Below are 57,671 nucleotides of genomic sequence, written 5' to 3'. Positions count from 1 at the left end.
AAACTCACATTTTAAAAGAGTTCTAGATAACAATATACCTTTGGTTTTTTTCGATAGAAGATACAAAATGAAAGGTGTTAGCAGCGTTGTTATTGACGATTTTCAAGGTGGGTTTGACGCCACAAATCATCTAATAAAACTTGGTTGTAAACATATAGCTCATATATCGGGTGATATGAGTTTAGAAATTTACAGAAATAGATACGAAGGATACAAAACAGCTATTGAAGATGCTGGTTTAGAATTTAATCCGACTTATGTTATAGAATCAAAAAATGATATAGAGGCAGGGCAAACAGCTGTTGATTTCTTATTAAACTTGGAAACACCTCCGAATGCAATATTTTCTTCAAGTGATTATGTTGCTCTTGGAGTAATACAAAAATTAAAAGAAAGAGGTTTTAATGTTCCTCAAGATTTTTGTGTGGTTGGTTTTAGTAATGAACCTTTTACAAAATTTATGGAGCTAACCATGAGCACCGTAGATCAATGTACAGTAGAAATGGGTAAAATGGCTGCTCTTGTTTTTTTAGAACAAGTAAAAAATTCAAAAATAAAAATTGAGAAGAAAGTACAACTCTCTCCTCAACTTATAATTAGGGGGTCCTCATCTAAAAAATTATAACTATAACGAAACTCCTCGTTTCCATGGAATAAAATCATTTTGGTTTAAGGTCATAGATTTGGTTTTAATTTCACCACTAGCCACTTTCAAAATATACTCTAACATTATTTCTGCCATCTCTTCAATATTTTTTTCACCACGTATTATCGCTCCTGTATCGATATCTATAATATCTGACATTTTTTCAGCTAACTCTGAATTTGATGCTACTTTTACAACAGGAGTCACTGGATTTCCTGTTGGTGTACCTAATCCTGTAGTAAACAATATTATATTTGCTCCAGAACCAGCCATAGCTGTTGTACTTTCAACATCATTTCCTGGTGTACATAATAAGTTTAATCCTGCTTTATACACATACTCTCCATAATCTAAAACATCGACTATAGGAGAAGCACCTCCTTTTTTAGCGGCACCAGCTGATTTCATAGCATCAGTAATTAAACCATCTTTTATATTTCCGGGAGATGGGTTCATATCAAAACCTGATCCTGCATTAACAACAGACATCTCAAAGTCATTCATTAATTTTAAAAATTTATCAGCATCCTTTGTATTTACACAACGATTTACCAATTCTTGTTCAACACCACATAATTCTGGGAATTCAGATAAAATGGCAGTCCCACCTACAGCAGATAAAATATCTGAAACCTGACCTAATACTGGATTAGCTGAAATTCCTGAAAAGCCATCAGACCCTCCACATTCTAACCCAACTTTTAATTTAGAAATAGACGCTGGTTTACGTTCGATATTATTTGCTTCTTTAATAAATTTATAAGATTCTTTTATCACTCCTTGAAGCATATCATCTACTATACCCGATTTTTGTTGTTCATATATAACGATCGGTTTTTTATTAACTGGATTGATTTCATTTAAAGCATCTTTAAAAATTTGTATTTGTAAGTTTTGGCACCCTAGACTCAATACAGTGGCACCTGCCACATTAGGATTATTTACATAACCTGCTAATAATTTTGCCAATAATTCTGAGTCTTGACGAATACCACCACAACCACCTTGATGGGTAATAAATTTAACATCTATATTGTTAAATACTCGAGAATCTTCAATCTCGTCTTCGATCTCAACTGAGTCACTGACCAATGATCTTAGTAATAAACGATGCTTATTTACATTTTTGTGTAATAATTCATTTTCAAAAACATCTTTTAATACTTCAATATTTCTATTTTCACAAAACACTAAAGGGAAAAACAGCCATACGTTAGCTGTACCAACTTGACCATCCTCCCTATGATACCCCATAAAATTCCTATCTTTCCATCTATCTACATTCGGTGCATTCCAAACAAATGATTCCGTTTTTCCTGAAACTTTTGCACTTTGGTGTTTTACATTTTTGGTCGTTAAAACCTCTCCTTTTTCTATAAATTGAGAAGCTTTACCAACTAAAACACCATACATTTTAATAGCATCCCCGACATTAAATTTATGTAAGGCTATTTTATGTTTTGCTTTTGTAAATGTTGTAGCTATATAATTTAGTGAATTTAATGTAAGCACTTCACCGGCTTTAATATCAGTAAGAGCTACAGCTACATTATCATCTACATGAACTTTTATTATTTTATTTTCCATAACTTTTACTCTTTAAAAAGTCTTAAAATTGTTTGCTAAAATTGATAAATCCGACTTGAGTAGAGTTTGTGTCAATTTCAATAAGAGCAGCAACGATAGTATGTGTAAAATTGTTTATTCTGGTTAAATCCTCACCCCAAAACAATTTGTTTTCTAAGATGAATTTGGCTGTAGCTTCATAATTACCTAATGCCCATGCTTTTTCAAAAGTTTTTACTATTTCAGCATCATCATTAACAGGCAAAGTATCACCAAGCCATGTACCTTTATAGAAACGAAGTAAACAAGCAAAAGAGAACATTAAATGTATAGGTAATTTATCATTAATTTTTATATAATCCAGTAAACTTGGTAATACGCGCACTTTAAATTTTGAAATAGAATTTAAAGCAATACTTGATAATTGATGTTTAACAAACGGATTTCGAAAACGATCGAAAACATCTTCTCCAAACTGTTTTAACTCGTCTTTATCCATATCTAAAGTTGGAATAATTTCATTAAAAACGGTATTTTCAATGAACTCACCAGTAAAAACATCATCTACAGATTCCTTTACTGTTTGTTTACCTGAAAGCAAACAAAATGGAACCATAGCCGTATGTGCACCATTTAAAATTTTAACCTTTCGAGTTCTATAAGGTTGCATATCATCTACAATCTTTACATCTAAGTCTGTTTTATCGAATGGTAGTTTTTTCTTTAATTCTTCACCACCTTCTATAACCCATAAAAAAAAGGCTTCTGCAGATACTATTAAATTATCCTTGTAATCTAATTGATGGTTGTAATCTTCAATTTCATCTTTAGGATAACCTGGCACTATACGATCTACTAATGTACTATGAAACGAACAATTATCTGACACCCAGACTTTAAACTCTTCACCTAATTTCCAAAGTTTTACATATTGTAAAATAATATTTTTTAAAGTTTCAGAATTATGGTTAATTAACTCGCAAGGAATAATAGTTAATCCTTTTGAAGAATCACCTTTATAATATTTAAAACGTTCGTTAAGTAAGATTGTTAATTTAGCAGGAAAACTACTAGGCGGTTGCATGACTAAAGTATCGGACTCTACGTAATTAATACCCGCTTCCGTCGTATTAGAAATGATAAACTCTAAAGCATCTTCTTTAGCAAGACTAATATATTCTTGAAAGTTTAAGTAAGGATCTATAGACCTCACAATATTTGTAATTAATTCGTGTTCTTGAATTTCTTTACCTTTTTTAATACCCTTCATAAACAGCGTGTACAGACCATCTTGATCGTTTAGCATCTTAACTAAACCACTATTTATAGGTTGTACAACAGCAATTCCTGCATTAAAATCTGCATTTTTATTTAAATGTTGGATTGCGTACCCAACAAATGCTCTTAAAAAATTTCCTTCCCCGAATTGAACAATTTTAAGGGGTAATTTTTCATCTAATCCTAAGGATTCTCTATTTAGATTTTTGATTGATTTCATATTTTGTAGTTGTAAATAATTAAGAAAATTACAAATCTGTTATTGGTTGGTATTTTGGAACTAAAGTTTTCATAATTACCCAACCAATTAAATAACAAACGGCACATATAGAAAAAATAATAAAATATCCAGATTCAATACCTTTGAATCCCATAAATGACATATTTGTACTTTCACTATAGTCAAATAAAAGTCCAGATCCCTTATTAATAAAAGTTGAACCTAATCCACCGGCTAAGCCTCCAATACCGGTAACAGTCGCAATTGCTTTTTTAGGAAACATATCTCCAACTGTTGTGAAAATATTTGCGGACCAAGCTTGATGAGCGGCTCCAGCAATTCCAATAATTATTACAGGAATCCAATATGTATAATGTCCTAATGGTTGTGCTATTAAAGCTAATAATGGGAAAAAAGCAAAAATTAGCATAGATCTCATTCGTCCTTCATATGGATTCATTCCTTTTTTATCAACAAAATAAGAAGGTAACCACCCCCCAATTATTGAAAGTAATGTTATCATATATAGTACAAATAATGGAAGCGCAGCTTCTGTAGAATCCATCCCGTAAACAGAGCTTAAATAAGCCGGTGTCCAGAATAGGAAAAACCACCAAACTCCATCAGTCATAAATTTACCAAAAGCAAAAGCCCAAGTTTGTTTGTATTTAAAACAATCTAATAAAGACACTTTTTTATTACTTTCGGGAACATAGCCTACTATTTTACTGTCTGCAATAATATCCTGTTGGATATATTCTAATTCTGCTGCATTTACTTTTGAATGCTTTTCTGGTTTTTCATACATAAATACCCAAAAGCCCATCCAAATAAAACCTAATGCTCCAATTAAAATAAATGCCATTTCCCACCCATATGCTTCTGCAATAAACGGAATTGAAATTGGTGCAGCTAATGCTCCAACAGTTGCACCTGCGTTAAATATACTTGTTGAAAAAGCACGGTCTTTTTTAGGAAAAAATTCCGCAGTAGTTTTTATTGCAGCAGGAAAATTCCCTGCTTCACCTAATGCCAAAACAAAACGAGCAAAAATAAATAACGTAACACTTACTGACATTACTAGACCAGTATCGCTAACGGTACTAAGAACTTCTTTAGCACTTTCAAAACCCAGAAACCAATCTCCTGTTATATAACCGGCAGTTCCTATGCCTGAGAACGCATGCAAACATGCTCCAAGAGACCAAATTCCAATAGCCCAAAGATATCCCTTTTTAGTATCTAAAATATCTATAAAACGACCAGCAAACAATAGAGAAACAGCATAAAAAATAGAGAATAAGGCTGTGATATTTCCATAATCATTGTTTGTCCAATGAAACTCAGGTGCTATAAAATCTTTCCATGTTAAAGAAAGCACTTGCCTGTCTAAATAATTTATAGTCGTTGCCATAAACAATATACCACAAACAGTCCAACGATATTTTGTTGGTTTGGTATTTATATTTTCATTCATAATTAATAGTTTGTGATTTTAAAAGTTTGTTCATATTTAAAACTTATTTAGGTTTAGAAGTCAAAATAATTTTTCGCGTTGTTATAACTAATATCTGAAACCATTTTTCCGATCCATTCCATTTCATTTGGCAACTCACCTCTTTGGATTTCATCTCCTAAAAGATTACAAAGAATGCGTCTGAAGTATTCATGTCTTGGGAACGATAAGAAACTTCTAGAATCTGTTAACATACCTACAAAACAACTAATTAATCCCATATTGGAAAGGGCGTTTAACTGCTTGGTCATTCCATCTTTTTGATCTAAGAACCACCACCCCGAACCAAGCTGTACTTTTCCTCTCACACTACCGTCATTAAAATTTCCAATCATGGTAGCCATAACTTCGTTTTCTGCTGGATTCAGATTGTATATAATGGTTTTGGTTAATTTATCTTTACTATCTAAAGCATTTAAAAAAGCTGATAGTTTTTGAGCTTGAGGATAATCATTTATAGAATCCCAACCGGTATCAGGTCCTAAAATACGGTGCATACGTGTATTGTTATTTCTTAATGCACCTAAATGGAATTGTTGTACCCAACCAAACTCATGATACGTTTCACATAAATAAATTAACACAGCACCTTGAAATTTTAAAGCTTCATCGTTAGTAATAAATTTATTTCCTAATTGTTTTTGTAATATTAAATTGACTTCAGTTTCTGTGTAATTTTCAAAGTAAATCTGATCTAAACCGTGATCAGAAAGTCTACATCCGTTATCATGGAAAAACTGAATCCTTTTTCTTAAAGCATCACATAAATCTAAAAATGAATTAATAACCACCCCTGCTACTTCTCCTAAAGAAACAAGGTATTCATTAAACCCATCGTTAGTAATCAATATTGCTTTATCTGGTCTGAAAGCAGTACTCACTTTAATATCAAAATTTTCTTTTGCTAATTTCTGATGATGCTCTAAAGTATCAATAGGATCTTCTGTAGTACAAACTAATTCTACATTCACTTTTTTAAGTAAACCACGGCAACTGTAACCGTTTGAATTTAATTTAGATTGTGTTTCGTCCCATACTTTTTTAGCAGTGTTTTCACTTAATAATTCATTAATATCAAAATATCTTGCCAATTCTAAATGTGTCCAATGATATAATGGATTACGCATAGTATAAGGAACAGTTTTAGCCCATTTAAAAAACTTATCTTTATCCGTAGCATTTCCCGTTATAAATTCTTCCTTAACACCTAAAGTTCTCATTGCACGCCACTTATAATGATCACCATTTATCCAAACATTAGTGATATTATTAAATGATTTGTCTTCTAAAATTTGTTGAGGAGGCAAATGATTATGATAATCAATAATTGGTAAATTTTTAGAATAATTATGATATAATTCTTCAGCATATTTATTCTCTAATAAAAAATTATCGTTTATAAATTTTGAGTTCATATTTTAAATTTTAATCTTCATTCGAAGGTTTACCAATTGTAGCTAAAATTCCACCATCAACATATACTATATGACCGTTCACAAAATTGCTTGCTTCAGATGCTAAAAAGACAGCTGCACCTCCTAAATCTTCTGGATTACCCCATCTAGCGGCAGGAGTTCTACTTATAATAAAGTCATTAAAAGGGTGTCCATCTACACGGATAGGTTCTGTTTGAGAAGTAGCGAAGTAACCTGGTCCAATTCCGTTGACTTGAATATTATATTTAGCCCACTCCGTAGCTAAACTCTTAGTTAACATTTTTAACCCTCCTTTAGCTGAAGCATATGCAGAGACAGTATTTCTACCCAATTCACTCATCATAGAACAAATATTTATGATTTTTCCGCCGTTGTTAGCAATCATATGTCTACCAACTAATTGAGACATAATAAAAGGACCTGTCAAATCAACATCTATTACACGTCTAAAGTCTGTAATTTTCATATCTTCAGCAGGAACACGATTAATAATACCGGCGTTATTTACTAAAACATGGATAGGTCCTTCTTTTTCAATAATTTCGGCAACTTTTTCTGTAGCTCTATTTTCATCAGTCACATCAAAGACATAACCTGATGCTTGTAATCCAATCGAAGTATAGTAAGCTATTGCTTTATCTAAATCTTCGCTAAATATATTAGTAATTACTAATTTTGCTCCAGCTTTACCTAAAGCTTCAGCCATTGCCATACCTAAACCATGAGTGGCTCCAGTTATAATAACTGTTTTATTTTCTAAACTAAATAAGTTCATATTTTTCATTTTAATTCGTTTGAAGGACAAATATCCATATCTCCGTAATCTAAATTTTCACCAGCCATTCCCCAAATAAATGAGTAATTTGAGGTTCCTGAACCAGAATGTATAGACCATTCTGGTGATAGAACAGCTTGATTATTTTTTATAAAAATGTGACGTGTATTATCTGTTTCTCCCATGAAATGTGCTACAGCTTGACTTTCTTCTAGATCGAAATAGAAATAAGTTTCCATTCTTCTATTATGAGTATGCGAAGGCATAGTATTCCAAACATTTCCAGGAAGCAGCTCTGTTAATCCCATTTGTAACTGACAAGTTTCTACTATACTATTCACTATAAGTTTGTTTAAAACCCTTTTGTTTGCTAATTTAGATTCACCTAATAGAATGACTTCGGCATCTTCTGTACCAATTTTTTTTGTAGGAAATCCATTGTGTGCAGGAGCAGAATTAATATAAAATAAAGGTTGATTATCATCAATATTTTCAAAAATGACATCCTTATTCCCTTTACCAACATATAAAGCTTCTTTTCTTTTTATTTCATAAGTAATTCCATCTACAGTAACCCTACCTGTGTCTCCTATATTAACAATGCCTAGTTCTCTACGATCCAAAAAATGCTTAGATTTCAAATAAGGAATAGTTTCTAATTTTAATGCTTTTGAAGTTGGCATAACTCCACCTACAATAAAACGATCATACATCGAATATGTGAGTTTAATTGTGTTTTTTTCAAAAAGATTATCAATTAAAAAATGTTCACGTAATTCATTCGTTGAATATTTTTGAGCATCAATAGGATGTGATGCATAACGGAAATTGTGATTCGTCATTTTATATGATTTTAATTTATGTAATCGATTACACAAATATATGATTTTATTTATTAAAACACATATTTATTAGAATAATGTAACACAGGTTCTTATTTAATAGTAAATAAAAATGATATTATCCCGCAAGAAACACGATATAGATTTAAATAAAATGACATATTAACGAAGTCTACTTAGAAAAAAGATTATCAAAGAACACTAGTAACAATATTCAATTGTGGATGCTATATATTTGCTAATACATATTTTGATTTTCTGTTAAATCTATCACATTAAGAATATAACAACATTAATTAATGCTTTGTTAAAACAATCTGTCTATACCCTTTTAATTCCCCTAATTCAAATTGAAACCTCTCATGATCACTTAATGAAAATTTAGATAATACATATACAAAATTTTTTGTTTTTCCTTTAGATACCATTTTAGGATACTCCATTTTATAAATCACTGGGAATTGAATCTTCTGATATGAGGCTTTTCGCTTTTTAGTGGTTGACACTTTATATATGTTTAAATAATCTAATTCAAAATCAATATCTGATTTATTTTTAAGTTCCATAACCACAAAGACAGCATCCTTATAATACCTGATTTGCTTTAGTTTTAATACAATCCCCTTCTTCCGTTTTGTTTTGTGTGATTCAAAATTAATACCTAAAAGATACCTACTAAATTTTTCATAGCTTTCCAATCGTTTATTGTTTAAGGTATCAACCTTAGTAACATTATTTATTAAGGGGAGATTAGCGACTTCATTTCCAATACTTTCTGATTTGGATACAAAATAATTCAGTTTTGCAATAGAATCTTTATACTTTATAATATAAGAGTATACCTGTCCATCTCCTGTAATTACTAGAAGATTACTATCATGACCTGGACGCGCTTGTAAAAGTCCAAAATACTGCTTCTTTTCGCGGTTATAGGAGAATACAATATGTTCAGATCCTGTAATTCCTTGACGAATAAAATCTGGAAAAAAGAGAGATACATTCATTTTGTCATTCGCATAAATTGTATCTAGGTTATTAGGCCGTTGTCCTCTAGTGAAAAATGACATCAAAACACAACACACTATAAAAATATACATTTTCTTTTTCATCTTTAAAAAGTTTAAGCATTAGTATTTTACTTTCAGGAACAGTTTATAGTTACTTAATACAGTAACTTTTACACGCCTATTGTTTCGTTGAAAAATGGTTTTAATACCGTCCACATGAGGTACTCCTGCGATATTAATATCCTGAACAATATCACCAATGACCTCTGTAGTCGCTTCCTCTGTAAAACTATTTTTAATATAAATCCCTTCATTCCCATCTACCCAATCATAGGCGCTTAATTTTACTGGAAAGTGATGTATTTTATTGATATTGATTAAGGTTCTATTAGACTTAAATGTTACAAATCCGTAGACAGCTGAATTTTTATCAAAGAAGATACCATTAATTTCACATGCTTCTAATAAACGCATTCTAATCCTATCATTAGTCTTTAAAATTTGCGTGCCATCTACAACCACCGCTATTAACTTCTCCTTATCTGTAAGAGATATTCCGCCAGGATTTGAAGCAAAAAACAGTTGATGCTGTAATCCCAAGGCCTTTGTGTCTAATTTCTTAGTGTCTTCTTCTATAACCTCTGAACGATTCTTAGAAATAGGCTCTATAGTTTCATCAATTAAAGTTTGTTTTGAGATAACCTCATTAGTGTAGTATATTTTGCTATTTTTATAAATACTATCCACCAATTCAAGTTTTCGTGTGTCTAAAAAATCACTATCATAAACTCCCAAAGAATCTAAATACCGTTCATCATAGATACTAGGCGCATTAGTCTGTTTTACTTCCTTTAAATCATTTAAAGCATCAAGTTTAGACTCATATTGTTTTTGATCATCTTCCAATTCAGGAATAGGAATTTGATTGATATCAATTACAGGCTCTTCATTACCATCACTAAGAATAAGTCCGTAAGCTCCGATAAACAACAATACACACAGTAAAAACCCACCAAATACAATTTTATTTTTTTCTAGTTTCATATCATTTAATATTTAATCTGAATCCAACTTTCTAAGTGTCTTTTCAAAAAAATCAGTAATGAGTAAGCCATGCGTATTATTAGGAAAATTACGGTCTACATGAATTATATGTCCTGTTGTTGTTAATTCATATCGATCTATTACTGCACCTCTATTAATCTCAAATACAGTAATTGTTTGAAAAGCGTATGGTGATTTTTGAATATGTATTGTAGAGTTTACACTAGACACTTTTTGAACTAAAGAATACTGTAATAGTCGATTGTACACACCATCTGCTTTTTTCTGTAAGTACAACGCATCTACAGTGCTATTTCCTAACCACAAAGCCTTTTCTAGCTGACGTTCATAATTATTAGCATCTAGGTTATAAAAGTACTTGTGAAACAATTCCAAATGTGCCATAGCTTCTACCTCTAGATTTTCATACTGAGAAATCATTTTTAATGGAATCACACTACCTTCTGTACTAATTGCAAATGCATGTTCTGTCATATATTTATGTTGTCTAACCACAAAAATGATTGCTACAACACTAACCATAGTTGTGGCGATGATTACTGAGAGAACCACAATTCTGTTTAACTTTAATACACTGTAAATATCTTTATAAGGAGTTTTCATAAGTCTAGGTTAACTAATTATATCAATTGGTAAATAATCTGATTGTAAAAGAGGTTGCTTTTCGATATAATTTAAATTTTAAAAGCACTATAAAACCGATGGATCCGAATTCAATTACAGGTGCAAAAAGATGACTCCCCCAGTCTATTCCAAATAAATTAGACCAAAAGTTTACATTAATTTCTGTATACAATTGATTGACAAACACATTGACCAAAAAAAATGCAGGGACTAACATATAAACTGCAGCATAAAGTTTAAAAAAATTATATCCTAAACTTCTAAACTTTTCAAACACAGCTAGGCTAATAACCAATGGAAAAAAAGCTTGCATAATTCCTAAAAGAAAATATCGTTCTGCTAAGAATAATGGATAGATAAACAAATCTAAAAGCCATAGAAACAAGGCTAAAATAAAAGACACAATTCGCAATCCAAAAAATGGATTCACTAAAGCTTCATACAATAAAGTCATTCCCTTTTTGGCGGCTTCCATTGCACCCACATCCGTTTCTATATCTATCCCCTGCATTTGTAGCGGAACGAGTGCTGGAGCCGTATCTCTATATTGCGCTTCTATCGCAACTAATATACTATCAAATACACCCAATACCTCTGTGGAAAAAATCACCAAAATGACTATGGTAAAATTCTTGGCGAGTTCCCCAGGGGTTAGCCCCCAAGTATACCCATCTGTATGCGCTACACCTTCATTATATTTTTTTAGAATGTTAATCAGAAAAAACAAAACGGCTAATACCTTCATACCAGTTATGGTATATGTTGCAAAATCAGTGTTTTTAATGGTATTAAAAACAGCATCAACAAACTCCAACCCTATGCCCAATAAAACACCTGTCATTTTAGTAATTTGTTTCTCTAGTATTGATACGATCTTGAAAATCTCTAAAGGCTATAATATCTTTATAACGTTTGGTTTTTAAAATTACTTCAACTACCATTTCTTTAGATTCCTCCTCTTTCTCCTTTAAAAAAATCGCCCGTTCAGCATCCGTCATCTTAAGAAGATTACTAGATAATATCTGGCTTACAAAATCAAGATCTTCCAAAGATTTATCAATGACAGCATCAAAAGATTCTGAAACTCGAATAACTTCTTCAGGTTTGATGTAAGGTGAATTTAAAATATCATGTAAATCGTTCTGAATCAAATCATATAGTTGTTGGTTATTTTTGTATAAAGCTTTAACGGCATTCAGCTGTTTAATCACTGTATTAACCTGTTCGATCCGTTCTTTTTGTTGTTTTAAAAAATTTACAGTTTGTAAAAGTTGGGAGGTCTGTTTGGCGGATTCTATAAGGGATTTTGCCAAACTAATAAAATTTGTATTATCGTAAACGGGCATCCCTTGCGCCTTCATACTCATCGGCCATATACTCATGATGAGTAAAAGCACTATTATCATTTTATTAGATTTCATAATATTATTTTTAATACGTTAAACTAGTATCTAAATCATTTTCACATAAGCCTTAATAGCTTCTTCCATTTGTCCTGTTTTTTTGTATAGAGACATAATCTGTTCATGATCTTTACCATCTGTGAGGTAGGCTGCAAAAACCTCTTTTGGAACTTCCAATCTGAATATATTACTAGCCTTACCGATTTTTATAAACATTTCTGTATATTTTATCGCGCCTGAAAGATTATTTCTAATAGACTTCAATTGATTCAAATCATGACTGGAAAGGTTTAATCGTTTTTGAAGGTCATCATATCCTTTTTCATTATGAAGGCTATAAATGATCTGAGTATTCTCGAGAATACTAGCCGACGTCTCATTATCAGGCAATTGATTTATTGATTGTAGTATGATTCCAATAGCACCATTTTGCTTTCTAATAGCCTGATAATAAAACTCTACACTCTCTAATACGTTTTTAAATTTAAGTTGCTTAGCAAATTCATCAAATAGAATAATACCACGTTCTGCCTTATTTCTCCAAATCGTCCTTTGTATAGCAGATTTAATAAGCTTCAGCATGACTGAAAGTATCTCCTTATTATCACGTACTTCATCCAATTCAAAAACAATGAGTCGCTTATCTTCTATCTGATACGTTTGATCTTCCGTTGTATTAAATAAAAAACTGTACAATCCATCATCTACATATTCAGACAATACGTGTAAAAAATCATACAGATTAAGGTAACGTTCTTGAATACCTAAATCATTTAACAATGAATCTTTATGATTATCGACAAATTGATATAAACTAGCCAATGAGTATACTTTATCTTCTGATTTTTGATAATAATATCTCAGGACTTTTTTAATTGCCACTTGTTCCGCTTTGGAAGCCTCTTGTCCTGTTGCCAATAACTCCAATAAAAATATAGCTAAATCTTCTAAGCGCTCTGGAGAAACATCATCTATGTTTTCGACATAGAAGGGATTAATCCCTAAATTTTTTCCCTGCTCATACCGTAAAATAATATGATCATCCGGATATAATTTAGCAAATTTGGAATACGACCCCCCAAGATCGATTATAACTAAACGAACTTTACTTTCAAAATACTGTCTTAAAACATTATTTGCTAAAAAAGATTTCCCTTCACCTGTTGGAGCAAAAATGGCAAAATTTCTTGCCTTAATTCGCTTTTTCTTTTCATCCCACATATCTTTAACTACAGGGATATTAAACTGCCTATCATTAAATATGATACCTGTGTCATCGGAGAGGTAATTGGTATTATTAATAAAAAGGCAAAGAGCGTGTTTTAAATCTGTGACATATAAATCTTCATTAGAAAAATTAGAACTGTGACAGAAAAAAGAATTTAAAAAATAATGTTTTCGTTCTTCCCCTCTAGGGTAATAAGGCCTGATATCTAACTCTTTACATTCTGCCTTAATTTTAGACGCGATACCCTTAAGTTTTTCGGTTTCTTGTGCCCAAATCACAACATTAAGGTGTCCTCTTATAATTCGAGAGGTGTCATCTTCATTAATCTGAGTAACCACGTCTTCTATTTTTTTAAGTATAACCTTATTCTGAGAACCAAAATTTGAGCTTTTTTTAAGTTCCTCTATTTTCTTTTCTAACAGTCTTCTCCATTGATGTTTATCATCTAAGTAAAGGATTTGATTAACCATATGATTTTCATTTAACTTTAATCCTAATCCATCTATAAATCCTTGATGAAACACAAAATCATCAGAAGTAAATTGATCATTAGTCTTACTACTTTGTACAAGCTCTCCAAAACATTTTTCATTGTTAACAGCCAACACATCAAACAGATAATCCCCAATCCCAAGACGAGATGTATTCAACTGTATATCCGTTAGAAACCCATCATTAAAACCATTAAAAAAAGTCTCTGTCAGTTGTTTAATTTCTTTACTCCGTAACGGTTGAAGTTTTATCTTGTGGTTGTTATTCACATAAGAAATGGCATCTCCTACAGCCGATATAAACAATTCTAATTGTCGGTCTACTGTTTTAAAAACACCTTGATCTAATGACTTAAATGGATTTACATATTTTGGAATATGCATAACTTTATTAAAAGGCAAAGTAAAAAACATATAAGAAGTATGTTTTAAATAGGCTCTTCCATTAAAATGATTCGACGTTGCTTGAGCTAGAAAGGTATCATTCGTTAAGTTTTGAGAATTGTACTTACTTTTATTATAAATATCCTGTTTATGAATAACAGTTCGGACCGGTAAAGACTTAAAAGCCTGAAACCAGATGCCGTGTATGGCTTCAAAATCTAATTCGGAAAGTGAATAAATTTCGGGAAGTTGACACTCATAACACAAAATAACATTACCATTGCTCGCAAAAACGATGTGATCTTGAATATCTAAAATCGGATTATACGCCATTAGGTTTAGACGTTTCATAAGTTATTTCATTTATATGTTTAATACTAATTTGATCAGGAAACACGCGATTAAGAGAGAAACTCATTTTTTTATTCAGCACTTGAATTAAAAAAATATACAGTCCAAGATTAAAAAACACTACACTCACTATTACACTAAGACTGAAGCAGAAGATAATCACAATTAAAGCTATGATGATGCTAGTCATTAAAAGAGCAAATAGCACTAAGGGCAATCCCATTATCATAGCTTGCATTCTTATATCTTTATAAACCTTGAACTGTTTCATGGGGTGGTTTTAACTATCACACTACTATTCCAATGAGATAAGTAAAAATACCAACCACGGCACCTGCTATTAAGACAAATACCAAAACCCGAGTTATCCCTTTTTTTAAATCAGAATTCTCACCGAAGAAATGCCCTGCATTAAAAAGAAATCCAATTAAAAAAATAACACCAAGAATAATCGGAAAAATAGATCTAATTGTATCTGAGACATCATTAACCGACTGTTCAATTCCTCCTATCTGAGCAAAACTACTTTTAGTAATAAGCAGACAGATCATTGTAAAAAACATTGCTTTTTTCATGTAAAAATTATTTTGATTCATACCATTATCGTTATGATAAAATTACAATATATTTACATTTAAATAATTGATTTACAGATATTTAAATAAATAATATATTTTAGATTCAATTGAATTCAAAAGAAAACAATCGAAATCAAATCGTATGAACATCAGAGCTCTAAAACATCAAAAACATGATTAAAACATTAAAATCCATTATCAAAAACGTCTGTTTTCTTCTGATTTTATTAAAAATCGGTTTACTAAGTGCACAACCTTACCCCTCAAAAAAAATTGTAGTTATAGATCCTGGCCATGGCGGTATTGATCCTGGAGCAATTGGACTACATAACTCTGAAAAGGATATTACTTTGCACATTGCCTTAGAGTTAATAAAATGGAATAGTATCTTATTAAAAAAGGAATTAGATATATATCTAACCAGATATTCAGATACATTAATAAGCCTTTCTGATCGTAGCTTAATTGCTAAAAAGCTTAAAGCTGAGATCTTTATATCTATTCATTGTAATGCATCATATAGAAATGCCAAAGGCATTGAAGTTTTTATCACTAAAAGAAAAGATGTCTATCATGCAGCGTCTTATCATTTAGCACAATCAATTTTGGAAGAATTCCAGTATAACTTAAACTTTATATCCAGAGGTCATAAAACAGCTAATTTCCAAGTTCTATCACAATCTATTGGCTATTACCCCGCTATTCTTATAGAAACAGGGTTTATAACACACAAAGATGAAGCTCTTTATTTTTCAAGAGCACACCACATTAAAGCACTAGCTTTAGCAATACTCATGGGACTCAAGACACATTTAAATATAACATTATGAATACAGCATATAATCAACTCATTAAAACTATAAAGACTATTATAAAATTAATATCTAAAGACATTTGGGCTTGGTTAATCAAACTTAAAGCCTAAACTTACCTGCGTTTGTCTTTCGTTGCGGTTTCAAAAGCAATTAAGTTAAATAGCTCTCTCATTCTAGATCGTACACGTTTGCCATAGCGTTCCTCAAGCTCTTGAGCATTAAGATTAGTTGTAATATGAGTTTTTACTTTATGATTTAAAAACAGCTCATAACGAGAGAGTATGACTTCTCCCATAACATTGCAATCTTTCCCATAATGTCTCCCTAAAGGCTCAATCCCTAGGTCATCGAAGCACACGTAATGGCTATTGCCGTGGTCTTCTATAGTTTTATACCCCAAATAATTAAAACCAAACACCACATTACGTGCAGGAATAATGCGATAGGGTCTTTGGTGGGGTACAATATATCTAAGTAATTTCATTAAACTGGTTTTTCCACAGCCAACAGGACCACTTAGTAAAATCCCCTTATTCAAATCAATATCAAGACGTTTGCAATTGGCTTCATCTTTAATGAAGTAGTTACAAAGTTTAAATAAAATATCTCGATCATTGTCATGAATTTTAAAAACAGTACCAAACTCTTGCTGTCCTTTGTCAGTTAGGTAATTTAGAATACTCTCAAAATTATAAGAAATCTTATTTCCCTTCAAATGACCTAAACAATACTCGCGATCACCTTCAATGATAATATGTGGTTGAATTTGTTTCATAAGGGTTCATTATAATTTTTATCCAAATCTATTTTTAAGTGGTCCGGATTTGGGACTCTGCCATGACGTTTATCTAACTCTGAAAAATTTTTAAAATTTAAATTCTCAGGTTTAGTATCGTTTTTATTGTTTTTTAATGTTTGTATATGTTTTATTTTAGATACCACTTCTTGTCCACTTCTTGTCCCATTTTTGGTACCGATTAGGTCTACTTCTTGTCCACTACTTGTCCCAAATTGAAACATCATGACTTGACTCCCTTTAAACTTGTTTTTAGACGGATTATATACCAAATATTGCCAATGCGATAATGCTTTAATCGATCTGTGATAAGTAGATTTAGAACCAATTTTAGACAATTCCATAACTTCCTGACGATTAATATAAAACGTTTTTGGGAAATGATACATATTCCATAGTTGAAATAGAGCTATATACAAGCTAATATGTGTTGGATTTAAACGACTATCTTTCGAGAACAATGTAAAAACGACGTTCAGATGTTTGATGTAATTCATATTTTTCATAACTAGAGTTGAGTTTAATACGTATTATGAATTTTGTTAGCTTCTATCACTTGAATAATATCCTGATAATCGTAATATAATACTCCACCAACTTTTGAATATGGTAAAGTACCATTGACTCGAAGGTTTTGTAATGTCCCGTGTGAAATGCCTAACAATTCTCGAACTTCTGGTGATTTTAACCATTTTTTGGATTTGTACTCACCGTCTCTGGCAAGTAGCACTTTTAATTCTTCAAGTAATTCTATTTTAAAATCTCGAAGATCATCTGTGGTAATAATTCTCACTCCCATATCTTTGTTTTTAAATAAACAAAGCCGTCTTAATCACCTCATAAATAATTATAGAACGGCTTTGCTTGGATTTGACTTTCGTTTGACAAAGCTGGAGGATTTTGAATAGTATTTTTCGGTAGTTGTTCAGAGTTCCGTAAAATTTTAACATTATAAATATTAAACCATTTTAGTTCTATTTAAGCCAACATTTATAGCTACTTATAATTAAAACTAGTCTTAATTATATAAAAACAGTAGAAAAAGTAAAATCCGTAAGGTATTCGGAGTTACCTAAAGATAGAAAAACATAAAACGATATCATTTAAAGACCATCATCTCTATCCATTCTGTTATTAAAGCGATAAATAAGCTCTTCTAAAAATCGGGCTCTAGCCCCTTTTCTAGCCTTAATTTCCGAATACGTTTTATAAATATTATCAAGTGGTAATTCAAACAACTGTTCAAAAATTTGCGCAATGGTTTTAATATCTTCCTTACCATAATTAATTACTTGACTTTCTTGTAATGCATATATAAGTTCTATCAAGGCTATTTTTGAGGAGGTCCATTGTAATGGCGTATTTAATTTTGAATTCGGATGGTTTATTTGATCCTGCAATACTATCCCTTTCATAAGGTGTTGAATATAGTGTATAAATTGATTCAACCCTTTAATACGAGCCCAAAGCATATCATGAGATGTAAAAAACTTAGGGTCTAAATAAGCTGATTCAGGTAAAGTATATAAAGGAAAAACCTGATGAGATCTGGTAAAATATTGTTTATCAAGATAATTTAAATCCTGCTCCATATATTGAACAAAATCACAATTTCTAAGGAAAAACTTATTAATGCGGCTCATTCTTTTTTTTAAAAAACTCATTTTATTTTGCACTCCTAATTTTGGCATTAAAAGTTGACAAGAACGAACTTCAGAAAAATAAACCAAGACACTTAAAGGCACAACTTTAAGTCGTTTAAAAAAATAAATTTCTTCCTCTATCGTATTAAATCCTTGCTCTTCTACAAGTGTTTTGAGATGATATAATGCATTATTACAAAGCAATATACCTTCATTTGTGTTTTTTAGGGATATTCCCATATTTTTACTAAGTTCTTCTTGTTTTATTTTGAACTCTTCAACCACGTGATCATAATTTCTATCCATTAATTCAATTGTTTGAAATACCCTAAGAAAAACGGTATACGCTCTATTTTTCCATAAAAGTGATATTAGATTTTATTGCCCATAAGTTCCAATAGTTCCATAGAAAAATTATTTTTTGTTTGCAAATAAGCTACTTTTTCAGAAACTGTAGCTCCTAATTTTTTCTTTTCAAAAGCTGCAGTCATACCAAAATCGATATGTCTGACCCCAAGTTTTCCTGCACGTTTAATCGTTTGATACAAAAGTTGTCTATACACATTATGACTTTTCACATAAGTATAATCCATACCAATAAAAGCAGGCACATAAGTATTTCCAGAATTTCTATAACAAAACATGACACCAACGATGTGTGTTATTTTATCATTTGTGTACTCTTTTTTTAAAGATACAATCAAAAATTCCCAATTGGGGTTTGAAGACATTTTTGTCAATAATGTAATGGGATAAGAAAAAGTATTTAATCCCAAATTATGATGTTTAACTTGTTGAAAAAGTTCATAACAAATATCCTTTTCATCGGAATTTAAATGGTCTAAAACACAAACCTCGTAAAAGGATTCAAAAGGTAAGATATCAGTTCTAAAATGACGTCTAGACCGTGATGATAATTGTTTTAGATAATGATCAGCGTCTTTCCATTTGAAGTTAGGAATACAAGCAGATTCGGGCATAGAAACCTTAAAAAATCCGTGATTATGAAAAAATTCGTTTATGACTTCATCTGTTATAAAATCACGAAGCACAATCATTGTAGGGTTTAAAGCTTTATCCAATCTATCAATTTCTTGTAACATAAGATGCATCGCATTCATCCACAGGGGGTGAGATTTATCCAAATACAAATGATTCCCTTCTGTAAACAAAGAGCCCATACTAAGGACATATGAAGTCATATATAAAGGATCTTCTAGGCGTTTAGATTCTATGTGTTTAGATACGGATTCGGGAGCTAACATATCATCCTTCCAAAGTGCATATGTAAAATAAGTTGCTAAAACAGGTTTGCCCATTTGATCTTTTATCATGATATAAAAAAATTGCCAATTAGATATATCCACTTTATTTACTGTAAAGGTCTGTTCTAAAAATTTCAATCCCTGATAATCAAACACGCCTTGACTTCCAAAGAGAGAATCCCAAATTAAGGGATCAATATCTATTATTGATGTAGCACATTGTACTTGAAGTCCTTCTACTGCATTTAATTTAGGTTCAACATCCTTAGTTTGATTTAGATTAAATACACTAAAAACTTTACTAGAGGTCGTAAATGTCGCTTCTAATGCTCTTGGAAAATGATACACCATTGCATCTACGAGTGCTTTAATCTCGTCAGGTTGATTATGACGTGAAATCGTAATACGTACGCCTGTATTTTTAATAGGAACAGCTGGAAAAAGTCCCAGATTCACAAAAAACCCTTCTTTAATGAGTCGATTCACAAAATTATAGCCCGTAATTGGCATCCCTGTACCAATATAGAATACTGGGGAATTATTTCTTTTAACAAGAGGTAAATTGGTATCCTTAAGTAAATCATTAAATAATATAATGCGTTGTCTCAATTCAAGTTGCAACGCATAAATTTCATCAGATAAATGGATATCTGCTGACGCCATAGCCGCAGCAACAGAAGCAGGTTCCAACTGTGCAGAAAAGGTTAGAGGTCCTCCAAAGGTTTTAATTTTACTGTGCATCTTTTTATTTGAACATGCTAGAACCGCCCCACTCGCACCAAAAGTTTTACTTAGAGTTCCAAACACCAACACATGTTCAGGCAAGCTGTCTAATTCTTGCATCACATAACCTGAACCATGTTTCCCCGTCCAACTCATACCGTGTACATCATCAAAATAGAGATGTAATTGAGGATATTTATTAGATAGTTTAAGTAATTCTTTAACAGGAGCCGCATCACCAAACATGGAATATAGTCCATCAGCCATATACCATATCTTTTGATGTTTTGAGGATAATTTTTTCAACTGATCTTCTAACATATCTAAATGATTATGGCGTATCATTTCGATAGTAACATGCCGTGTTTTTAAAACTTTTACAGCATTATGTACACTCCAATGTACCTGATGATCTAAAACAACGGCATCCCTATCAGATACAACACTGGGAATCACACCAATATGACCTAAAGTACTGTTCTTTGTAATTATCACTGGATTACCATAAATTTGAGACATCTTTTCTTCTAAGCTTTGATAAAGTGGATGAGATACGTACGTTTTAGATAACGGAAACTGTGTCCCATAACGTAAAATAGCCTCAACTGCAGCACGTTTTAATCGCTCATCCTGCTCAAGTCCTAAATAACCAGTAGTTCCAAAATGGAATAATGACTTACCATCAACTCCAATAGTTCTACCAGATAAGGATGCACTATCTGCATATAAATGTATAACGCCATGTTTTGTTGCATCCGAAAATACTTCATCTACGATATCTAAAAAATTATTTGCTCTAATTTTAGCCATATCCTCAAAAATTACTTGATTTCACATTTCTTTTCTAATGATAATTACACACACCATTAATTATAACGTAAACTAATCAAAATCAAACAACAACCATCAAACCATATAGATTACAGCTCATATAATCCCTTACAGACCAAAAAAAATCCCTTACAGGTATGTTTTTTATTTTTCTTAAATTATTTCATTTAGATTTTCAAAAAAATACTGTACTTTAAAACTTTTTTTCATTTAAAAGTACCAGTTAAATGCAGATAGATAATGATTTTGCCTCTATTTGGATAAAAGAAGGAATATTATATTCTATATATAAAGACGGTGTTGACATACAGTTAAAAGCAGCTAAATTAATTGTTAATGATCGGCTAAAGCTTCAACATGGCCTAATCTTTCCTATTCTATGTGATATTCGTGGGGTAAGAAATTTTGATATATCAGCTAAACGTTATTTCTCTACAGATGGTTTAGCTCTAATTAAAGCCCTTGCTTTAGTTTCTAATAATCCCGTTTCACAAATCTATTCCGAAATTTATTTAAAAGGAAACCTTCCCTCCCTTCCCATTAAAATTTTTAATAATGAAACTGAAGCTTTACAATTTTTAAGTGAATTTGTTGAATAAACCTTAAATAAACTGTGTATGCTAGATCCAGAAAAAAAAAAACGATTACAAAATATTTATGCACAACTTTATGAAGTTGCTAATGGCAATTTTTCATTTCAAATAGCGCGTACCAATCACAAAGATGAACTTGAAGCGCTTTCTGCATTAGTAAATCTGGTAACACAAGAGATAAAAGATTCCTTCTTACACGAAGGTTATATTAATTTCAGAAACACCTATTCACATACGACACAAACCATTTTAGTTTTAGATAAGCGTTTTAAAATTATTGAATGCCATGACTCCTTTAATTTTTTAGGGTATAAACCATCTGAATTTATAGGGGAGTCACTTGAACATCTGCTTACGAACGCATCAATAAAGAATTGGAGAATATTCAATCGCCAATACCGTACAAAAAAAACTATTAAATTATATTTTAAAACAAAACAGAACTTAATATTTAAAGCACAATGTTATTGTATTACATTCCATACTCATACTATACTTAAAGATTTGACTATATTAACCACTTTTGACTTAGTAAAATCGGATAATACGATTAAGCTAAACACCTTTAAAAATCAACCTAAGAATCAATCTCGTTCTAAACATATTTTGAGCGCGCAAGATATTGAAAACATAAGATTTGCAGGCACATTCATTATAGATCATTTAGAACAAGACTCACCTACACTTAAGGACATGTCGCACACCTTCGGTATTAATGAATTTAAACTAAAAAAAGGATTTAAACAGCTTTATGGTATGACCGTTTTTCAATTCCTAAAAACAGAACGATTAAAAAAAGGGCACATATTGGTTCAACATTCTACAATGTCATTTAAAGAAATAGCTAAAACTGTTGGATTTAAAACGGCGTCTCATTTTTCAAGGGAATTTTATAACCATTATAAATACCGACCAAAAACATTACGATTAAACTCTTAATATTACTCAGTATTCTTTACAAAAAGAATTCAATCCCTTACAGACCAATTTTAATCCGTTAGAGAACTTTTTCATTACGTAATTTTACTCCATTCATAATCAAACACATACAAACAACATGAAATGGATACAAAAACATACTTTACAAATTACCGAGTGCATCAGTATATCTTTTATCTTACTTTTTGTTTATGCTGCAGTAAGTAAACTGTTAGAGTATCATAAGTTTAGAGTGCAATTAATTCAATCTGACTTATTAGCGCCCTATGCTGATACATTGGTTTGGTTTATCCCATTACTAGAACTTACCCTTGCCCTATTGCTGCTCTTTCCAAAATATAGATTATACGTGTTTTATGGATGCTTTAGTTTAATGATAAGTTTCACCATTTATATTTGGTACTTACTAAACTATAGTGACCACGTGCCGTGTGCATGTGGAGGTATTATCAATACGTTAAGTTGGAATGAACACTTGGTATTTAACTTCATGTTTATAATCTTAGGAGGTATAGGTATTTGTTTCTCGTTAAAAAAATATCATAAAATAGACTACGTAGTTAGGGGAAGACCGAAAACCTAGAACAGAGTAGGTCATTAATTTTAAATTTAATTATTATGAAAACTAAAATTTTAAAATCAGTATTACCTGTTTTTGCTATGGTTTTAGCTGCAGGATTGGCGTTTGCAAATGACGCGAACACCTTTAGTGATCCAGATTATTATAACAATCCTTTAATTCCTGGAGTTCAAGTCATCACAAGCGGTGTGGATTGTCCAACTTCTGGAAAAAACCCTTGTCTATATAATGGATTTCAAGTGTATGATGATATGAATCTTACCGTTGAGAAACGATTTGATTAATATGTATTGTCTAGTAAATTAAAAAAACGAAAAGGTGTCAATTATGACACCTTTTCTATAGCTATTAATCAAGGAGTACACTTTAATTTATTTCATTTAATTGACGTAATAACAATTTCAAGTGTCCATAAGTTACTGGATTCGTTTTTTTGGTTATACATTTATTTATTTTTAATTTAAGCTGCAACAAACCCTTCATAAAAAGGCTTTTAGTATAATTTGTATAGGACGTATTTCCCGGTGCATTTAATTGTTCAAATTTTTGGTTTATTACAGTAATTAAGGCATCAACATATAGCTTTTGCAGTTCTTTTTTTCTTGTATTTATTTGTATAGTTTTATTGTCTAACTCCTCAAATAAAAGCGATTGAAATTGTTCTAAAAATACAGATGAGACACCTTCATATTCTACATAATATTGTTCTAAAAACTCGAACCGTTTAAAACGTCTTTGGTTTATAGCTTCCATCAATAATCGCATTTGAAAATCCATAAGCCTATCGGGATAGGTAGAATACTCAAATTTAGGCATAAACTCGGGATTAACCAACCACCCTGGAGGAGAAAAGGCTTGTTGGCAAAAAAAGTCTATTGCCTCATTCTGTATATTCAACATAATTGGCGAATAGATTTCTCCAATTTGGTTTCCTGATTTATAATAAATAGTATAACCTCCTATTAAAGATAACACTTGACGCATTTCTTTAAACCATAAATCCAAAGTCTTTTCATAAAGCCGCTCAATCACAGCATAATCTGGTTGACTTTTATTTATTGTGGGAAGTAATTCTAAAACTCGTTTCATATTTTTCAGTCCTAGTTTAGTACTCTGGATCGGATCATTACTCTCTACCACATCATCTGTAGACCCAGGTCCAATAAGTTCCGATTGTCCTTTATTATACCGATACCAAGCAACCGTATCCTGTACCCTAAGAATAGCTTCCAGTGCTGTTTTTTCTTCTTTAGGCGTCTGCGTATCAAGTGGCTTATATGCCCATCTTATGTTGTAAACATCTGTTGGACCAACTTTTTGAATCAAAAGATCCGGTGGAATACCATCTTCAGGTTGAGCAATATAATTATGTCTTGCATAAGTCATTATACTTGGGGTATGCCCCATCTCTTCTAACCAATCTTTATCTCGCATCTTTTCAAAGGGATACGCATACTCCCCGTAATGTGCATCCATTAAACCAAAAGCATGTCCAGATTCATGAGCAACAAGAGATTGTATCAATACCCCTAAAAGATCATCGGGTAAAGGGTATTGATGCGCCCGATCATCTAAAGGGGCACATCTTATGATATACTCATCCATAAGACTTTGGTATGATGAACCAATAGCTAAATTGGCCTTTAAAATTTCTCCAGATCTTAAGTCTGTTATTGTATAAGCTGATGACCCACTTTTATTTTCAAACCCCCTTAGGTTGCGCTTATTCCCCCATGTCACAATATTATGGTTTACACTATTAAAATCAACATTAGAATCTTTAGACATGTTTTCTTTTACTATAAGTGCATTTTTAAAACCTGCCGCTTCAAAGGCCGGTAACCATTCTAAAATACCAGCTTTCACATATGGCCTCCATGTCTTTGGTATGGCATTAGAAAGTAAAAATGTAATAGGTTTTACAGGATCACTAATAACACTATCCTTATATTTTTTCTCCAATCGCCATCTACCAATATTCGCTTTGGGCGTTTCAGCTTTATAATTTATGGGATTAAAATTCATAATATCTTCACTAAAAAAGCCCATCCGGTGATCAAATGCTCTTGATTTCATAGGTTTAGGCAATAAGAAAAGACTATAATCTACAATATCTCTCCAAGTGCTTTGATTACCTGAAGTTACTTGATTAACCTTAACAACCAGTTCATTTTCAAAAAAGGTGAACGTTTTTATAGAAGATTCCGATGTTATGATTTTTTGATTTTCCGATTTTGACCACCCTGTTAAAAGATCTTTTAAAAACAAATCATTCGCTTCAATCCATAAGGTGTTGGTATCACTTTTAGATTTTATAATTGGGAATGTTGCTATAATTTTATCAGATATCGAAGCATCACGCGCTGTTGGTATCCTGATTCCTGAAGTAGACATTATGGTTCCAGGGGATTCTAGATATAATTTATGTCCATATTGATTCCACAAAACATATTTATTCTCCAACCTAGCCCCATCCTGATGATTGACAAATAGCATCGGAAGATTTAAAAGTGTTTTAGGTATACCCAAATAAAGCACCTTACCTTCCAATCTGGCTTCAATAAAACCGCTGTTGGAACTATTAAATTGAACACCTGTATGTGCTATAATCCCATGCGCTTGAATATCGACATTACAAAACATTAAGTAATGCATTATGAACACTAAAAAATATAAATAAGATCTCATATTATTTTTTTAGTTATTATTAATAACCTGAATTTTGAGGAAATAAATTTAGATTAAGCTCGAGCTCAGATTCAGGAATAGGCCAAAGAACATTTGTAGGATTCCAATTCGGTTTCACTGATCCTAGAATAATCCCGGCTTTTCCTGTACGTTTTAAATCAAACCATCTATGGCCTTGTTCAGAAAACAATTCGACAAAACGTTCATGAAGTATTGCCTCTAATACAGCATCTTTTGAGGCTGCTGTTGTTCCTTCAAGTCCTGCCCTATTTCTAATGGTATTTAAATCACTTTGGGATCCAATAATATTTCCAAGTTGTGCTCTGGCTTCTGCTCGAATTAAATATTGTTCTGCCAACCTAAAAACAATAGAATACTCTAAGGACTCTTCTTCATTTAAGAGAGCCTTATATTTATAAGGAAAATATAATGTTGTTAAACCATTTGCACTTGAAAAACGTCCTACCCATTGTTCTAATCTTAAATCATCAGTTTCAAAGCTATGTAACAACACATTACTTAAGGCGTACGGATTCCCTGGAATAACCTGTATAATAAATGAATTTGCTTCATACGTGTTTCTAACATTTGAAGCATCTGGTTTGAATTGCCATATGGTTTCTTTAGATTCTTTTAAAAACACTTTACTTAAATCTGATTCTAATTCAAATTCATCAACTAACAATGAAGACGTAACTTCTGCCAGTTCCCAATTTTCAGTATACAAATACACTCTAGACAATAATGCATTTACAGTAGCCCGATTAGGTTTCACACGTTCATCTGTAAGCACTTTCGAATCCAATAAAATTACAGCAAGATTAAGATCTTCAATAATAAAATCATAGACGTCTTGTATTGGTGTACGAGAAATGGTATTGTTTGTTACATAGTCTGTAGAGGTTATAAAAGGAATATCACCATAAATATTAGTCAAAATAAAGTGCAGATAAGCTCTAATAAACAAGGCTTGCCCTTTATATAATGAAATTTCATCTGCATTTAGAGCTTTTGATTTGTTAACCCCTTCTATAATATCATTTGCAGCGTAAATAAGTGAATAGGCATTTGTCCAATAGGATAACACATTACTATTAATTGCAGTTACGCTATGGAGATAAAGCGATAAATCATTAGCATTCGATGCGTAATAGTCTAATTCATCTGCATATATCCCCATATCCGCACATATATCATAACTTACAATACCTTGTTCTCTCATATTATAATAAATATTTGCTAGGGCTGATTCGACAGTTGCAGCATCTTCAAATACAGTCTCAGAAACCAAGGTGTTTTTTGGAGGATCAACCTCAACAAAATCTGAACAAGAGGTCATACTACAAATTATAATAAAAACCAGTATATGACTGATTACAAGGAAAGCTGTATAGTATCTAAAAGATATATATTGTTTAGAAGATTTATTATTTCTCATAATATTATATTTAAATTTTAAAAATGGATTTGAGCCCCTAAAGCGATTTGTCTTAAAGGCGGTAAAATAATGTAAGAAGGCTGATCTGGATCTGGCCCTTTAAACTTTGTTAAAGTCCACAAGTTTTGACCTTGCACATACACATTTAATGCAAGTTTCTGAGTTAGAGCTTTGGGCACAGAATAGTTTAAAGTAATATTCCGTAATCTGATATATGAAGCATCAGATATCGTCCTGTTACTTAATCTATAGTTATCACGACTTGGAATTAAATTAAAATCAAAGCCAGAAGTAGCTATCATTAGTGGCGTTTGATTACCAGGCTCTTGCCATCTGTTTAAAAATGATACTGAGGCATTGTTCATTAAACCAGGAGCTGCTTGTTGTTTGAGCTCATTATAACTCTTTTGTTTTTTAAATTGAAAAAACACATCTAAAGACAGGTTTTTATAACTAAAGGTATTCCCTAAACCACCATAAAATTCAGGAGCTAAATCTTCAATCCATTGTCGATCTTCTAAGCTACTTATAGCACCATCATTATTATAATCTTCAAATTGATACATACCAGTATCAGGATCGACACCTAAAGCGTTGAAAAGCTTTTGAATTGTTATAGGTTGTCCAACAACATACTTAGAAGCAAACACAGAGTTTTCTAGATTGGGAAATTCCAATAACTTACTCTTAGGTAAAGACATATTAAATGAAGTAGTCCATTGAAAGTTTTCCCCTTGAATATTTTGAACATGCATATCAAACTCTAATCCTGTATTTTGAACAGTCGCATCAAAATTACCTGTAAGACTACTAAAACCAGTAGTTGCTGCCAATGGGATTCCTACCAACTGATTAGAAGACTGGTTTTGATACCAAGCCGTATTTAAAAGCATACGATTCTTAAAAAAACCTAACTCTAAACCTATCTCTAACTTATTATTGACTTCCCACCCAAAAAACGGATTAGAAATTCCTGATGGCTCTAACACCAATGTCCCATCATAATCATTACCTGTAACACTATAAGTACTTAAAAATTTATAATCACCAATATTGTCACTACCTGTCGTACCATAACTACCTCTAAGTTTTCCAAAGCTCAAGACAGCATTAGATTTTAAAACAGCTTCTTCTGTAAACAACCATGCTACACCAACTGCACCAAAATTACCAAACTGTTTCCCTGGCCCAAATCGGGATGACCCATCCCTCCTTCCTGTTAAATTTATAATGTACCTATCCTTTAATTTGAGATTTATACGACCAAAAAAGGCTTGATAGTTATATTCACTATTGCTTGAATTTCTAATTTCCAGTTCACTTGCTGCTGCAATATTATTTACAAGGCTATTGTTAGGAAAACCTGTGCCTTTAATTACCAACTGATCTGTTGTTTGGCTTTGAAACGTAGTCCCTATTAACACATCAAGATTAATATTCCCCCATTGCTTTACCCATTGTAATTGAGGTTCTATAATCCAAGAATCACGAGATGAATCATTAGTAGTTATAGAAGAATACCCTTCTGGAGTAAACCCAAAGCTTGGGTTTCTAGATGTATTTAGTAATAATTTGTATGATGCAATTTGATAATTATTATAACCTAAGTTCCCTAAAACTTTCAAACTAGGCAATACTAAATAAGACAAATTGATGTTTGTCATCAATGTATTTATTTCTGCATAGTAATCGTCATCTAAGACTGCCAATGGATTATCCCATGTATTGTTTTCCCAATTAAGTTCACCATCTTGTGTGTATAATTCAGGGGCATTCGGTGACAAACTATAAGCCATATTGGTTAAATCTGTGCGAGGCATTTGGTTGTGCTCTATAGCATAATTAGCACTCATATTAATCCTAAACCTTTCATTATTTGAAGAGTGATTTAGATTACTGTGAATCGAATATTTTTTATAATTAGCATCACCTGGGAACACTGTTGTTTCTTTTTGATATGCACCACTTATTAGAAATTGAGTCTGCTCACTACCTCCAGACACAGACAATTGAGCTGTGTTCCTAAACGCTGTACCTCCTATTAATTCCTTTTGCCAATTGGTGTAACGATCCTGATCCCAAGTTTTAAGGTCTGGCCATACAAAATCAAAAGCAGAACTTTCTAATAATGCCCCATAACCGTCATTGGTTACTGCTTCTCTTCTTAATTCTAAATATTCTGAGGTGTTCATTAAATCTAAAAAATGAGATACCTGCCCTAATGAACTCGTTAAATTCATTTTAAATTGTGTTGTTCCTGCCTCACCTCTTTTAGTAGTAATAAGTACAACCCCATTAGCTCCTCTAGCACCATAAATAGCAGTAGCATCCGCATCTTTTAAAACTTCAATACTGTCAATATCCGTTGGACTTAACGCATTTAAGGGGCTTATATTTCCATTATTGATTCCTGCGGATACCTCAGAAACTCCTAAAGATTCAGATCCAAAAGGCACACCATCTACAATATATAATGGCTCTGTACTTCCATTAATGAAATTTTTGCCTCGGATTTGTATATTATAACCACCTCCAGGAACCCCTGTATCTTGAATAATATCTACACCAGACATATACCCTTGCATGGCACCCAAAGGGTTATTTACAGGTTGTTTTTCAATAATTTTAGAATCGACTTTGGCAATATTTCCAGTGCGTTCCTTTTCGGATACGGCATAATAACCGGCATTAATATTAACAACATCTAACGCTGTAATATCGTCTTCTAAAGTAATGGTAAATTGCTTTTTTAGTCCGACTTCAATTTCAAGGGTTTTAAATCCAAGGAAACTGATTACAAGTATGTCTGATGGTTCTGCGGCGATTGAAAAAGCGCCATCCTCATTAGTATACGTTCCTTGTTGAGATGCTTTAATATGGATATTTACACCTAAAATAGGTATCCTATTACTATCTAAAATTTGTCCAGAAATCTTGTACTTCTGCTGTACTAAATTCACCTTTAAACTATTAGTTAAAGGAGAGCTCCAGATACTGAAGGATTTTAAAGCAATGGTTACACATAAGACATAAATTAGCGGTCCTACTACCTTGTTTACAAAGGTTTTTTTCATAATTTTGAATTGGTTTAATTGAACTTTGTTTTAATTGAATTTGCTCTCCTAATACTTTGCAAGGTGAATAGGAGGGCTCTTTTTTTATTGGCTATTTTTTTTGATAAGTTTATTTCATAGGCGTTTCTAATTATTATAACAAGATTTTAATATAACTGGGCAGTCTATCAATACATACAGCATACTTTCTTTGAATTTATAGCTACCCAGATATTGTTTAACTAATTCAAAATTTTAATTCATAGGCATTTATTTAAGTTAATACAAAGCACACCTTACCCACGTAAGGATTTTAGTTAATACTTAGGGACTATATTTTATGGCTGGATACCATAATTATGTAGAATCGTGAATTACAGGAAAAAGAAGTTTTCGTTTACCAGAATTGACTTAGATATTCAAAGTCAACCATGTTATATGCGTTACTCCTGTAATATAGGGTTGTGTCTATATCGGACACTTAGGTTTTTTAGGATAAAGGATAAAATATACAGTAAGCTCAATATTATATTGTGCTTTTGTAATCTTTAATCTTTTATATCCTTTTAACTTTTTCAATAGGCATTAATTAATAACCGATAATTTGCACATCATTAATAAAAAGATAAACCTATTAGAAGATGCTCACACCATTTAGATGTGAGCATTTCACTTATATTCTCGTTATAAAAAGTACCAGTTTCCAAAGACGAGATATAATGTATTCACTTCTTGTTTATTAAATTAAATAATTGCAAGTACTATAATATCAATGCAATATAATAAAATTATTCTTATTCGGACAATCGTCCGAGTCTTTTTTTCCATTATATGGTTAATTTGTTAATATGATGGATTTAGAAAGAAAAATATGTGAATATATTTCTAGTGAATGGATTGGAGATACTCAAGCAAAAACCCAATTTGCTTTAAATCATAATATAGATGAAAAAACTGTCAGAAGAATTTATTCTGATAAAACTTATAAAATTTCTTTATACACATTAAACAAAATTTGTGAAGCAAGAGGATTGAAATTGTCTGAATTCTTCATGAAGATTGGTAGATAGATTAATAAATTTTTAATATTTGAATTTATTATAGAATACACCTTATCTTAAAGAATCATTTGATTCGTTAGCCCTTTCCCAATCTAGTAACCAATATCCATAAACTTAAATGCTTTTACAAAAAAAGAAGAAGTTTCAACTTAACTTTAGCATTAAATATTGAAAAGAACTAGTTATAAAAAAGACTCTAGCTTTATAACAGACCTATTTTGATATCGCTTAGAAAAAATGAAACTTGAAAAGCCTACACGCGATCTTTCAAAATTAGGAAATCAATATAATTATTTAACATCGAAAGTGCCCCTTGTAAAAACCATTTACATAACAACGATTTAAACTCAATAACAAAAAGGGTCAAATTAAGATTCACTTCAAATTCAACCAGTACCGTGTACTTTTTAAAGCACCTGTTTTAGTTAGTATTCTTTTATTAAGTAAATCCTTTAAATCCCGCGTTGCTGTTGAAGATGATGTTTTTGCTATTCTGGTATAATTTTCAGCACTCAAACCTCCAATGAAACCGTGATGTCCAGCTGCAAATATGCGGTCGATGACTTTAAACTGACGCTCATTAATCTGGTTACCATAACGATCGAAAAACTTCGCTTTTTCAATAATGAAATCTATTAATTTTAAAGTATCCTTCTGAGCATCTAAGATGGTTTGAGCAAAGTAAACCAACCAATCCGTAATATCACAAGTTTTATTATTAGCTTCTAAAGCTTCATAATACGCTTTCTTATTCGCTTCAATCGTTTTAGATAAGGAGATTAACACTGGCTCTCCAATACTTATAGAAATGGACTTTTCTGCTAAAGCACGTGCGATCCGTCCGTTACCATCCTCAAAAGGGTGGATGCTTACAAAATATAAATGCACAATACCTGCTCTGACGAGAGACATTACATTATCGCTACTTTCACTATGTATGTTATGAAACCAATTTACAAATTGCTCCATTTGTTCATGCATCACTATAGAAGGTGGGGCCTCAAAATGCACCGTGGGTTTATCGAGTCTTCCTGAAACGACCTGCATCGGGTCTTCATGAGTTCGGTACCGTCCAATATCAACTAAATCTCTTCGACCATTGGTTAACATGATATGCCATTCAAACAATTGTTGATGTGTAAGCTCTACATTATAGTTTTTATAGAGATCGACCATCAACTCTGAAATTCCAAATTCTGCTGGAGGTACTTTTCGTTTATCTACACTCAAGCCTAGGTTTCTTTTTATTGACGATTGAATACTATCGCGATCTAAATACTCTCCTTCTATTTCAGACGTTTTAATTGCCTCACTTGACAAAACCTCAATTATAAACTGAGCGCGTTCACTATCTGCTACGTGCTTAAACGCACCTAGAACAGTTCCTATGTTTTTAGAAAATTGAATTTCTAAAGCTTTTAACTGATTCTCATTATAAGTAAAATTTGGCCATTCTTCCTTTTGCCAATTCCAAATCTTGCGTATCATGGGTTATATTTTACAGTTTTATAGCTCAAATATAAGCAATTTATGAGCTATAAAATAATCTTGATTAGCTCAATACGATTTTATAACATACTTATTTGATATGATAAGCCTACGATATTAACATGTTAAAAAACACTTTTCTAACGTCTGTTGAGATTAGAAGGCCTTCACTCAAACACTTCGAACATATATAAAGTTCATCACCCATTAATAAATCCTACCTCTCTGTAAACCTTTTCATAATTAAATTTTAATTGCTCTTCAGTTACATTTTCTGTACGATCAGGTAAGGCTTTTATAATACGTTGATACTTAAAGCGGACTTTTCTATCCTTACCATCAGCAAAAGCAATAAACTCACCTTGTTTCAGTCTAAAAAATATACTAGCACGACGTTTAGACACTTCGCGTTCCCCTTTTGTGATACGACTCTCCATACTTAAACCACTATTTTGGCTAACACTTCTTGTTGCCACTTTGATCATTTCGAAAAAATGTTCATAATATCTAGCCGTATCTGGATCGTTGACTTTTCCGAAAAATTGATAAGAGAGATTGGACAAAATTGCTTTACTCGCTTTATCTCCATAAAGGATATCATTTTGAATCTTATCCTGCATCACATAAATTGTTGACACATCAAAACTTCTTAAAGTGGCAGGTATACGTGGCATATTTAATAGTTTAATAGTAGGAGCTTCCTCCATCAAAACAAAGGAGGACCTTCTGTGTCGTTCACTCATCTGCTTCACAATAGTATGCATAATTGTCGCTATGATGGGTGCATATGCAGATTCGTATTTCGGATTATTTACTACAGATATAACTGAAGGATTACTATCGGAATTGATATCTAAAGGCACTTCATCTTCAGATAACACCATAAATATTTTGCGCGAGCTAATTTTTTTAAAAGCATTAGATAACGTACTCTTTATCCCCGCTGTTTGTTTTTCAGATTCTATACCGTTTATAAAAGCACTAGCCATACTTTTAGCCGTTAAATTTGTACTTAAAAAAGCAATTAGCCTCTTAGTCGTTAAGCTTTGAAACAACGCAATGATATGTGGCAACGTACATAGTTTCGGATAATCGGTTTTCATTTTCCAGATCATGCCTGCTAACAAACCTTCAACAGCATCATTAAAAAAGCGAGAAGTCGCATTGGTCTCACCATGTACCTCTAATAAATTTTCGATGAGTACCCGAGAAAGTTCATTCACACTTTCTTCGTTTGGCAGATATCTAGGTGATATGGGATTAACTTTATTATATATCGTATCAAAAGAGATCGTATAAAAGTTTAAACCTGACTGTGCTTTAAAAAGCGGATACGCTATTTCTGTAAGTTCAAAATGTTTATAATCGTGAATAACTCCACAAAAATTATATTTACTAAAATGCTGCAATAAATTATACACTACACTTTCCGTTTTACCACTACCTGCAGATCCGATAATGGAAACACCTCGTTTAATATTATCTATTTTAAAACGACCTGAGTTTAATTTAAAGAGAACCCTATACTTTTTATCTAAAGCTTTAGATTCTGATTTAAACAAACCTATATATAGTAGAATTAGCATCACTAGTACAGGTATAAGTACAAATAAAACGTTATGTGCGAGTGAGTTTATCATATAGAAATAGATCCGGAATTCAGCGCTCTTGTTATTCCCTGTTTCATTTTATTTATGGTTTTAAGTACCAATTGAGTCTGACTAGTTGGAATATTCATTATTGGCATAGGCACCTCTGATTGAGATAATATTTTAAAAGCTATAGCTTTCTCACTATTTGGTAACCCCATTAAAGTAGCATAATAGCGCTGTGCATTTGTAGATAGTAATTTCCTAGAATAATATTTTTCTACAAAATTACGATCATATTTAAATTGTCTATCAAAACGCTTTTCTGCCTGTCCAAAAAACTGGTCCCGATCAAATCCACGTTTTACGGTCTTACCATTAAATTTCACTTCGGAAGATTTATATTTACTTCCTGGAGACAGGCTGTAACGATTAGATTGATCCTTCCTGCTTACAATAATATGAATATGAGACTGCCCCCCTTTTTTAGCCATACCCTGAGTAATCATCTCTCCATTCATTTTATGAGGTGCCTCTCGCTCTATTTTTTTAATTTTCTTATAGGTCTTTTTAATATTTCCTGGCATTTGTCCACTTTTAATTTTTTGTATATCATTATTAAGCTTTACAATTTTCTTGTAGTATGGTCCGTTCTGTTTGATAGCCTTATCAGTACCTTTATACGTCCTTTCATGTTCTATTTTAGCATAATATTTAATATCCTGAATATTTACTGGTCTTCCTTCTATTTCACGATTAAATGCTTTAGCATAATCTTCCATAATCGATTTGGTATACATTTTCAATTTTTCGGTATCATTCTGAATATGCCTTAATTCCGATTTACTAGGATTTATTGTTATGGAATAAAATCGAGGTTCATTTTTCTTCAGTTTGGATGTATTCCCATCAATATCTTTTATAACATCTTTAGCTACAAATTCATCACCTTGTTGATTGAAAAAATATTCCGTTTCATCTAGTGGTTTATTCTCATTCTCTTTTTCTAAATAAGCCACAAAATCAGCAGCGGAACTACTATAACTCTCACCGAGTTTCTGCGCGGTTATTGTTATGTACATGATTAATATTGTATTTAATGCGTTCTATATCTTTTTTGTTTAAATTGAGTCGATAATACCCTACCCCAAAATTATTCCTTACATACTTCAATTTTTTAAGCATTAATTGGGTGTCCGATTTGAGATTCTGATAGTGTTTCTGACTGTCCTTATACTGCTTTTGATAATACTCTAACTCCTCATTTTCTGTAATAAGCTCCTGAGGTTTAAATTCCATTTGATCTTCATTTTCTTGTTGTGCACTAACTTCAAATAACCGTTTAATTAAGAAAGCTGTCGGCTCTGTTTGCTGTTTCTCAATTGATTTTATAATGGCTATTAGGGCATTAAAACGTTTTTTTATTTGGAACTTTAAACTCGTAATAGTTTCTCCAAAACGTTCAGAAGGACTAATCTCATTTGTCTCAAAAAATAAAATCATATCTAGCAAACTAAGCGATTGTGACTTTCCATAATGCTTACAGAATCGTCTAAACTTCTTAGCGACTGAAGTCTTTATTCTTAATCCATCAAATCCTTCTTTTTCGTATCCTTTATCCATTTTTTCATAAAAAATTTATTGCTTTTACTAGGCTGAGGCGCTTTTTTCATAAAAAACACTGCCTATGACTTAAACACAAATCACACGAATCCCTATAAACAAAGGGATTACAAATAAATTACCCCCCATAACATCGCGCAGCGTGTTACCCTCTTGCTATTCGATTTCGTCCCGCAGGGACAAAATTTTCATACACTTTTAACTCTCAAAATAATTGAGATCTTACACCGTATGCGTTTGTCTCAAGGTATTATATTATGAAGAAAACCAAAAAACTAGATTGTTCTCTATTACACTGATTTAAAATTAAACCTTATGAATTTTCAAAATCTATACAATTTGAAATGCAATTTAGATATACCTTATAAAAAATCATGACGTAAAAAAACCTCTGGAGAAACCAGAGGCTTTAATAGTATAATACTCAAATTAAAAATTATAAGATACCATTATCTGCAAAACTAAAATACGCTCCATTTGGAACAATAATTATATGATCCAATACTTTAACATCAAGAAATATAGAAGCCTCTTTAATTTTACAGGTAATCTGTTTATCTGCCTCACTAGGTATTAATTTACTACTTGGGTGATTGTGACATAAAATAATGGCAGGACTCACCGATTTTAAGACAATTGCAAAAAGTATTCGAATATCTACCAAAGTCCCTGTTATTCCTCCTGATGAAAGTTCATAGACTCCTTTAACTTTATTAGAATTATTTAAAAGAAGAATTTTAAAAGATTCATGCAAACCTATAGTATCCTTATCCCAATTATCATATAATATATTGCAAGCATCTTGTGAACAACTGATTGATAAAGAAGATTTTAATTTCTCTTTATAACGTACCTGAATTTCATTAACTTTGCTTTTCATGTGTTTGGATTTAAAAATTTAAACGTTAATTGAAAAAAAGGGTGCTAAAATAAAGGGAGCACCCTTTTATTTTAAATTAGGCTCCTAAAAGAAGGATTTCACTAATCGTAATTTCTGTAACGTACCGTTTTACGCCGTCTTTGTCCTCATAACTTCTTGAAGATAATTTCCCCTCAATAGCTAGTTCTCTTCCTGTAAACACATATTCCTCAATAATATCGGCTTTTTTACCCCAAGCAATTAAATTATGCCAGCTGGTGTTGGTATGCTTTTCGCCTTTCTTATTACTGTAATGTTCATTAGTTGCCAATGATATACGGGCTAACTTTTTTCCGTCTTCTAAAATGGTAATACTTGGTTCTTGTCCTACATTACCAATTAACTGTACTCTGTTTTTAATTGTACTCATGATTGAAAAATTTAAAAGGTTAATAAATACCCCTTAGTTTTTAAGTTTTAATGTGATGTAAATTTTAAGGGGTGCTTTGTATACTTCTCTCTAAAAGAGAACCATGTTTGAGGTAGGTTTTGTCAAGACTTTTAGTGAAAGTTCAGGAGTGTCTGCGACGTCGTAAAATCCTTGGATTTTCAAGGCTGTAGAAACCTTAAGTTTTGCTAAAATTTACTTGGTCTTGACAAGTTCTACTATAGCCTTAGCCCTTCTTTTGAAATATTCAATACCACATGTATACGGAAAGTTAAGCATGAGGTATTTAATATTTCGAATTAGAAGGGGCTTTGACTATGCCTGGTTTTTGCTGTACCAAAAACCAATGAAGGCCTCAAACATTATAAACCCCTTAAAATGATTTGACAAGACCTGAATTTTTAAGATGGATCGCGGAAAGCCCCGAGAAGGCTTTTTCGATACAGCAGTTAAGAAAATTTAGGAGTTGGCTTTCCTTATTCTTTTTTTAATCAAATCTAGAATACCATTATGATTAAGCGAAGTCTATGCCTTATATTAAGAAAAGACATATACCATTACGCCTAGTGGTAACCGTTATTTTAACTATAAACCTATAACAAAGTTCATTGAACTAGCGATAAATAACGAGTGTATAATACAAACAACTTGGATAATTTGAACATCCTAAAAAAATGTTATTTCTTTTTAGGTTAACCCTTACAATTAGTTTTGTTTTACCATTTCCAGAAGTCATTAAATATTGATTATCCGTTAACAATTCCTCAGAAAACATAGAACCTTTATCTAGTACAAATAAAATAATTTCAATTTTAGTACGTGTTAACGTCATAAAACAAATGTCTTTATTTTGCAAACATATTCTCTTCATTGTCAATAAGTAGTCTGGATAAAACGGGATCGTCGGCTATTTTATTCGGAAGACTAGCAAATGATTGTTAAGGTTCAGGATGATAACATTATCAGCTTCCATACCCTTTGACTCGTGTATCGTTAAGAATTTCATATCTACACCCTAGAAACCTTCAGTCTCTAAACTATCTTTATATTTTTCGTGTTTTATTCTATCATTTCACGATAATTTTAACAAATCATTAACATCAACCCCATGTCTTCCTAGCACTAGAATAGATTTACTACCATATGTACTTTCGATAAATAATTCTTCATAATCTACAACATGCTTTTTAAAATTACTAAATAATGATATATCCCTTCCGGCGAATCTGTAAATAAATTCCAGACATCACTCTCACATATTAATCTCGCATTTGACAACTTACGTATTTCTTGAAACGAGAAATTAATATTTCTTGGTATTCGTCAATAATTATATCGATTAAAATAATGTATTGAATTCGGGATAATTGAAACTAAGTATATCCTTGACCTGCGCTAATGTTGTATCTGTTGCTAACCAATTTCTAGTTTGCTCTTCATCCAGAAGTAATGGTTGTCTCTTTTTTTTATTGTGAATTTTAGCAAATAAAGGAGAAGCTTCCTTTGTTAAGATTGTAAATGTTATAAATGTATCTATCACACTATATAATCCAGCAAGGGCCATGGGAGAATCATCTTCATTTTTAAAATGATACGGATACTTTTTCCCTTTATATTCATGTGGTTCAAAAAAACCTGATACTGGAATTATGCAACGTTTTTCCAATATCGCGTTTTTATAGACGAAATGTTGAAACGCTTTTTCGGAACGTGCATTTAAACCGCCTCCAAATTTTACTGCTTCTTTATAATAACTTGTAATCTCGTCTTTATTCTTATTTTCAGGGACGATACCCCACACACCTGGGGCCAATACCTCTGATTTTTGTTGAGGAATCACTAACATATTTGGATGTGCAAAACCGTTTAGATGATATTGTGATTTGTCGAAATAATCTACTAAAGCTGCATCACTTATTTTAACACCAAATCTTTTTTCTAAGGTCTTAACTTTTTTAGTTTGTGAGGTGTGGAAACACATGTTTATTAGTATTTAGTAAAATTACTTTTTTTTAGTGTTCTTTGAAAGTTTACTGATATGATTGAAAAGTTATTGTTAGTCATTTTAATTCTTTTTATATTGAAGTCTATAAATTTTTAAATCAATTTTAAATGGCAAAATTTGAAGTGTACTCTGATAAAAGTGAAAGTTACCGATTTAGATTGGTAGCTGGTAATGGACAGAATATTTTAGCTAGCCAGGGGTATTCTAGTAAAGCAAATTGCTTGAATGGTGTGGAATCTGTTAAAACAAACTCACAGGATGATAGTAAATATGAACGTTTAAAATCGACTAGTGGACAAGATTATTTTAACATTAAAGCTACTAACGGACAAGTTATAGGAACGAGTCAGATGTATGCCTCTACATCAGGAATGGAAAATGGTATCGCTTCTGTTAAAACGAATGCCCCTGATGCTCCTATTGTTGAGGTATAAGGCGTTTACCATCTAATATAATTTTAAAACCTTCCATTTTGGAAGGTTTTTTGTTTAATACTATTACTTTTTTACTTTAAGCCAGTTAGATTTGTAATAGGGTTTAAAATGAAACCTTTTTTTTATTTGATGTAAAACGTGGTTGAGGCTGTTATTTACTTTTTTTCATTGCCAAAAAAAAGTAACAACCCTTCGACTTAGCTCAGGACAAGCAAGTCTAAGCTGCTAAATAAAAGCACTATCTCTTTTTATAAAACCTAACTGCAGCCAGGTGATTTCCTCGTCTACTCGGAACTTCCCGGTCTTATTACAATTTCTATTACTTTTATTTTGAGGTCTTCTTCAAGATTGAGATTTATCTCTTTTGTTGTATCATGATTCTTTCTTTTGTTTGATTCTGATCCTTTGACTTCGCGTATGATGAATCAAGCAGGTAATCCAGAAGGCGCGAGCCGACTGCGAGCGGCACTTGGGTGGTTTGGGGATTAAGCACGTTGCCATAGCATAAGTGCGCCCCATAGCTATGTTTACACGAGCTGGCGCCGTTTTTGCTTTTATTTTTTTACCTTTCATTTGATGTTCAAGATAAGTGCCTGTATTGGCATAACGTGTTGTCCGGGACGGCAACGCATCTTGTAAATACAGGCTCTTACTTACTAGGGGTTTAGGTTGATGGCATCGCAACATTATTCATTGTACATTATGCTTTATTTATGCCATTGTACTAAAGCCCTTTATGTAGACACGTTATCATGATTATAATAGCAAAAACTGTGACAGCTGTACGCCCAAAACCTTTGTTCCAATTTTAGTCAATTTTTAATCCAGATTATATACACTTAAGGATTATACGGAGTTTGAATGATTGTGTTTTGGGTGGCGCCCATTGTGCCCCGCAGGCTCGCATCGCAAGAAGTAGCGGTTGTACCCCATTATATATACACGTACTGCATTACATATTTGCTTTACAGTATGTCTTAATTTGATACCTTGTATAGGGCTGAATGGTATTTAAATTATGCAGTACGCCTACCTTTTGGGGTTTGGGGTACAAAAGTAGCTACGGGTGAGGTTGTTGTGGCATGTGTGAAATAAAACAAATAACCAGAGCCAACGAGGATGTGTCACCGCAGTGGTTTTGGTTATGGTATATGCAAGCCTTTGTTTACTATAGGTTTCTAGGTTATGAGATCTCTTGACTGCGCTCGAGATGACAACGGCATACAAAAATGGGCTTGCAAATATGTTTTATGGAGCAAAATAGAGCGACAGCCGAACACCTTATTACCTGCCTAAAGTTGAAGTTTTGTTGAGGTTATTCTTCAAAATTCTAAAGATTAAGAAATGACTTTTTTAAATATTCTCTAGTTTAATAATCTGTTCAATAAATATAACATGATTTCACACCTATTTTCATCAAGATTCTGTTAGATTTTTTTATTATATTTTTCAATAAAGGCTTCCAATATTCTGAATTATTTTTCAAACCTGATTTAGAACCAAAAGCAACTACCCTTATTATTAATTATAAATTAATTCTACTCCTGAAATAATTCTCAACTTCTTTGTTTACAAAATAAACGTAACATCCTTTCATACCACGAGTCATTAATACTCTGTATATGTTTTTTACATATTCATCGAAGTTTTCTTTACCACGTTTTAAAGTTGGGTCTTTGGTACCATCAATGTTCCCAAGTAAACAGTCATTATCTCTATCGTAAATAATATCGTCTCCCACAATAACACCAATATAATCAAATTCAAAACCTTGAGCTGTATAAATGCATCCCACTTGTTTAATTCCTTCTGGCTTATATGCCCACTCATACCATTTAACATATCCAGCAGGAGCCTTAGTCATGTTACCATGTGTTTCCCATGGCATTTCAAAATCACCAATTTTCACATCTTTTACCAAATTACCATTCTCATCTAATTTTTTAGACCATTCCCAACAAAATCCGGCAACCAATCTAGATGTTACATTATTCTTATTTTTCTCTAATAAAATGTCATATAATTTTTGTGGAGATTCAATTATTTTAAAATCAAAATTATCTTCTTTTTTTAATTTTAACTTTTTATCAGAATAACCTAATGTAGATTCTAACCAATCTAAATAATTGTCAGAACCATTACATCTAAATTGTGATATAAGTTCTACTTCTTCAATACTACAGTTATATTTATGAGCATAATCTCTTATTAAATCGGTACTTCCAATTTCAGCACTTCGGATAGCCTGCTTATCATCAATAAAAAATATTGTTACTTTAGCTGCTCTAATTAAGGTCTCTACTTGAGCAAGGTCTGTTCTGTCGATAGATTTCGTATATTGATGATTAGATGATTTTACAATGCGATGCGCTTCATCAATGATTAGTACATCTACACTATTTTCATTTACCCTTGAAGGTATAAACTGATTTAAGTTAGTAAACAAAATCTTCGCATCACTTCCCCTTTCTAATCTGTTTTTAATCCCCTCTAACAATGGTTTAGATTTTGTAGAGAAGAAGACACTCCTTTTTGTTTTGGCTCCAGCAATTTCAGCTAAAATATGTAATGCTATTACCGTTTTACCTGTTCCAGGCCCTCCTTTAATAAGGATTACACTTTTTTCATTATTTTTTCTCGCCGAACGTATTTTAGAGAGAATAATATTTCTTGCAACAATTTGATCATTAAGTAGTGAGAAATCAGAAGTGTTTTTAACAATTTTTGATGCACTTTCTAATAATTTTTTAGAAGGACTAACAGGACTCTGCATAAACTTATTAAAAATTGAAAAACCATCTCCCTTAGAAAGTTTTTCTTTCAGTTTTTTAGCTAAATCCTGAACTTGATTCTTACTATAGACTGGAAATTCTTCTAAAATTGTTTTATACATTGGATCATACAAGCCTTCATCTTCTGTATAATTATAGTTATGACAATAGGCACAACCAAATAAGCCTAATTCGTTTTCTTCAAAAACTTCAACAAACCCTGTTAAATAATTATGATATCCTTTAACTTGTTGAGAAGGATGTGGAACTAAGTTATTTGGAATGCCTGTATAAGTTTCAACAAAATTTCCTTCAATATTACTTGCTACAACTTTATCCCATTGCTTAAGTTCAATATGAATAACGACGCCATTATTATTATCATTTCTTCCGTATAACATACAATCAATACGTCTCTGCGTATAAGGAACTTGATATTCAAAAGTTACGTAAGTATCTTTGACTTCACTTAATTCCATTAAAAGCTTAACAGCTTTAGGCGAATTTTCCCAAGAGCGAAATTCACTACTTGTTACTTTTGAATTAGAAAAAGAATTTTGATTATCTTGCATTTTAGATGCAACTTGATTCAAAAGCACGTCCTTGAAAAACACATCTTGAGAAGCACTATATATTACTTTTCTATTAATCAAACTCATAATTCAGTATATTTTTTAGCATTACCTTTTGCTTTTGAAACAGGATATTTTTCGTTATTCTTTATAATTTTTTCTGATATTATTTCATTTATATCAAGATTATGTTTGTTTGCCAGTAACAGTGAGAATGACAATACATCTGCAAGTTCTTCCTTTAGTTTATCTAAATTAACATCTTCATTTTCCTTCCATAGAAAAAGCTCTAACAATTCGCTTGCTTCAATTGAAATAGCAGTAGCTAAATCCTTTGAATTATGGAATTGCTCCCAATCTCTTTGGTCTCTGAAGTCAATTAATTTCTGAATGGTTTGTTTAAGTGTTGTCATAAAATCATATATTAAATTCTGCTACTATAGGTAAATGATCACTTATTTCTAACCACTTAAAATCACCTATTTGTAAATCATATTCACCTGTCATCATACTTTCGGGTGTAAACACATAATCAATATGATATCCTTTCTCCAATTTACGATGCATAAAATACGTTTTTTTGATTTCTAAACCTTGTTCTTCTAAATAGAATCTATGATAGACACTTTCAAGTTTTATAGAATTTAATTCATTTAAAACATCTGAATGATTCCACCATCTATCCCATTTGTCCCAAATTTTATTACTATTAAAATCTCCAAGAACTACAGCATCCTTAAAATTGTCTTTATTTATTTGTAGATATTTCCAAAACTGGCCAATATAACCAAAAGTGGGAGAATTATTTGAATGCGCCCAAACACCAACAAGCTTGATATTATTATTCAAAAGTACAGGTAAAAAATACTTAACTGCATGGTCTTCATAAATATTAGACCAATTTAATTTATCTAATTTAAATTCTGGTTTAGCAAAAAAACAAATTCCTTTATTTTTATTATCACCAATCCAAATATAATTATTTGCCCAGTCCTTATAATCCTGATGTTTTGAGACTTGCGGATTCTCACATTCTTGAATAAAAAGAATATCAGCATTTAAATTTTCTAATTCTTTAAATTTTTTCCACAAACCTCCATTACAATTCCAGGTAACGATTTTCATTTTATTCTAATCCAGTTAACTTTTTAGCAATTTCATATTCTTTATCAAATGGCAGCTGTAATTGCCCTAACATCTCTGGAATGGAGGTTGCCCATGACACATAATAATAGGCTAATGCTTTGTACCCTGAAAAGGATTTACCCTCAATTGATGGTATAGTATAACCGTCTTTATTAGGGTCTAATCCTGACATTCCTAAAGTCGCAAACTCAAAAGCTAACACTTTGACTTGTTCTTTAGATAAGTTTTTTAAATACTCTAAAGCACTTACCATATGCATGGCAACTGCATGATTTAGATCCTTGTCTTTATGCTGATTCAAGAATTTTTTCATCTTTCTATCATTAGAAAGATTAGGCTCATTTAAGTTAAAAGGGTCTTCATTTATTTCTTCTAAAATTGATTCAACAGTTTTTCTTCTATATTCAGATTCAAAAACCAATTCAAAATAAGCATCTAATTTTAGGTCTTCAGCCCAATGTTGAACTAATTCATATTCTTCTCCTGGCTCTTTATCCTCTCGATACTCTAAATATTCATTATATAATTCTGATGCTTGATTTAACTCCCTTTTCGTGGGTTTATGCTCTGCAACCAAGTCTACACTAAATAAATTCTTAAAATGTAATGCATGAATAATATTAAATATTTTAGACTTTGATAATACTCCAACAGGCATCCTTTCTACAATTGTATCATTAGTTGTTGCTTCTATACCTTCTTGTATTAAACTTAAAAGTGATAAAAATTGTAAAGGTCTAAATTCTGGGTTTTCATTAAAAATTCGATCTTCAATAAACAAATCGATTGGTGTATTATAAACCTGTCTGTTTATTCCATCAAAAAGACTTTCCAATAATTTAGTTATAGCTTCTTCCTTATAGCCTTCTTTATGCATTTTATTAGAATACTTTTCTAAGGCAAATAAGAACTTTGATTTAAATGTGTTATTTGATATAAATAATTTATTAGAATCAACCTCTCTAGCTTCTTCTGCTAAAATTAGATGCATTAATTCATGAAGTACTAAATGTGCCACTGCAGGATAGTTAGGCTTAAATTTCACTAAATGGTAATCTCTATCATAATTCTCAGCTATCTCAATTTTAGCTGCAGTTGGAATAGTTTCATCCTTTTCTATTCTAATTTCTTTATCTGTAAATTTTAGAGTTTCATCAATTTTTAAATCAATGAATTTTTCGGTTTTAAAAAGGCTAGTCAAATGTGTGGCAGAATCAATCGCTAACTTTAATGCTTTACCATACATTTGATCTTTGTTGTTATTCTTTGTAATAGATTTTAATGCATATTTAAACGCTTTAGAATAGTTTTCATCAATATCTGCTACCATCGCCAAAGCAAAATATGTATTAGGGTATTCTGGGTTAGCCTCTATTGCTTTTTCAAAATAAGAAACCGCCTCCTCCGTTTTGCCTAATTGCATTAAATTGGCACCAATATTATTTAATGTTATATTATCATTTGGGGATATCTCGAGTACCTGATTGTAATAAATCATAGCTGTATTAATATCCTTCATAAACTTGGCAAAGATATTTCCCATCATTATTAACGCGTATTCATTTTTTGGATTCCAACGCAGTGCATCAATTAAACTATTTACAGCTTCATCTTGATTGCCAAGGTCTGAAAATATTTGCCCTAGAATACGGTAGTATTCCGACACATTAGGATGTTCTTCCACTAATTTTTTAGCAGAAACAAGTGCTTCTTCAAGTTGACCTTTTTCGCAAAGATTAATTAATTGAGTGTATTTAGACTCAACTAAAATTTGTTTTTCTATATCTATTGTAATAGTTGCAAATTCTTTACTAATATCAATCTCAGGAACAATTCCATCTATTGTATAATATTTTAATAATATATCTAGTAATTTATTTTTATCGCCATTAGCATTTGGAAATAATTCATATGCTAGACTGTCTACTGGAATTATAATCTTCATAATTTTTTATAAAACGTAAAAATAGGAATCTTTGAAACCAAAAAATAAGAAATATGGTAAATAAAACCTATATGAAGTTACTTTTTTGAGGAATATTATTTAAGAAAAACAAAAAGTATAAAAACATATTAAAACTCTTGGCACATTATCACAAGTTTTTAGATATTTATATGTTTAATCAAATAGTAAAATAGCTTGGAGATAATTAGTACTACCAGTATTTCATATGAAATTGAAAAACTTTTAAAGGAAACTTAATCAGCGTTTAAAGGTAAAACTTGGGGACACCTTAAAGCGCCTTAAAATTATTTATGTTTTATATAGATAAAATGAGGTTAAACCAATAGATTTAGAATGGTTTCGTTCTTTCGAAAACGTAAGACTTTTTTCAATTAAAAATTTACATTCTAAAATTTATACGAGTATATTTTTTCTTAATACTATCTTTTTTAGCAGCTATTAAATAACAAAAGCCATTCTTTATTATCTAAAATCGTATATAATAGAACATTTACTCATCAATCAAAATTTGGTGAACAATCCAAATTATCTGCATAAGGTTGTATGTATTTCCAAAATGCTTCCCCAGCACCATCTAAATAGTTCAAAGCATAATTAGTCATAGTCATAGAACTTACTTTATATATGTACTCAGAGCAATTATAGGAATATTCATTAGATTTAAAACACACTATTGCAAAGTAAAATGTTTTATAATCAATTGTTGTAGTATAAAAAGTTACTTTGGATATAGCTGTACTTGTATAGCTATTATATGTAGTACCGTAACTTTCAGATTTTACATAACTCATCAATTCGTCACATGATTGTGACTGTACACCATACGAACCAAGTGTTAAAAGAATAATTAATAGAATTCTATTCATAATTTATTTTTAGTGATATCAGACTTGAACTAATCCCTTTTACTAATAAATTGATGTAATGAGAGTAAAAGAATTAGATCTATTTAATTTTAGGAATAAATATATTATTAAATATTGCGATAATATTACTGTTAACCGTAAATGGAAAATATTAAAAGGAATAATACAATAAACACTTGATTAGCATTTCTACGAATGCATTACACCGTAATCGTAATAATTTATTAGATAGCGTTATAACTCTTTAGAAAACACATATTCTAGTTTAATTTGTAAGATTAGGCAAGTAACCGATAATCAAAACAAAATTATTAATCACTATAGCCTTCATTTATCCTATAAACAATTTTTATTCTTAAAGCTTAAAAACAAAACTAAGTACGTTTTTAAACAATTGATGATATTCTCGAGTATTTATAAAAAATAGGTATAAGCTGGTTGTGAATTGATTTCAAATTGTATTTTTATGTGAGCAATCACATGATATGTCACAATTTAAGTTGAGCAAAAGCTGTTGTGAATTGATTTCAAATTGTATTTTTATGTGAGCAATCACATGTGAAAAGCTTATTGTCGATAAAGATGTTGTGTTGTGAATTGATTTCAAATTGTATTTTTATGTGAGCAATCACATGTTGTAAAAGATAGGTTGACTCCAGATGTTGGTTGTGAATTGATTTCAAATTGTATTTTTATGTGAGCAATCACATGGATTTTAATTTAAAGGCTTACGCCGAAGCTGTTGTGAATTGATTTCAAATTGTATTTTTATGTGAGCAATCACATGAGATATTGCTAGCAGTATGTTCGGAGCGTTGTTGTGAATTGATTTCAAATTGTATTTTTATGTGAGCAATCACATGTATGAACAGTAAAAGGTGTATAAATTAACCGTTGTGAATTGATTTCAAATTGTATTTTTATGTGAGCAATCACATGAATGATGCAAAAAAAGCTACAGAAGAAGCTGTTGTGAATTGATTTCAAATTGTATTTTTATGTGAGCAATCACATGAAAAGACGTGTATAATATAGAAGATAGAGTGTTGTGAATTGATTTCAAATTGTATTTTTATGTGAGCAATCACATGAATTATCAGAAAAAGGTATTGAAGCATCTTGTTGTGAATTGATTTCAAATTGTATTTTTATGTGAGCAATCACATGTACTGTCCAATGTCTTGCTATACAAATCGTGTTGTGAATTGATTTCAAATTGTATTTTTATGTGAGCAATCACATGGAGCTTCATTAAGCCAAGTTTCGTTCCTTAGTTGTGAATTGATTTCAAATTGTATTTTTATGTGAGCAATCACATGGAGTTAGTTAATGGAGAAGCTTTAAGAATTGTTGTGAATTGATTTCAAATTGTATTTTTATGTGAGCAATCACATGACAAACACATTATCGAATTTATGCAAACCCGTTGTGAATTGATTTCAAATTGTATTTTTATGTGAGCAATCACATGTTGTGTTAAATGCGGTGTCTGTCCAGTTACGTTGTGAATTGATTTCAAATTGTATTTTTATGTGAGCAATCACATGAGTAGAAGGGGAAACAATCGAAACGAAAGTGTTGTGAATTGATTTCAAATTGTATTTTTATGTGAGCAATCACATGTATTTATACGAAAACAAACTATAATAATGGGTTGTGAATTGATTTCAAATTGTATTTTTATGTGAGCAATCACATGTTTTAGCATTGAGCCTATAAACCCAAGAGAGTTGTGAATTGATTTCAAATTGTATTTTTATGTGAGCAATCACATGTTATATCCGTTAGATATGTTTGCAAATTGCGTTGTGAATTGATTTCAAATTGTATTTTTATGTGAGCAATCACATGCAACCATATGTATAGAATTACGAGCAACAGGTTGTGAATTGATTTCAAATTGTATTTTTATGTGAGCAATCACATGCCGTTCCGTTAGTTAATTGGTATGCTACAAGTTGTGAATTGATTTCAAATTGTATTTTTATGTGAGCAATCACATGTATGACATTCTACCAGCTTGCGTATTTCCTGTTGTGAATTGATTTCAAATTGTATTTTTATGTGAGCAATCACATGTAAATATGAATTTCGTTGAAAGGATTGTATGTTGTGAATTGATTTCAAATTGTATTTTTATGTGAGCAATCACATGTTTTAATTACACTATAAGCCGCAGAACTTTGTTGTGAATTGATTTCAAATTGTATTTTTATGTGAGCAATCACATGTAGTGGCATCGGTAATAGTATATTCAAACTGTTGTGAATTGATTTCAAATTGTATTTTTATGTGAGCAATCACATGATCTACTATTGCCATAATTATACTGTTTCGGTTGTGAATTGATTTCAAATTGTATTTTTATGTGAGCAATCACATGGAACATTATCTGATTTAAGGGTAGGTTTTAGTTGTGAATTGATTTCAAATTGTATTTTTATGTGAGCAATCACATGGGTGTCCTTTTACCACCATGTGAAGGAATAGTTGTGAATTGATTTCAAATTGTATTTTTATGTGAGCAATCACATGGAGCCAGTTTTCTCACCTTGGTACTTTAGAGTTGTGAATTGATTTCAAATTGTATTTTTATGTGAGCAATCACATGTTTATCCGCTTATGGACGAAACCTATTACCGTTGTGAATTGATTTCAAATTGTATTTTTATGTGAGCAATCACATGGTCAATCCCTAAAACTTTAGCAAACTAGAGGGTTAGGGATTCTTTTTAGAATTTAAAAAAGCTCTAATTGTTGTGTGATTTTTGGTAAATCTGCCTGTTTTTTACCGTGAAACAATTCCATATTTTCAAATTGTTTATCCGTTATACACAAAATTCCTATTTTGCCATGTTTAGGCAATGCATTTTTAACACGTTTTATATGTACATTGGCATTTTCTCTACTAGGACAATTACGTAGATAAATGGAGAATTGAAACATGTCGAATCCATCTTTGATTAAATCTTTACGAAACAAACCCGCAGCTCTTCGTTCTACTTTGGTTTCGGTTGGCAAATCAAAAAACACCAATACCCACATAATTCTATAAGCGTTAAATCTGTCTTGAGACATAGGTTAATCTAATTCCGGATATTTAATACTTCTAAACTCTCCTGTATAACATTTATATAATGAGGCTGTAGTGGTTGTAACCGCTACTAACAACGGCCTTTGCTGGCCATCAATCCAAACATCTTGCGTCGCTATCCCTAATAAATAAGCTTTCACCTCCTTTGTTAATTCATATGTTTCCTCAAAATTATTTACATAGTTTACAACCATTTTATCTACAAAAGGCCTGTAAGGTTCCATAATGTCATCTGCCAAACAATACGGGTTGTATTTATTTTTATGAAATATCCCCAACACCGGCAACAACCCTGAACTGACCAAAGCCCTGGCAACTATACTGCGTAAAATAGCATAACCAAAATTAAGAAGTGCATTAGGAGCATCTCCAAAACGGTTACGTTGAAATTCAGGGAATAAGTGCTTCCAATAATGTTGTGCCGCTTTACCTTCGGTATTGCCCGTATCTCCACTTTTTGTAGCCGCTCTATATTCCTCCATAGGCTTATAAACCCGATTATTTAACTTTAGTAAAGCTTCTTGATTTTTAATTTTTTGAATAATAGTTTGTTTCCATAGCTGTTTTTTTAAAGGCTCACTCACATCTAATTGATATTTGATGCGTTCTGAATGCTCTGTATGGCCGTAAAGGGGTAATGTGATCCCAAAAGGTAAGTGATGTCCATCGCAGGTAACAATACACACGCCATTTCCTTGTAAACTATTGATAACTTGTGTACTGATATTTATTTGATAATGATCTAAAACCAACAACGCCATATCTTCTATAGGTACAGCACCTTTTATATCTCCTAAAGGTTCTTGTACCAACAATTGTTGGTTCTTTAGTTTAAGGTATGCAGGGTTTCCTATGTAAATTGTGCGTTTTATCATAATTACTTAATTATATTAGTGATGTTTCCAAGTCTATCTATTTTTAGTTTCCAACATTTTTCTTTAATTCTTATAGGGTTTAATTTATCCATTGTTGTTTCAAGCTTATTAAGACTACCTAACTCACCTGTTTTACTTTTTGAGTCATAATTTTTGATTAGAGATGCAATATTTGCTAAAATAAAATGACACTCACCACCAGTACTACTTACCATCTTGTAAATATTATTAGTTAGTTTTTGCATGGTTAATTTTTCATAATTTATTATGCTCATATTTTCAACCTCTTCTTCCGTAGGAATATAAACTAAATCATTAGGAGACAATGAAAACAGAAATCTGCCTTTTGTGGTATCTATAGGAACAGGTGTTCTCTCATTTTTGGGTAGATGAGCTACTTGTTTTTGATGTTCTAAAACCACATTAAAAGGTACTGTTTCGTAAATTCTTTTTTGTTTCTCTTCATTCCAGTAGATGGCAAAAAATAAGTTGGTACCTTTTGCTGCCTCAACCTTCTTTTTGCTTTTAGGGCTTTCTTTGTTTTCAGAGATATTAAATTTACTACCTTCTTCATATATTCTTACTTTATAAATAGGTTGGTGTTTTTTTCCATTATTTAATTGAATGATGTTTTTATTTAATTTTTCTAATCCATCACAATTAAAAGCCAAATCATATTTTTCTTTTCCATTTTCATCAATAAAAAACAGGAGATGATTGTTTAAAATTTGTTGTATTCCACCATCAGTGATGGAATCTAACTGTTTACGGGTAAATTTTTCTGACAATGCAACTCTTGTTGCAGTTGCATTTTTTGTATACTCATAAACTAGTACTTTACTAATAGGGTTGTTATTAATAATTATAGGGTTGTCCTTTAAATGTTTCTTAATCAATTTTAAATCAAAATCATAAGTGCTTATAATTTTTTTAATCTGATTTTTAATTTCTTTATCTACAATTAAATGCCAGTCATTTAAACAACTTGTAAGATTAACTAATCCTTTTCTGATGCGTTTTATCTTTACTTCTCCTGAAACTGTTTCTTTATGCATTGGCTTACGTACAGCCCAATTATCACCTTTAGTTTGACGTGTTAATTCTTTTTTAGGTTTTCCGTTTTTTCCTAATCTTAAATTTCCGTTTTCATCTTTATAACTTTGGTACTTATTAGTCGTTTTATTAATTACACGTAGATTTTGTTTAAAACTTACAATAGTGTTTTCAATAGCATTTTTACAATCTATAGGAAAATTATCCCAAGGCATTTTAAAATGCTTAGTATGATGACCATTTTCATTTATAATTAATAAACGATCTCTTAAGCCATAGTTTTTACGATTTGTATTTAAAGATGTTAAATAGTTTATATGTTCTTTCGTGCAACAAGCAATAACTAAAGCGTCTAGAGCATGATGCCTATGGTCTATCCTTTTTTTATTAAAACCTCTTGAAATAGTATCAGGAACTTGTATTCTAAACGCATTTATTTTTTTATCAAAAAAACCAAAATCGCTTGAATTGGTCATTTCATTTAAGCGTTTGAAACGAGGTGCTATAATTTCATTCCATTTATCATTTAATCCCCAATCTTGCTTTAATTTAGAGGTAATACTTCCTGTAACGGGTACAATGTTTTTAGAGGTGGCTTCTTGTTCATTGTCTTCTCTAACAATATTACTTAATAAGCCTTTGATTAACTTACTAATATATCTGCTATCATTTAACTGTCTGTTTATAAAACCTTCTGGAATATCCTCACTTAAAAGATTTTTAAGTTTGGTTCTGTTTTTTTTAAAATAATTTTGACACTGTTTTTCGTATGTATCTAATTCTAAAAGTTTAAATCCATTAATAATACTACCTCCTTTTTCTTTAATATATTCATAAGCTGTCTTATTGCTTTTATCATCGTTAATATCACTTTCACAGATTACTTTATTACTTAGCGAATTATCGAAATATCTAGATTGCGGTATTATGTGTTCTATTTGATATGCCGTCGTAAATAATTTATTTAAAGGAATAATATTACCTGTATACGGAGAAACATACCCTTGTTCTAACCAAAGTTTATATTTGTTAATTTCGTTTGGTGTAGGATTACTATTTTTTTTGATTTTAGAAATATCATCCTCACTAATATTAGCATAAGAAACATCAGGATTTTGAGAAACACCATCTTCGTATATTTTTAATATTTCCTGCTGACTAGGAGAATAAGGTTTGATGTCTTTAACTCCATCATTCATTAACTCTTGAAGAATACCCTTGATACGTTGATTGGTGTTTTCATTTTCATTTATTCTATCTGACATTTGCTTACGTTTGTCAGCAGGATTTTTCATTTCTCGACCTAACTCAATATGGATTTCATTAAAATAATTAGAATCACTATTCCCATGGTATTTCCAAATATCACGTACTGTACGTAGGGTTTCCGTTACCACTTGTTCAACAATAGGATTACGTAAACTATGTTGTTTAAAATTGTTTAAAAAAATATCAATATCATTAGGGGTTTTCCACTGTGAGACATCACTACTTTCAGAATGTCTTTCATATACAAGATAACACGCTTGATAAGTGTTTAATCCCGCTAAGTGATTCTTATCTTTTAAGTGAACAAAACTTTTTAAGAATTGCTTAGGAAGCATATCATCTACAATAGTATTTAATAAATTGTGTTCATCTTTCTTAAAAACATTTTCATCATAATTAATAGTTGATAATCTTGCTTTAAGATCTGCTATTTTTTCTTTTATAGGTTCTGTAATATCATTTTCATTCCAAAACTCACCTAATCTCATTAAAGGCAATATCTTTTTAATTGCTTTTGCAGAATACGCTCCGTAATCACTTTTAAATGGAGGATACTTTTTGAAATTATCAACAAATGTATCTTTATCAATATTTTGTCTGAACGCAAAGTTCTTTAAAGCTGTTTCATATTCGTTTTTATCTGTGACCGAATAAATAATATGCCATAATTTAAACTCTATTACAGGAGTTAAAAACTCATCTACATTTAAGTTCTCTACTTTTTTTAAACGATTAACAAAATTAACATGTGTCTCATTACCAGGATATTTTTTATCTTCAACATAATTCCACCGATAATTTGTTTTTTCCGTTTTTAAAATTAATTTATGAGAAACCAAATATTCAATGACGTGTTTTTGCTCTATTTCTTTTTTAGTGTTTAAATATTTAAAAAGAGACGCCCAATCTTTTTCTGAAGTAAACAATGTATTAGTAATATCAACATCTAACTGAGGTTTATTATCAATTGAAATTTCCTTTACGTAGATTTTTAAATTATGTATAAATTGCCAAAGACGGAATTCCTGAAATAAAGGATTCGATTTTGGGATGGCCTTTAAAGGTTGTTTTTCTAAGAACGTTTTGCCTGTGATTTTATCTGTTTTTAAAAAAGTTTTAAATTCATATTGGCAATTATCTATTTCAGATTTTTTACTCTTTAAAGGTCTTTGATAAAAAATAATATCTTTTGTAAACAAATAATTAAAATCATTATTGATGATATTATTTGCATGTGCTTCATTTCTAGGATATAATTCTAAAACACATTTAGTATAGTTTTCTTTCCCGACTACTGTATTTATATTAATTTCAGGATGAAATTTAATTTGTTTATTTATAATTTTTTCAAATTCTTCACGATAAAATTTTCGTTCAATTGTTTTAACTAAACTACCCCTTATTTTTTGTGTTGGATTTTTAAGTAAAGTTTCATAAATAAATTCCCCAACAGTTTTGTTAGAAGCCTCTATATCTTGTTCTGTTTTAGATTTGATAGCAATCCAATCTTTTTCAGAATCTACTTTTTTAAAACTTCTTTTTACAACTCCTTCATTGTCCGTTTTAGGGTTGCCATTTTCATCTAAAGTAGTTGTAATGATAAATTCTTTAACTTTATGCTCCCATTCTTTTATATCTACGATTTGTCTATCATAAAGCCAATCATTCTCAAAAATGACATTATAAAGAATTTTACCTTTTACTTTTTCTCCGGAATTGATAATCTCTTTAACCTTTAAGACTTTATACTCTTTATGTTTGGTTTTATCATCAGTCCCATCATCCTCACCTCTTAATTGATAATAACCTCGTTTTTGGTTGAAATTTAAAATAAGCCAGCTAAGTTCCTCTTTTGATATTTTATGAGATAACGCTTTTTTTCTTAAATAATATAAAGTCCAGTCGTATGGGATTTTAGTTTCTTCCCCATTATTTTTCAAATAAAATAATTCTGGGTTTTCTTTTTTAAACTCTAAAATCATTTCATTAAAAGAATCTTTAAATAAAAATTCGTGTATGTTATTTTGATTGATACAATAGTTAAGTTTCACTTCCGTATTATCTCTAAACTGTCCTAGCTTATTCTCAAAATCAATTGCATCATCATAATGTTTGGGTAAAAACCCTAATTGATGTAGTGTCCTGTGTAAACGCTCTCTTCTTAATACGTTTCGTTGTATTAATTTCCTAACACTTCTATATTTTGTACGCTCTGCTGTTTGAGATATAGATACACCTGAATCAAATTTCCCTAAAACATCTTGGCTCATTGGTATGATACGAGAGCCTATCCCAATTATTTCACCATAACTTTTTTTTAAATCATGTTGTATTAAAGACCAACCTATTGAATTCGTACCTAAGTCTAAACCTAATATTTTTTTCATCTATGCTAAATTTACTTTAGGAATATACAATTTTCTATTTTTATCTATTTACGGGAACCCGCAAACTCATAAAGTTTTTTTTTATTATATTAGCTGAACAATTTGAAATCAATTCACAATAAGGATTATTCCGTTGTGAAAACATTTAAAACGGCAACTTCGGTTGTCGTTTTCATTTATCTAAAGGGACTTCAATAAAACTACACCTTAACCCGAATAATATCATTTATATGTGTAGAGTGCCTTGGAGGTAGATTTCATCCTATCAAGACTAATATTAGACATATAAGAACTATAAAACGTCTACTCTAACCTCTGTTTAGGTTCATTCTGTATTTGTAAATTATTTACAGTTTCCTTTTTAAAAACTTCACTTTTTTTGTCGCTGGGTTATCAAACTTTTTATCTGCTACTAAAGATTTTTATAGATCATCGTTAGTTGTAATAATATTTTCTATTTAAGAACATGCTTTTACTTCTTGCAGATGTATGTCTAAAAATAACGTGGGTTATGGTAAATTAGTTAACATACCTTTGAGCTATACTAACGCTCTACTGGCATTAATAGCTTTACGCAGCACTTTTGTTGTCTCAAGCATTTTTTAGGGAGGCAATAGCGGTAAGCCATTGTGTAAACAGGTTTTAGTTTCTACAGTCAATCATTATTGTTCCTCCTTGATTGATATAGACTTTATTTACTCGATTGTCGTCTTCATAATGGTTTGTTAAACCATCTCGAAGTTCTTCATAAGTTCCATCTTCTACAACTTCCATTATTTTAACATTGATTAATCTACCAAATGGCATAACTCTATACTTACCTTCAGTTGTTTTCTTTGAATACTTTTCTCCTTGTATACCATAACTTTCAAATTCAGTATCTAAAGATTCAACGAATGAGTCTGTTATTTCATAAAGCTCTCTTTTACTTTGAGAACAACTTACAAATAAAAAAACGGTCATTAATAATGCTAAATATTTTCTCATTTATTCTATAATTTTTTTAATAATACATAGTCACTATCAAAATCTTCAACTTTTAAAATTTGTTTAGGATTACACAAGCTTTGACGATATGCAATTTCAGGATTTCCATAGTCAACTTTGGTGCGATTAAAACATCCTTGTTTTTTTAGTACGACATAAATTGTTCCAGATTTAAGGTCATTATTTGAAAGTTCGAGCCCACAATTGAATGAAATTGTTTTTGAATGAGCAAAGTCATTTCCATAATCAGCGTAATTACCGAGATAAGAACCATAGTCTTTCCACCTTCTAAATTTATACCCCCGAAGTTCCTAAAAGACTTAATTCTCCATTAACCATTTTATAAACAAAAATTGGTGGTAGTGAAGGATTATTATTTTCTGATGTTATTATTCTGTTTTCTT

45 protein-coding genes and 1 CRISPR repeat array (1 of these 46 running past the window's edge) are annotated in these 57,671 nt (G+C 31.2%); of the genes, 8 read left to right on the top strand and 37 right to left on the bottom strand.

Going from position 1 to position 57,671, the window contains the following annotated elements; genetic code table 11:
• Positions 1-625, top strand: the 3' portion of a protein-coding gene (locus Q1B05_RS10865; RefSeq protein ID WP_299780563.1) for a LacI family DNA-binding transcriptional regulator. 395 nt of this gene lie to the left of the window's left edge; 625 of the gene's 1,020 nt are visible here — the last part of the coding sequence; its start codon lies beyond the left edge, outside the window; the stop codon is at positions 623-625.
• Here Q1B05_RS10865 and Q1B05_RS10860 read toward each other — a convergent pair whose 3' ends face one another.
• From Q1B05_RS10860 to Q1B05_RS10800, 13 genes are all read right to left on the bottom strand, one after another.
• Positions 626-2,233 (bottom strand): UxaA family hydrolase, encoded by a 1,608-nt coding sequence (locus tag Q1B05_RS10860; protein ID WP_299780561.1) that lies wholly within the window; start codon positions 2,231-2,233, stop codon positions 626-628.
• Positions 2,234-2,255: 22 nt separating this feature from the next.
• Complete coding sequence (locus tag Q1B05_RS10855; RefSeq protein WP_299780829.1) at positions 2,256-3,701, bottom strand: tagaturonate reductase; 1,446 nt, start codon at positions 3,699-3,701, stop codon at positions 2,256-2,258.
• Between the two features lie 37 nt (positions 3,702-3,738).
• Positions 3,739-5,187, bottom strand: coding sequence for an MFS transporter (locus Q1B05_RS10850; RefSeq protein ID WP_299780559.1), 1,449 nt, complete (start codon positions 5,185-5,187; stop codon positions 3,739-3,741).
• 53 nt (positions 5,188-5,240) lie between these two features.
• On the bottom strand, positions 5,241-6,641 hold the full coding sequence (uxaC, locus tag Q1B05_RS10845; RefSeq protein ID WP_299780557.1) for a glucuronate isomerase: 1,401 nt from the start codon (positions 6,639-6,641) through the stop codon (positions 5,241-5,243).
• Positions 6,642-6,651: 10 nt separating this feature from the next.
• Entirely contained in the window at positions 6,652-7,437 is a 786-nt protein-coding gene (locus Q1B05_RS10840; RefSeq protein WP_299780555.1) for a gluconate 5-dehydrogenase, read from the bottom strand.
• 5 nt (positions 7,438-7,442) lie between these two features.
• Complete coding sequence (gene kduI / locus Q1B05_RS10835) at positions 7,443-8,279, bottom strand: 5-dehydro-4-deoxy-D-glucuronate isomerase (protein WP_299780553.1); 837 nt, start codon at positions 8,277-8,279, stop codon at positions 7,443-7,445.
• Positions 8,280-8,575: 296 nt separating this feature from the next.
• Positions 8,576-9,388 (bottom strand): DUF4138 domain-containing protein, encoded by an 813-nt coding sequence (locus Q1B05_RS10830; RefSeq protein WP_299780551.1) that lies wholly within the window; start codon positions 9,386-9,388, stop codon positions 8,576-8,578.
• An 18-nt stretch (positions 9,389-9,406) separates the two neighbouring features.
• Positions 9,407-10,279: a conjugative transposon protein TraM gene (gene traM / locus Q1B05_RS10825; protein WP_299780549.1), complete on the bottom strand. Its 873-nt coding sequence runs from the start codon at positions 10,277-10,279 to the stop codon at positions 9,407-9,409.
• 63 nt (positions 10,280-10,342) lie between these two features.
• Entirely contained in the window at positions 10,343-10,954 is a 612-nt protein-coding gene (locus Q1B05_RS10820) for a conjugal transfer protein TraK (RefSeq protein ID WP_299780547.1), read from the bottom strand.
• Positions 10,955-10,976: 22 nt separating this feature from the next.
• Positions 10,977-11,816 carry a hypothetical protein gene (locus tag Q1B05_RS10815; protein WP_299780545.1) on the bottom strand — a complete coding sequence of 280 codons (840 nt, stop codon included), beginning with the start codon at positions 11,814-11,816 and terminating at the stop codon, positions 10,977-10,979.
• Position 11,817: 1 nt separating this feature from the next.
• The gene (locus Q1B05_RS10810) at positions 11,818-12,381 is read right to left on the bottom strand and encodes a conjugal transfer protein (protein WP_299780827.1); all 564 of its coding nucleotides are present in this window, start codon (positions 12,379-12,381) and stop codon (positions 11,818-11,820) included.
• Between the two features lie 45 nt (positions 12,382-12,426).
• Positions 12,427-14,832 (bottom strand): TraG family conjugative transposon ATPase, encoded by a 2,406-nt coding sequence (locus tag Q1B05_RS10805; protein WP_299780543.1) that lies wholly within the window; start codon positions 14,830-14,832, stop codon positions 12,427-12,429.
• A gap of 287 nt (positions 14,833-15,119) precedes the next feature.
• Entirely contained in the window at positions 15,120-15,407 is a 288-nt protein-coding gene (locus tag Q1B05_RS10800) for a hypothetical protein (RefSeq protein ID WP_299780541.1), read from the bottom strand.
• Positions 15,408-15,583: 176 nt separating this feature from the next.
• Between Q1B05_RS10800 and Q1B05_RS10795 the strand changes: the two genes are divergently transcribed.
• On the top strand, positions 15,584-16,240 hold the full coding sequence (locus Q1B05_RS10795; protein ID WP_299780539.1) for an N-acetylmuramoyl-L-alanine amidase: 657 nt from the start codon (positions 15,584-15,586) through the stop codon (positions 16,238-16,240).
• A 97-nt stretch (positions 16,241-16,337) separates the two neighbouring features.
• On the opposite strand, the gene Q1B05_RS10790 is transcribed toward Q1B05_RS10795, so the two are convergent.
• The 5 genes from Q1B05_RS10790 to Q1B05_RS10770 form a co-directional block, all read right to left on the bottom strand.
• Positions 16,338-17,000: an ATPase gene (locus Q1B05_RS10790; RefSeq protein ID WP_299780537.1), complete on the bottom strand. Its 663-nt coding sequence runs from the start codon at positions 16,998-17,000 to the stop codon at positions 16,338-16,340.
• Complete coding sequence (locus tag Q1B05_RS10785) at positions 16,997-17,518, bottom strand: hypothetical protein (protein WP_366944364.1); 522 nt, start codon at positions 17,516-17,518, stop codon at positions 16,997-16,999. The genes Q1B05_RS10790 and Q1B05_RS10785 overlap by 4 nt, the downstream gene beginning before the upstream one ends.
• Positions 17,519-17,541: 23 nt before the next feature.
• A complete protein-coding gene (locus tag Q1B05_RS10780) occupies positions 17,542-17,820 on the bottom strand; it encodes a helix-turn-helix domain-containing protein (RefSeq protein WP_299780533.1) in 279 nt (92 codons plus the stop codon).
• Positions 17,821-18,124: 304 nt separating this feature from the next.
• Positions 18,125-18,970, bottom strand: coding sequence for an RteC domain-containing protein (locus tag Q1B05_RS10775; protein ID WP_299780531.1), 846 nt, complete (start codon positions 18,968-18,970; stop codon positions 18,125-18,127).
• A 65-nt stretch (positions 18,971-19,035) separates the two neighbouring features.
• Positions 19,036-21,462, bottom strand: coding sequence for an aminotransferase class I/II-fold pyridoxal phosphate-dependent enzyme (locus Q1B05_RS10770; RefSeq protein ID WP_299780529.1), 2,427 nt, complete (start codon positions 21,460-21,462; stop codon positions 19,036-19,038).
• A gap of 248 nt (positions 21,463-21,710) precedes the next feature.
• Here Q1B05_RS10770 and Q1B05_RS10765 point away from each other — a divergent pair, with 248 nt between their 5' ends.
• The 4 genes from Q1B05_RS10765 to Q1B05_RS10750 all read left to right on the top strand — a co-directional run bounded on the left by Q1B05_RS10765 (position 21,711) and on the right by Q1B05_RS10750 (position 23,879).
• On the top strand, positions 21,711-22,082 hold the full coding sequence (locus tag Q1B05_RS10765) for a hypothetical protein (protein ID WP_299780527.1): 372 nt from the start codon (positions 21,711-21,713) through the stop codon (positions 22,080-22,082).
• A gap of 18 nt (positions 22,083-22,100) precedes the next feature.
• Positions 22,101-23,015 (top strand): AraC family transcriptional regulator, encoded by a 915-nt coding sequence (locus Q1B05_RS10760; protein WP_299780525.1) that lies wholly within the window; start codon positions 22,101-22,103, stop codon positions 23,013-23,015.
• A gap of 118 nt (positions 23,016-23,133) precedes the next feature.
• On the top strand, positions 23,134-23,598 hold the full coding sequence (locus Q1B05_RS10755) for a MauE/DoxX family redox-associated membrane protein (RefSeq protein WP_299780523.1): 465 nt from the start codon (positions 23,134-23,136) through the stop codon (positions 23,596-23,598).
• Positions 23,599-23,633: 35 nt separating this feature from the next.
• The gene (locus Q1B05_RS10750; protein ID WP_299780521.1) at positions 23,634-23,879 is read left to right on the top strand and encodes a DUF6520 family protein; all 246 of its coding nucleotides are present in this window, start codon (positions 23,634-23,636) and stop codon (positions 23,877-23,879) included.
• An 82-nt stretch (positions 23,880-23,961) separates the two neighbouring features.
• Here Q1B05_RS10750 and Q1B05_RS10745 read toward each other — a convergent pair whose 3' ends face one another.
• Genes Q1B05_RS10745 through Q1B05_RS10735 form a run of 3 tightly spaced genes read right to left on the bottom strand, consistent with a single transcriptional unit; the run spans position 23,962 to position 30,795 of the window.
• Positions 23,962-26,283 (bottom strand): zinc-dependent metalloprotease, encoded by a 2,322-nt coding sequence (locus tag Q1B05_RS10745; protein WP_299780519.1) that lies wholly within the window; start codon positions 26,281-26,283, stop codon positions 23,962-23,964.
• 19 nt (positions 26,284-26,302) lie between these two features.
• Positions 26,303-27,721 carry a RagB/SusD family nutrient uptake outer membrane protein gene (locus Q1B05_RS10740; RefSeq protein ID WP_299780516.1) on the bottom strand — a complete coding sequence of 473 codons (1,419 nt, stop codon included), beginning with the start codon at positions 27,719-27,721 and terminating at the stop codon, positions 26,303-26,305.
• Between the two features lie 17 nt (positions 27,722-27,738).
• Positions 27,739-30,795 carry a SusC/RagA family TonB-linked outer membrane protein gene (locus Q1B05_RS10735; protein ID WP_299780514.1) on the bottom strand — a complete coding sequence of 1,019 codons (3,057 nt, stop codon included), beginning with the start codon at positions 30,793-30,795 and terminating at the stop codon, positions 27,739-27,741.
• An 827-nt stretch (positions 30,796-31,622) separates the two neighbouring features.
• Here Q1B05_RS10735 and Q1B05_RS10730 point away from each other — a divergent pair.
• The gene (locus Q1B05_RS10730) at positions 31,623-31,844 is read left to right on the top strand and encodes a helix-turn-helix domain-containing protein (protein WP_299780512.1); all 222 of its coding nucleotides are present in this window, start codon (positions 31,623-31,625) and stop codon (positions 31,842-31,844) included.
• 366 nt (positions 31,845-32,210) lie between these two features.
• On the opposite strand, the gene Q1B05_RS10725 is transcribed toward Q1B05_RS10730, so the two are convergent.
• The 7 genes from Q1B05_RS10725 to Q1B05_RS10695 form a co-directional block, all read right to left on the bottom strand.
• Entirely contained in the window at positions 32,211-33,323 is a 1,113-nt protein-coding gene (locus Q1B05_RS10725) for a Fic family protein (protein WP_299780511.1), read from the bottom strand.
• Between the two features lie 200 nt (positions 33,324-33,523).
• Positions 33,524-34,963, bottom strand: a complete 1,440-nt coding sequence (locus tag Q1B05_RS10720) for a type IV secretion system DNA-binding domain-containing protein (RefSeq protein WP_299780510.1) — start codon at positions 34,961-34,963, stop codon at positions 33,524-33,526.
• Entirely contained in the window at positions 34,960-35,994 is a 1,035-nt protein-coding gene (gene mobB, locus Q1B05_RS10715) for a MobB family relaxase (protein ID WP_299780507.1), read from the bottom strand. The genes Q1B05_RS10720 and mobB overlap by 4 nt, the downstream gene beginning before the upstream one ends.
• The gene (locus Q1B05_RS10710; RefSeq protein WP_299780505.1) at positions 35,960-36,535 is read right to left on the bottom strand and encodes a BfmA/BtgA family mobilization protein; all 576 of its coding nucleotides are present in this window, start codon (positions 36,533-36,535) and stop codon (positions 35,960-35,962) included. Before Q1B05_RS10710 ends, mobB begins: the two co-directional genes overlap by 35 nt.
• A gap of 436 nt (positions 36,536-36,971) precedes the next feature.
• Positions 36,972-37,415, bottom strand: coding sequence for a JAB domain-containing protein (locus tag Q1B05_RS10705; protein WP_299780503.1), 444 nt, complete (start codon positions 37,413-37,415; stop codon positions 36,972-36,974).
• A gap of 76 nt (positions 37,416-37,491) precedes the next feature.
• Entirely contained in the window at positions 37,492-37,824 is a 333-nt protein-coding gene (gene ssb / locus Q1B05_RS10700) for a single-stranded DNA-binding protein (RefSeq protein WP_066219090.1), read from the bottom strand.
• A gap of 1,357 nt (positions 37,825-39,181) precedes the next feature.
• A complete protein-coding gene (locus tag Q1B05_RS10695) occupies positions 39,182-39,823 on the bottom strand; it encodes an SOS response-associated peptidase family protein (RefSeq protein WP_299780496.1) in 642 nt (213 codons plus the stop codon).
• A 131-nt stretch (positions 39,824-39,954) separates the two neighbouring features.
• Here Q1B05_RS10695 and Q1B05_RS10690 point away from each other — a divergent pair, with 131 nt between their 5' ends.
• Entirely contained in the window at positions 39,955-40,281 is a 327-nt protein-coding gene (locus tag Q1B05_RS10690) for a YegP family protein (protein WP_299780494.1), read from the top strand.
• A gap of 1,525 nt (positions 40,282-41,806) precedes the next feature.
• Here Q1B05_RS10690 and Q1B05_RS10685 read toward each other — a convergent pair.
• The 9 genes from Q1B05_RS10685 to Q1B05_RS10645 form a co-directional block, all read right to left on the bottom strand.
• Positions 41,807-43,711 carry a DUF2075 domain-containing protein gene (locus tag Q1B05_RS10685; RefSeq protein WP_299780492.1) on the bottom strand — a complete coding sequence of 635 codons (1,905 nt, stop codon included), beginning with the start codon at positions 43,709-43,711 and terminating at the stop codon, positions 41,807-41,809.
• The gene (locus Q1B05_RS10680; protein WP_299780490.1) at positions 43,708-44,037 is read right to left on the bottom strand and encodes a nucleotide pyrophosphohydrolase; all 330 of its coding nucleotides are present in this window, start codon (positions 44,035-44,037) and stop codon (positions 43,708-43,710) included. The genes Q1B05_RS10685 and Q1B05_RS10680 overlap by 4 nt, the downstream gene beginning before the upstream one ends.
• A 4-nt stretch (positions 44,038-44,041) precedes the next feature.
• The gene (locus tag Q1B05_RS10675) at positions 44,042-44,749 is read right to left on the bottom strand and encodes an endonuclease/exonuclease/phosphatase family protein (protein WP_299780488.1); all 708 of its coding nucleotides are present in this window, start codon (positions 44,747-44,749) and stop codon (positions 44,042-44,044) included.
• A gap of 1 nt (position 44,750) precedes the next feature.
• Positions 44,751-46,715 carry a tetratricopeptide repeat protein gene (locus Q1B05_RS10670; RefSeq protein ID WP_299780486.1) on the bottom strand — a complete coding sequence of 655 codons (1,965 nt, stop codon included), beginning with the start codon at positions 46,713-46,715 and terminating at the stop codon, positions 44,751-44,753.
• 518 nt (positions 46,716-47,233) lie between these two features.
• Positions 47,234-47,602, bottom strand: a complete 369-nt coding sequence (locus Q1B05_RS10665; RefSeq protein ID WP_299780484.1) for a hypothetical protein — start codon at positions 47,600-47,602, stop codon at positions 47,234-47,236.
• Between the two features lie 437 nt (positions 47,603-48,039).
• Positions 48,040-50,289: direct repeats of the CRISPR family, unit length 46 nt; unit sequence GTTGTGAATTGATTTCAAATTGTATTTTTATGTGAGCAATCACATG.
• A gap of 52 nt (positions 50,290-50,341) precedes the next feature.
• Entirely contained in the window at positions 50,342-50,680 is a 339-nt protein-coding gene (gene cas2, locus Q1B05_RS10660) for a CRISPR-associated endonuclease Cas2 (RefSeq protein ID WP_299780482.1), read from the bottom strand.
• Positions 50,681-50,683: 3 nt separating this feature from the next.
• Positions 50,684-51,571 (bottom strand): type II CRISPR-associated endonuclease Cas1, encoded by an 888-nt coding sequence (cas1, locus tag Q1B05_RS10655; RefSeq protein ID WP_299780480.1) that lies wholly within the window; start codon positions 51,569-51,571, stop codon positions 50,684-50,686.
• 2 nt (positions 51,572-51,573) lie between these two features.
• Positions 51,574-56,280 (bottom strand): type II CRISPR RNA-guided endonuclease Cas9, encoded by a 4,707-nt coding sequence (cas9, locus tag Q1B05_RS10650; RefSeq protein WP_299780478.1) that lies wholly within the window; start codon positions 56,278-56,280, stop codon positions 51,574-51,576.
• A 642-nt stretch (positions 56,281-56,922) separates the two neighbouring features.
• Complete coding sequence (locus tag Q1B05_RS10645; protein WP_299780476.1) at positions 56,923-57,267, bottom strand: hypothetical protein; 345 nt, start codon at positions 57,265-57,267, stop codon at positions 56,923-56,925.
• Positions 57,268-57,671 lie beyond the last annotated feature (404 nt).

Origin of the sequence: uncultured Formosa sp., from assembly GCF_947500765.1 — a bacterium.
Lineage (GTDB): Bacteria > Bacteroidota > Bacteroidia > Flavobacteriales > Flavobacteriaceae > Formosa.
Note: the sequence above shows the minus strand (reverse complement) of the source record. Positions and strands in the feature narration are given on the sequence as shown.

Bases quoted from the DNA above. Each gene is read 5' to 3' on its own strand.
- Q1B05_RS10860 (WP_299780561.1), bottom strand. From the start codon at position 2,233: ATGGAAAATAAAATAATAAAAGTTCATGTAGATGATAATGTAGCTGTA.
- Q1B05_RS10850 (WP_299780559.1), bottom strand. From the start codon at position 5,187: ATGAATGAAAATATAAATACCAAACCAACAAAATATCGTTGGACTGTT.
- uxaC (WP_299780557.1), bottom strand. From the start codon at position 6,641: ATGAACTCAAAATTTATAAACGATAATTTTTTATTAGAGAATAAATAT.
- Q1B05_RS10840 (WP_299780555.1), bottom strand. From the start codon at position 7,437: ATGAACTTATTTAGTTTAGAAAATAAAACAGTTATTATAACTGGAGCC.
- kduI (WP_299780553.1), bottom strand. From the start codon at position 8,279: ATGACGAATCACAATTTCCGTTATGCATCACATCCTATTGATGCTCAA.
- Q1B05_RS10830 (WP_299780551.1), bottom strand. From the start codon at position 9,388: ATGAAAAAGAAAATGTATATTTTTATAGTGTGTTGTGTTTTGATGTCA.
- Q1B05_RS10820 (WP_299780547.1), bottom strand. From the start codon at position 10,954: ATGAAAACTCCTTATAAAGATATTTACAGTGTATTAAAGTTAAACAGA.
- Q1B05_RS10815 (WP_299780545.1), bottom strand. From the start codon at position 11,816: ATGACAGGTGTTTTATTGGGCATAGGGTTGGAGTTTGTTGATGCTGTT.
- Q1B05_RS10810 (WP_299780827.1), bottom strand. From the start codon at position 12,381: ATGATAATAGTGCTTTTACTCATCATGAGTATATGGCCGATGAGTATG.
- Q1B05_RS10805 (WP_299780543.1), bottom strand. From the start codon at position 14,832: ATGAAACGTCTAAACCTAATGGCGTATAATCCGATTTTAGATATTCAA.
- Q1B05_RS10800 (WP_299780541.1), bottom strand. From the start codon at position 15,407: ATGAAAAAAGCAATGTTTTTTACAATGATCTGTCTGCTTATTACTAAA.
- Q1B05_RS10795 (WP_299780539.1), top strand. From the start codon at position 15,584: ATGATTAAAACATTAAAATCCATTATCAAAAACGTCTGTTTTCTTCTG.
- Q1B05_RS10790 (WP_299780537.1), bottom strand. From the start codon at position 17,000: ATGAAACAAATTCAACCACATATTATCATTGAAGGTGATCGCGAGTAT.
- Q1B05_RS10785 (WP_366944364.1), bottom strand. From the start codon at position 17,518: ATGAATTACATCAAACATCTGAACGTCGTTTTTACATTGTTCTCGAAA.
- Q1B05_RS10780 (WP_299780533.1), bottom strand. From the start codon at position 17,820: ATGGGAGTGAGAATTATTACCACAGATGATCTTCGAGATTTTAAAATA.
- Q1B05_RS10775 (WP_299780531.1), bottom strand. From the start codon at position 18,970: ATGGATAGAAATTATGATCACGTGGTTGAAGAGTTCAAAATAAAACAA.
- Q1B05_RS10770 (WP_299780529.1), bottom strand. From the start codon at position 21,462: ATGGCTAAAATTAGAGCAAATAATTTTTTAGATATCGTAGATGAAGTA.
- Q1B05_RS10765 (WP_299780527.1), top strand. From the start codon at position 21,711: ATGCAGATAGATAATGATTTTGCCTCTATTTGGATAAAAGAAGGAATA.
- Q1B05_RS10760 (WP_299780525.1), top strand. From the start codon at position 22,101: ATGCTAGATCCAGAAAAAAAAAAACGATTACAAAATATTTATGCACAA.
- Q1B05_RS10755 (WP_299780523.1), top strand. From the start codon at position 23,134: ATGAAATGGATACAAAAACATACTTTACAAATTACCGAGTGCATCAGT.
- Q1B05_RS10750 (WP_299780521.1), top strand. From the start codon at position 23,634: ATGAAAACTAAAATTTTAAAATCAGTATTACCTGTTTTTGCTATGGTT.
- Q1B05_RS10745 (WP_299780519.1), bottom strand. From the start codon at position 26,283: ATGAGATCTTATTTATATTTTTTAGTGTTCATAATGCATTACTTAATG.
- Q1B05_RS10740 (WP_299780516.1), bottom strand. From the start codon at position 27,721: ATGAGAAATAATAAATCTTCTAAACAATATATATCTTTTAGATACTAT.
- Q1B05_RS10735 (WP_299780514.1), bottom strand. From the start codon at position 30,795: ATGAAAAAAACCTTTGTAAACAAGGTAGTAGGACCGCTAATTTATGTC.
- Q1B05_RS10730 (WP_299780512.1), top strand. From the start codon at position 31,623: ATGATGGATTTAGAAAGAAAAATATGTGAATATATTTCTAGTGAATGG.
- Q1B05_RS10725 (WP_299780511.1), bottom strand. From the start codon at position 33,323: ATGATACGCAAGATTTGGAATTGGCAAAAGGAAGAATGGCCAAATTTT.
- Q1B05_RS10720 (WP_299780510.1), bottom strand. From the start codon at position 34,963: ATGATAAACTCACTCGCACATAACGTTTTATTTGTACTTATACCTGTA.
- mobB (WP_299780507.1), bottom strand. From the start codon at position 35,994: ATGTACATAACAATAACCGCGCAGAAACTCGGTGAGAGTTATAGTAGT.
- Q1B05_RS10710 (WP_299780505.1), bottom strand. From the start codon at position 36,535: ATGGATAAAGGATACGAAAAAGAAGGATTTGATGGATTAAGAATAAAG.
- Q1B05_RS10705 (WP_299780503.1), bottom strand. From the start codon at position 37,415: ATGAAAAGCAAAGTTAATGAAATTCAGGTACGTTATAAAGAGAAATTA.
- ssb (WP_066219090.1), bottom strand. From the start codon at position 37,824: ATGAGTACAATTAAAAACAGAGTACAGTTAATTGGTAATGTAGGACAA.
- Q1B05_RS10695 (WP_299780496.1), bottom strand. From the start codon at position 39,823: ATGTGTTTCCACACCTCACAAACTAAAAAAGTTAAGACCTTAGAAAAA.
- Q1B05_RS10690 (WP_299780494.1), top strand. From the start codon at position 39,955: ATGGCAAAATTTGAAGTGTACTCTGATAAAAGTGAAAGTTACCGATTT.
- Q1B05_RS10685 (WP_299780492.1), bottom strand. From the start codon at position 43,711: ATGAGTTTGATTAATAGAAAAGTAATATATAGTGCTTCTCAAGATGTG.
- Q1B05_RS10680 (WP_299780490.1), bottom strand. From the start codon at position 44,037: ATGACAACACTTAAACAAACCATTCAGAAATTAATTGACTTCAGAGAC.
- Q1B05_RS10675 (WP_299780488.1), bottom strand. From the start codon at position 44,749: ATGAAAATCGTTACCTGGAATTGTAATGGAGGTTTGTGGAAAAAATTT.
- Q1B05_RS10670 (WP_299780486.1), bottom strand. From the start codon at position 46,715: ATGAAGATTATAATTCCAGTAGACAGTCTAGCATATGAATTATTTCCA.
- Q1B05_RS10665 (WP_299780484.1), bottom strand. From the start codon at position 47,602: ATGAATAGAATTCTATTAATTATTCTTTTAACACTTGGTTCGTATGGT.
- cas2 (WP_299780482.1), bottom strand. From the start codon at position 50,680: ATGTCTCAAGACAGATTTAACGCTTATAGAATTATGTGGGTATTGGTG.
- cas1 (WP_299780480.1), bottom strand. From the start codon at position 51,571: ATGATAAAACGCACAATTTACATAGGAAACCCTGCATACCTTAAACTA.
- cas9 (WP_299780478.1), bottom strand. From the start codon at position 56,280: ATGAAAAAAATATTAGGTTTAGACTTAGGTACGAATTCAATAGGTTGG.
- Q1B05_RS10645 (WP_299780476.1), bottom strand. From the start codon at position 57,267: ATGAGAAAATATTTAGCATTATTAATGACCGTTTTTTTATTTGTAAGT.